Annotated in this window: 46 protein-coding genes, 2 tRNA genes, 2 rRNA genes, 4 pseudogenes and 1 riboswitch (2 of these 55 only partly in view); of the genes and pseudogenes, 27 read left to right on the forward strand and 27 right to left on the reverse strand. The window is 64.3% G+C overall.

The features are described 5' to 3' along the window. From ACVJGD_RS23805 to ACVJGD_RS23820, 4 genes are all read right to left on the reverse strand, one after another. A 23S ribosomal RNA gene (locus tag ACVJGD_RS23805) occupies positions 1-222 on the reverse strand; it reaches 2,619 nt to the left of the window's first position. A 474-nt stretch (positions 223-696) separates the two neighbouring features. Then, positions 697-772 (reverse strand) — tRNA-Ala (locus tag ACVJGD_RS23810). 104 nt (positions 773-876) lie between these two features. Further along, positions 877-953, reverse strand: a tRNA-Ile gene (locus tag ACVJGD_RS23815). A gap of 228 nt (positions 954-1,181) precedes the next feature. After that, a 16S ribosomal RNA gene (locus ACVJGD_RS23820) occupies positions 1,182-2,670 on the reverse strand. Together the 16S and 23S rRNA genes with 2 tRNA genes alongside form the textbook arrangement of a ribosomal RNA operon. 914 nt (positions 2,671-3,584) lie before the next feature. Between ACVJGD_RS23820 and ACVJGD_RS23825 the strand changes: the two genes are divergently transcribed. From ACVJGD_RS23825 to ACVJGD_RS23840, 4 genes are all read left to right on the forward strand, one after another. Continuing rightward, complete coding sequence (locus ACVJGD_RS23825) at positions 3,585-5,600, forward strand: M23 family metallopeptidase (protein WP_456636597.1); 2,016 nt, start codon at positions 3,585-3,587, stop codon at positions 5,598-5,600. 161 nt (positions 5,601-5,761) lie between these two features. Further along, the gene (locus tag ACVJGD_RS23830; RefSeq protein ID WP_456636598.1) at positions 5,762-7,390 is read left to right on the forward strand and encodes a Vgb family protein; all 1,629 of its coding nucleotides are present in this window, start codon (positions 5,762-5,764) and stop codon (positions 7,388-7,390) included. Between the two features lie 88 nt (positions 7,391-7,478). Further along, positions 7,479-7,838, forward strand: a complete 360-nt coding sequence (locus ACVJGD_RS23835; protein ID WP_456636599.1) for an SPW repeat protein — start codon at positions 7,479-7,481, stop codon at positions 7,836-7,838. Between the two features lie 77 nt (positions 7,839-7,915). Continuing rightward, positions 7,916-8,170, forward strand: a complete 255-nt coding sequence (locus tag ACVJGD_RS23840; protein WP_456636600.1) for a hypothetical protein — start codon at positions 7,916-7,918, stop codon at positions 8,168-8,170. 69 nt (positions 8,171-8,239) lie between these two features. On the opposite strand, the pseudogene clpB reads toward ACVJGD_RS23840, so the two are convergent. Continuing rightward, a pseudogene (clpB, locus tag ACVJGD_RS23845) lies at positions 8,240-10,880 on the reverse strand (ATP-dependent chaperone ClpB). A 335-nt stretch (positions 10,881-11,215) separates the two neighbouring features. Here clpB and ACVJGD_RS23850 point away from each other — a divergent pair. Beyond that, positions 11,216-12,002, forward strand: a pseudogene (locus ACVJGD_RS23850) (MOSC domain-containing protein). Positions 12,003-12,853: 851 nt separating this feature from the next. Here the strand turns inward: ACVJGD_RS23850 and ACVJGD_RS23855 are convergent. Next, positions 12,854-13,498, reverse strand: coding sequence for a TIGR02594 family protein (locus ACVJGD_RS23855; RefSeq protein ID WP_456640349.1), 645 nt, complete (start codon positions 13,496-13,498; stop codon positions 12,854-12,856). Positions 13,499-13,756: 258 nt separating this feature from the next. Between ACVJGD_RS23855 and ACVJGD_RS23860 the strand changes: the two genes are divergently transcribed. Next, on the forward strand, positions 13,757-14,629 hold the full coding sequence (locus ACVJGD_RS23860; RefSeq protein ID WP_456636601.1) for an alpha/beta fold hydrolase: 873 nt from the start codon (positions 13,757-13,759) through the stop codon (positions 14,627-14,629). Between the two features lie 340 nt (positions 14,630-14,969). On the opposite strand, the gene metW is transcribed toward ACVJGD_RS23860, so the two are convergent. Continuing rightward, positions 14,970-15,638, reverse strand: a complete 669-nt coding sequence (gene metW, locus ACVJGD_RS23865; protein ID WP_456636602.1) for a methionine biosynthesis protein MetW — start codon at positions 15,636-15,638, stop codon at positions 14,970-14,972. Next, positions 15,638-16,843, reverse strand: coding sequence for a homoserine O-acetyltransferase MetX (gene metX, locus ACVJGD_RS23870; RefSeq protein ID WP_456636603.1), 1,206 nt, complete (start codon positions 16,841-16,843; stop codon positions 15,638-15,640). The genes metW and metX overlap by 1 nt, the downstream gene beginning before the upstream one ends. Before the next feature lie 82 nt (positions 16,844-16,925). Then, positions 16,926-17,005, reverse strand: a riboswitch (SAM riboswitch). Positions 17,006-17,187: 182 nt separating this feature from the next. On the opposite strand from metX, the gene ACVJGD_RS23875 reads away from it, so the two are divergent. The 3 genes from ACVJGD_RS23875 to ACVJGD_RS23885 are packed head-to-tail and all read left to right on the forward strand — an operon-like array spanning position 17,188 to position 20,107. Further along, positions 17,188-18,036 (forward strand): chorismate mutase, encoded by an 849-nt coding sequence (locus ACVJGD_RS23875; RefSeq protein WP_456636604.1) that lies wholly within the window; start codon positions 17,188-17,190, stop codon positions 18,034-18,036. Positions 18,037-18,077: 41 nt separating this feature from the next. Then, positions 18,078-19,175 (forward strand): histidinol-phosphate transaminase, encoded by a 1,098-nt coding sequence (gene hisC / locus ACVJGD_RS23880; protein WP_456636605.1) that lies wholly within the window; start codon positions 18,078-18,080, stop codon positions 19,173-19,175. Further along, entirely contained in the window at positions 19,172-20,107 is a 936-nt protein-coding gene (locus ACVJGD_RS23885; RefSeq protein WP_456636606.1) for a prephenate/arogenate dehydrogenase family protein, read from the forward strand. The genes hisC and ACVJGD_RS23885 overlap by 4 nt, the downstream gene beginning before the upstream one ends. A gap of 31 nt (positions 20,108-20,138) precedes the next feature. Here the strand turns inward: ACVJGD_RS23885 and ACVJGD_RS23890 are convergent, their stop codons facing one another. Then, positions 20,139-21,326 carry a DUF2125 domain-containing protein gene (locus ACVJGD_RS23890; RefSeq protein ID WP_456636607.1) on the reverse strand — a complete coding sequence of 396 codons (1,188 nt, stop codon included), beginning with the start codon at positions 21,324-21,326 and terminating at the stop codon, positions 20,139-20,141. A 162-nt stretch (positions 21,327-21,488) separates the two neighbouring features. On the opposite strand from ACVJGD_RS23890, the gene ACVJGD_RS23895 reads away from it, so the two are divergent. Together ACVJGD_RS23895 and ACVJGD_RS23900 are read left to right on the forward strand one after the other, a co-directional pair. Continuing rightward, positions 21,489-22,085: a gamma-glutamylcyclotransferase gene (locus ACVJGD_RS23895; RefSeq protein ID WP_456636608.1), complete on the forward strand. Its 597-nt coding sequence runs from the start codon at positions 21,489-21,491 to the stop codon at positions 22,083-22,085. Positions 22,086-22,297: 212 nt separating this feature from the next. Continuing rightward, the gene (locus ACVJGD_RS23900; RefSeq protein WP_456636609.1) at positions 22,298-23,611 is read left to right on the forward strand and encodes an SGNH/GDSL hydrolase family protein; all 1,314 of its coding nucleotides are present in this window, start codon (positions 22,298-22,300) and stop codon (positions 23,609-23,611) included. A gap of 132 nt (positions 23,612-23,743) precedes the next feature. On the opposite strand, the gene ACVJGD_RS23905 is transcribed toward ACVJGD_RS23900, so the two are convergent. The 4 genes from ACVJGD_RS23905 to ftsE all read right to left on the reverse strand — a co-directional run bounded on the left by ACVJGD_RS23905 (position 23,744) and on the right by ftsE (position 26,962). Then, complete coding sequence (locus tag ACVJGD_RS23905; protein ID WP_456636610.1) at positions 23,744-24,517, reverse strand: lysophospholipid acyltransferase family protein; 774 nt, start codon at positions 24,515-24,517, stop codon at positions 23,744-23,746. Positions 24,518-24,544: 27 nt separating this feature from the next. Beyond that, entirely contained in the window at positions 24,545-25,267 is a 723-nt protein-coding gene (locus ACVJGD_RS23910; protein ID WP_456636611.1) for a YdcF family protein, read from the reverse strand. A 71-nt stretch (positions 25,268-25,338) separates the two neighbouring features. Continuing rightward, the gene (locus ACVJGD_RS23915; protein ID WP_456636612.1) at positions 25,339-26,310 is read right to left on the reverse strand and encodes a cell division protein FtsX; all 972 of its coding nucleotides are present in this window, start codon (positions 26,308-26,310) and stop codon (positions 25,339-25,341) included. Next, positions 26,303-26,962, reverse strand: a complete 660-nt coding sequence (gene ftsE, locus ACVJGD_RS23920) for a cell division ATP-binding protein FtsE (protein ID WP_456636613.1) — start codon at positions 26,960-26,962, stop codon at positions 26,303-26,305. The genes ACVJGD_RS23915 and ftsE overlap by 8 nt, the downstream gene beginning before the upstream one ends. A gap of 203 nt (positions 26,963-27,165) precedes the next feature. Between ftsE and ACVJGD_RS23925 the strand changes: the two genes are divergently transcribed. Then, positions 27,166-28,023: an MJ0042-type zinc finger domain-containing protein gene (locus ACVJGD_RS23925; protein ID WP_456636614.1), complete on the forward strand. Its 858-nt coding sequence runs from the start codon at positions 27,166-27,168 to the stop codon at positions 28,021-28,023. Positions 28,024-28,263: 240 nt separating this feature from the next. Further along, the gene (locus tag ACVJGD_RS23930) at positions 28,264-28,641 is read left to right on the forward strand and encodes a response regulator (RefSeq protein WP_456636615.1); all 378 of its coding nucleotides are present in this window, start codon (positions 28,264-28,266) and stop codon (positions 28,639-28,641) included. 135 nt (positions 28,642-28,776) lie between these two features. Here ACVJGD_RS23930 and ACVJGD_RS23935 read toward each other — a convergent pair whose 3' ends face one another. After that, on the reverse strand, positions 28,777-31,395 hold the full coding sequence (locus tag ACVJGD_RS23935; protein ID WP_456636616.1) for a TIGR02302 family protein: 2,619 nt from the start codon (positions 31,393-31,395) through the stop codon (positions 28,777-28,779). Between the two features lie 269 nt (positions 31,396-31,664). On the opposite strand from ACVJGD_RS23935, the gene ACVJGD_RS23940 reads away from it, so the two are divergent. Both ACVJGD_RS23940 and ACVJGD_RS23945 read left to right on the forward strand, forming a co-directional pair. After that, positions 31,665-32,045, forward strand: a complete 381-nt coding sequence (locus tag ACVJGD_RS23940) for a carboxymuconolactone decarboxylase family protein (protein ID WP_456636617.1) — start codon at positions 31,665-31,667, stop codon at positions 32,043-32,045. Between the two features lie 236 nt (positions 32,046-32,281). Further along, positions 32,282-33,187 carry an NAD(P)-dependent oxidoreductase gene (locus tag ACVJGD_RS23945; RefSeq protein WP_456636618.1) on the forward strand — a complete coding sequence of 302 codons (906 nt, stop codon included), beginning with the start codon at positions 32,282-32,284 and terminating at the stop codon, positions 33,185-33,187. A gap of 233 nt (positions 33,188-33,420) precedes the next feature. Here the strand turns inward: ACVJGD_RS23945 and ACVJGD_RS23950 are convergent, their stop codons facing one another. Next, complete coding sequence (locus tag ACVJGD_RS23950) at positions 33,421-33,648, reverse strand: hypothetical protein (RefSeq protein ID WP_456636619.1); 228 nt, start codon at positions 33,646-33,648, stop codon at positions 33,421-33,423. Positions 33,649-33,887: 239 nt separating this feature from the next. Between ACVJGD_RS23950 and ACVJGD_RS23955 the strand changes: the two genes are divergently transcribed. Both ACVJGD_RS23955 and ACVJGD_RS23960 read left to right on the forward strand, forming a co-directional pair. Beyond that, positions 33,888-34,742 carry a hypothetical protein gene (locus ACVJGD_RS23955; RefSeq protein WP_456636620.1) on the forward strand — a complete coding sequence of 285 codons (855 nt, stop codon included), beginning with the start codon at positions 33,888-33,890 and terminating at the stop codon, positions 34,740-34,742. After that, the gene (locus tag ACVJGD_RS23960) at positions 34,720-35,202 is read left to right on the forward strand and encodes a hypothetical protein (RefSeq protein WP_456636621.1); all 483 of its coding nucleotides are present in this window, start codon (positions 34,720-34,722) and stop codon (positions 35,200-35,202) included. Before ACVJGD_RS23955 ends, ACVJGD_RS23960 begins: the two co-directional genes overlap by 23 nt. Before the next feature lies 1 nt (position 35,203). Here ACVJGD_RS23960 and lysA read toward each other — a convergent pair whose 3' ends face one another. From lysA to argH, 3 genes are all read right to left on the reverse strand, one after another. Further along, positions 35,204-36,469 (reverse strand): diaminopimelate decarboxylase, encoded by a 1,266-nt coding sequence (gene lysA / locus ACVJGD_RS23965; RefSeq protein ID WP_456636622.1) that lies wholly within the window; start codon positions 36,467-36,469, stop codon positions 35,204-35,206. Positions 36,470-36,476: 7 nt separating this feature from the next. Next, complete coding sequence (gene lptM, locus ACVJGD_RS23970) at positions 36,477-36,749, reverse strand: LPS translocon maturation chaperone LptM (protein ID WP_456636623.1); 273 nt, start codon at positions 36,747-36,749, stop codon at positions 36,477-36,479. 91 nt (positions 36,750-36,840) lie between these two features. Further along, positions 36,841-38,238, reverse strand: coding sequence for an argininosuccinate lyase (argH, locus tag ACVJGD_RS23975; RefSeq protein WP_456636624.1), 1,398 nt, complete (start codon positions 38,236-38,238; stop codon positions 36,841-36,843). Positions 38,239-38,346: 108 nt separating this feature from the next. On the opposite strand from argH, the gene tlpA reads away from it, so the two are divergent. Then, positions 38,347-39,036 (forward strand): thiol:disulfide interchange protein TlpA, encoded by a 690-nt coding sequence (gene tlpA, locus ACVJGD_RS23980; protein ID WP_456636625.1) that lies wholly within the window; start codon positions 38,347-38,349, stop codon positions 39,034-39,036. Between the two features lie 11 nt (positions 39,037-39,047). Here tlpA and ACVJGD_RS23985 read toward each other — a convergent pair whose 3' ends face one another. Further along, a complete protein-coding gene (locus tag ACVJGD_RS23985; protein ID WP_456636626.1) occupies positions 39,048-39,242 on the reverse strand; it encodes a hypothetical protein in 195 nt (64 codons plus the stop codon). 127 nt (positions 39,243-39,369) lie between these two features. On the opposite strand from ACVJGD_RS23985, the gene ACVJGD_RS23990 reads away from it, so the two are divergent. Continuing rightward, the gene (locus ACVJGD_RS23990; protein WP_456632918.1) at positions 39,370-40,545 is read left to right on the forward strand and encodes an IS110 family RNA-guided transposase; all 1,176 of its coding nucleotides are present in this window, start codon (positions 39,370-39,372) and stop codon (positions 40,543-40,545) included. A 428-nt stretch (positions 40,546-40,973) separates the two neighbouring features. Here the strand turns inward: ACVJGD_RS23990 and ACVJGD_RS23995 are convergent, their stop codons facing one another. From ACVJGD_RS23995 to ACVJGD_RS24015, 5 genes and pseudogenes are all read right to left on the reverse strand, one after another. Beyond that, complete coding sequence (locus ACVJGD_RS23995; RefSeq protein ID WP_456636627.1) at positions 40,974-41,855, reverse strand: 3-hydroxybutyryl-CoA dehydrogenase; 882 nt, start codon at positions 41,853-41,855, stop codon at positions 40,974-40,976. A 242-nt stretch (positions 41,856-42,097) separates the two neighbouring features. Continuing rightward, positions 42,098-43,048, reverse strand: a complete 951-nt coding sequence (locus tag ACVJGD_RS24000) for an electron transfer flavoprotein subunit alpha/FixB family protein (RefSeq protein ID WP_456636628.1) — start codon at positions 43,046-43,048, stop codon at positions 42,098-42,100. Beyond that, positions 43,049-43,800 (reverse strand): annotated as a pseudogene (locus ACVJGD_RS24005) (electron transfer flavoprotein subunit beta/FixA family protein). A gap of 221 nt (positions 43,801-44,021) precedes the next feature. Further along, positions 44,022-44,594 carry a cob(I)yrinic acid a,c-diamide adenosyltransferase gene (locus tag ACVJGD_RS24010; protein WP_456636629.1) on the reverse strand — a complete coding sequence of 191 codons (573 nt, stop codon included), beginning with the start codon at positions 44,592-44,594 and terminating at the stop codon, positions 44,022-44,024. A 181-nt stretch (positions 44,595-44,775) separates the two neighbouring features. Next, positions 44,776-44,970: a twin transmembrane helix small protein gene (locus tag ACVJGD_RS24015; RefSeq protein WP_035690040.1), complete on the reverse strand. Its 195-nt coding sequence runs from the start codon at positions 44,968-44,970 to the stop codon at positions 44,776-44,778. Positions 44,971-45,130: 160 nt separating this feature from the next. Between ACVJGD_RS24015 and ACVJGD_RS24020 the strand changes: the two genes are divergently transcribed. After that, entirely contained in the window at positions 45,131-45,991 is an 861-nt protein-coding gene (locus tag ACVJGD_RS24020) for a YihY/virulence factor BrkB family protein (RefSeq protein WP_456640350.1), read from the forward strand. Here ACVJGD_RS24020 and ACVJGD_RS24025 read toward each other — a convergent pair. Then, entirely contained in the window at positions 45,918-47,168 is a 1,251-nt protein-coding gene (locus ACVJGD_RS24025) for an ATP-binding protein (protein WP_456636630.1), read from the reverse strand. The two genes, ACVJGD_RS24020 and ACVJGD_RS24025, sit on opposite strands and share 74 nt — an antisense overlap. A 241-nt stretch (positions 47,169-47,409) precedes the next feature. Next, positions 47,410-48,282, reverse strand: coding sequence for a tRNA glutamyl-Q(34) synthetase GluQRS (gene gluQRS, locus ACVJGD_RS24030; RefSeq protein ID WP_456640351.1), 873 nt, complete (start codon positions 48,280-48,282; stop codon positions 47,410-47,412). Between the two features lie 139 nt (positions 48,283-48,421). Here gluQRS and ACVJGD_RS24035 point away from each other — a divergent pair, with 139 nt between their 5' ends. Beyond that, a complete protein-coding gene (locus tag ACVJGD_RS24035) occupies positions 48,422-49,072 on the forward strand; it encodes a DNA-3-methyladenine glycosylase family protein (protein ID WP_456636631.1) in 651 nt (216 codons plus the stop codon). A gap of 95 nt (positions 49,073-49,167) precedes the next feature. Here the strand turns inward: ACVJGD_RS24035 and ACVJGD_RS24040 are convergent, their stop codons facing one another. Beyond that, the gene (locus ACVJGD_RS24040; RefSeq protein WP_456636632.1) at positions 49,168-50,055 is read right to left on the reverse strand and encodes a LysR family transcriptional regulator; all 888 of its coding nucleotides are present in this window, start codon (positions 50,053-50,055) and stop codon (positions 49,168-49,170) included. 134 nt (positions 50,056-50,189) lie between these two features. Between ACVJGD_RS24040 and ACVJGD_RS24045 the strand changes: the two genes are divergently transcribed. From ACVJGD_RS24045 to ACVJGD_RS24070, 6 genes and pseudogenes are all read left to right on the forward strand, one after another. Next, positions 50,190-51,164 carry an NAD(P)H-dependent flavin oxidoreductase gene (locus tag ACVJGD_RS24045; protein WP_456636633.1) on the forward strand — a complete coding sequence of 325 codons (975 nt, stop codon included), beginning with the start codon at positions 50,190-50,192 and terminating at the stop codon, positions 51,162-51,164. A gap of 52 nt (positions 51,165-51,216) precedes the next feature. Next, positions 51,217-52,398 (forward strand): ABC transporter substrate-binding protein, encoded by a 1,182-nt coding sequence (locus ACVJGD_RS24050; protein ID WP_456636634.1) that lies wholly within the window; start codon positions 51,217-51,219, stop codon positions 52,396-52,398. A 22-nt stretch (positions 52,399-52,420) separates the two neighbouring features. Next, a pseudogene (locus ACVJGD_RS24055) lies at positions 52,421-53,956 on the forward strand (acyl-CoA synthetase); the annotation flags it as partial. Positions 53,957-54,090: 134 nt separating this feature from the next. Then, positions 54,091-54,951, forward strand: a complete 861-nt coding sequence (locus tag ACVJGD_RS24060) for a helix-turn-helix domain-containing protein (protein WP_456636635.1) — start codon at positions 54,091-54,093, stop codon at positions 54,949-54,951. Positions 54,952-55,061: 110 nt separating this feature from the next. Next, on the forward strand, positions 55,062-56,423 hold the full coding sequence (locus ACVJGD_RS24065) for an FAD-binding oxidoreductase (RefSeq protein WP_456636636.1): 1,362 nt from the start codon (positions 55,062-55,064) through the stop codon (positions 56,421-56,423). Positions 56,424-56,668: 245 nt separating this feature from the next. After that, positions 56,669-56,901, forward strand: the start of a protein-coding gene (locus ACVJGD_RS24070) for a DUF2855 family protein (protein ID WP_456636637.1). 853 nt of this gene lie beyond the right edge of the window; the window shows 233 of its 1,086 coding nt (coding positions 1-233); the start codon lies at positions 56,669-56,671; the stop codon falls past the right edge of the window.

A 56,901-nucleotide genomic window follows, 5' to 3' on the forward strand; every position in this document is an offset into this window, starting at 1 on the left:
TAACCGGAAATCCAAAACCTTAGCGGTTTGATTTCTCGCATTTCTGGTCGAACCCCAACACACAAGGTCTTGGAGTTCCGGCTATCGAAGGTGGGTTTCCCCATTCGGAAATCCGCGGATCAAAGCTTCTTCGCAGCTCCCCACGGCTTATCGCAGCGTAGCACGTCCTTCATCGCCTCTCAGCGCCAAGGCATCCACCGAACACCCTTAAGGCACTTGATTGCTCTCATTATCAATGTCCACACACTCGGCAGAATGTACACCGCTCGACCGCCTTGAGGTCGAAACCTCAATGCGCGCACCCTCGACGAATGCTTATCGCGCGGCTGGACATTGACTAGAAAGACCAGCTTGCTTCGTAAGATCGAACCGATAGCGAGGCGGTCAAGCTTCGCTAACGAGGATCATTTACAACCCGCCCATCTCACGATGAGCGAGCGCCGAAATGATCCCGGAGATAGTGAATGAGCATCCGCGAATTGCTCCGCAGATCCCAAACTCGGATCGATCTCCTCTTTACGATGTCAGATAACACGCACACCGCGTCCATCCGGACTGCGTGTGCGAATTGATGTTTCGCGGACGATTACGGTTCCGTTGAGGCGCCACGCCCGTCTTCGCTCTTCGAGCTTCGACGCGGCAGCCTTCGCATGAGCCGGCTTGCCGAGCCGTAGCTGGCGATCCGCCAGCTACGGCTGGTGGAGCCAGACGGGATCGAACCGACGACCTCATGCTTGCAAAGCACGCGCTCTCCCAGCTGAGCTATGGCCCCGTAACCAGAAGACGAAGCGCACTTGGCTCGCCTTCGCCAAGGCCGCGGCTCAGCAGCCTTCGTCCTGAAAGGCTTGCCTAGCCGAAGCAGCGAAGCGCGAAGGCTGGTGGGCCTGGGAAGACTTGAACTTCCGACCTCACGCTTATCAAGCGCGCGCTCTAACCAACTGAGCTACAAGCCCCTAACGCTCATCCAACAAAGGATTAGGAACCCGCTCGCGCGCAACCGGCTCACGCCGATGCATCGCACAGCGCTCAAGCCCCTGGCGCATGTTCGTCCGCGAAGAAAGAGAAACGAAGACGGCGAGGTCCCGCCTATGGAGCTCAAGCGATCTGGCGATCGATTGGCCCCGAGATGTTTCTAAAACGATCCGATAGTGAGCGTGAGCTCTCTGAAGGATCATCCTTAGAAAGGAGGTGATCCAGCCGCAGGTTCCCCTACGGCTACCTTGTTACGACTTCACCCCAGTCGCTGACCCTACCGTGGCCGGCTGCCCCCTTTCGGTTAGCGCACCGTCTTCAGGTAAAACCAACTCCCATGGTGTGACGGGCGGTGTGTACAAGGCCCGGGAACGTATTCACCGTGGCGTGCTGATCCACGATTACTAGCGATTCCAACTTCATGGGCTCGAGTTGCAGAGCCCAATCCGAACTGAGACGGCTTTTTGAGATTTGCTAGGACTTGCGTCTTCGCATCCCATTGTCACCGCCATTGTAGCACGTGTGTAGCCCAGCCCGTAAGGGCCATGAGGACTTGACGTCATCCCCACCTTCCTCGCGGCTTATCACCGGCAGTCTCCTTAGAGTGCTCAACTAAATGGTAGCAACTAAGGACGGGGGTTGCGCTCGTTGCGGGACTTAACCCAACATCTCACGACACGAGCTGACGACAGCCATGCAGCACCTGTCTCCGGTCCAGCCGAACTGAAGAACTCCGTCTCTGGAGTCCGCGACCGGGATGTCAAGGGCTGGTAAGGTTCTGCGCGTTGCGTCGAATTAAACCACATGCTCCACCGCTTGTGCGGGCCCCCGTCAATTCCTTTGAGTTTTAATCTTGCGACCGTACTCCCCAGGCGGAATGCTTAAAGCGTTAGCTGCGCCACTAGTGAGTAAACCCACTAACGGCTGGCATTCATCGTTTACGGCGTGGACTACCAGGGTATCTAATCCTGTTTGCTCCCCACGCTTTCGTGCCTCAGCGTCAGTATCGGGCCAGTGAGCCGCCTTCGCCACTGGTGTTCTTGCGAATATCTACGAATTTCACCTCTACACTCGCAGTTCCACTCACCTCTCCCGAACTCAAGATCTTCAGTATCAAAGGCAGTTCTGGAGTTGAGCTCCAGGATTTCACCCCTGACTTAAAGACCCGCCTACGCACCCTTTACGCCCAGTGATTCCGAGCAACGCTAGCCCCCTTCGTATTACCGCGGCTGCTGGCACGAAGTTAGCCGGGGCTTATTCTTGCGGTACCGTCATTATCTTCCCGCACAAAAGAGCTTTACAACCCTAGGGCCTTCATCACTCACGCGGCATGGCTGGATCAGGCTTGCGCCCATTGTCCAATATTCCCCACTGCTGCCTCCCGTAGGAGTTTGGGCCGTGTCTCAGTCCCAATGTGGCTGATCATCCTCTCAGACCAGCTACTGATCGTCGCCTTGGTGAGCCATTACCTCACCAACTAGCTAATCAGACGCGGGCCGATCTTTCGGCGATAAATCTTTCCCCGTAAGGGCTTATCCGGTATTAGCACAAGTTTCCCTGTGTTGTTCCGAACCAAAAGGTACGTTCCCACGCGTTACTCACCCGTCTGCCGCTGACGTATTGCTACGCCCGCTCGACTTGCATGTGTTAAGCCTGCCGCCAGCGTTCGCTCTGAGCCAGGATCAAACTCTCAAGTTGGACTTGAAACTTTGAACCGGCTGATCACAACGTTTGACGAGGTCCACACCGAAATCGCGCAGCGATTCACATCGCTGGCGACCTGATCTCAATGAAGAGATCATGGTGTAACCTTATTCAAAACGTGTACCGCCGAAGTCTTTCGTCCGGTCCCGATCGGGAGAAATCCAAGGTTCGAAAACCGAGGCTTTCAAGATCGAGACCCGCAAGGACTCCGCCGTCCACGTTTCTCTTTCTTCATCTTCACTTGTCAAACAGCCCGAGGTCCGAGGACCTCACACCCTTAGGAGGGTTCTGACCCTCTTCACCCGACGGCAAATCCCCAACCGACTTAGGTCGATTGTTGAGTCACTCATCAAAGTGAGGAGCATCAAGGGCGCGAAAGCTTGCCTTGGCCTCTCGGGCCAATGCAGCGCCGCGCTCAGTGGCCGCCTTATAGGCCGGCCCAATCCGGCTTGTCAACGGCCATTGTCAACAAATCGTCGCATCAGGTGCAGAATTTTCTGGCGAGCAGAAGTCCTCGATTTTTCGGGACTTTACGCCGTACTTGAGCCACAATCCTGCGACGTTCTGAGGTTAAATATGCAATGAATCATCGGGTGCCAGTGGGGGCTGCCGGTGGTTTTTCTACCAAGGGATTGGCGATTTCTAATGAACCCGTCGCCAGTTCCACGCGGCCGAGCAACATCGAGAGATTTACACATCGTTGACATTCGAGATTGTGGTTGGCCATTGGCCTTCGATAATTCGCGAATGTTGCTGCATGTGACGCGCCGTACTGCCGGATTGCCCTGCTAGGGCGAATGCGGGCGCAAGGGAGTACGGAAGTCTCGTCGCATGTTGATGGAACTTGGGGGGACACGGGCTTGAGCCAACGGGCGTCACGCGGGAGCGGCTTTGGACGCGAGACCGGGATGATCGATCTCGGTCACGAGCCGCCGCTGTCGGTCGATGGCTCGGAGGCTGCGGTGATCGACCGCCGCCGTGTTTCCGTGCAGTGGTTCAGCGGCACGATCCTCACCGGCCTGTGCGGCGCGGCCTTGATCGGCGGCGCCGTTTTTGCGTCCCTCGACGGCGAGATGACCTTTGCCAAACTCCCGGAGCGGGTCGAGGGCGCGCTGCGCGGTGCAATCAGCGCCAATGACCGTGGCGCCACCCTGCACAAGAGCGACCGCCTGCCTCCGCCGTCGGAGGCAAGCGCCTCGCGCAACGTGGTGCGGGTATCGACGGTGACCCGCGTCGGCAACCGCGACGTGATGCGGGTACGGCCGTACGTTCGCATCTCCGGCAATCTGTCGATGACGACGAGCGATCTGTCGGCCAAGATCCCGCCGTTCAACGCCCAGCGCATGCTGACCGATGTCGGCGCCAATCAGCCCGCGGCGGCCGACGATCCGAACAACCCCGAGGCCGTGGAGCCCGACGCCGAGGTCTCCTTCGTCACCAAGGACTTGGCGCAGGTGCTGCCGAAGGCGAAGATCGCCTCGGTGGTGACACTCGACGAGATCCTGATGCGGGTGCGCGATGCCGCCAACTGGCGCGGCAATAATGGCGGCGTCCGCTATACGCTGGCCAACGCCACCGCCGATGTCGGCGGCGCGCAGCCCGACCTCAAGCTGGCTTATGCCACCGAAGGCAACGTTTCCGATCCCTATGCCGGCTTCGAAACCCGCGTGGTGCCGGAAAACGTCACGCTGCTGCCGAAGACCAAGGAGCAGGTCACCGGCGGCAATCCGACCGGCGAACGGGTGCATATCGTCAAGAAAGGCGACACCGTCACCTCGGTGCTGCGCGAGATGGGCGCGACAGCTGACGAGGCCAAGGCGATCGCGGCCACGCTCGGCGCCCGAGGCCGCGATGGCGGCCTGAAGGAAGGTCAGAGGCTGCGCATCCTGATGGCGCCGGCAAATCCGGCCCCGGGAGCCCGGCTGCAGCCCTATCGCGTGATCGTCGCCAACGACACCCAGGTCGAAGCGGTCGCGGCCCTCTCGGACATCGGCAAATATGTCGCCGTCGATGTGCAGAGCATGAACACCGTGTCCGAGACCGCTGACAACAGCGACGAGGACGACGAGGACGATGGCAGCGGCGTGCGGCTCTATCAGAGCATCTACGAGACCGCCTTGCGCAACAAGGTGCCGCAGAACGTCATCGAGGACATGGTCCGCATCTATTCCTATGACGTCGACTTCCAGCGCAAGGTACAGCCCGGCGATAGCTTCGACGTCTTCTACGCCGGCGAGGACGAAGGCGCGACGAGCAGCGAAAAGACCGAGGTGCTGTACGCCGCGCTCACGGTCGGCGGCGAGACCAAGAAATACTACCGGTTCCAGACGCCGGACGATTCGGTGGTCGATTATTACGACGAGACCGGCAAGAGCGCGAAGAAGTTCCTGGTGCGCAAGCCCGTCAACAACGCGATCATGCGCTCCGGCTTCGGCGGCCGCCGCCATCCTATCCTCGGCTACGTCAAGATGCACACCGGCGTGGACTGGGCGGCCCCCTACGGCACCCCGATCTTCGCTTCGGGCAATGGCGTGGTCGAAAAGGTCGGCTGGGAGGGCGGCTACGGCAAGTATGTCCGCGTCAAGCACAACAACGGCTACGAGACCGCCTACGGCCATATGTCCGCCTTCGCCAAGGGCATGGAGGCCGGCAAGCGAGTCCGCCAGGGCCAGGTGATCGGCTTTATCGGGTCGACCGGCATGTCGACCGGCGCCCATGTCCACTACGAAATCCTGGTCAACGGCCGTTTCGTCGACCCGATGCGCGTGAAGCTGCCGCGCGGGCGCTCGCTCGAGGGCCTGATGCTGGCAAACTTCGAGAAGGAGCGCGACCGGATCGACGCCCAGATGAACAGCCGCGGCAGTTCCCGCGTCGTCTCCGACGCCACCGGCTCGACCGGATCGCGGCCGGTCAGCAACCGCTGATCTCTTTGGCAAATCCTGAACGTCTGACCGTCGGCCCTCCGCTGAGCGCCGTTTTTATGGCGGCATCCTGACGGCGCTAGCCGGCTTTCGTTTGCCAAACCGGCGGGCCGGACGAATACTCTCCCGATAAGAAACAAGACGACATAGGGAGGCGTCACGTCATGAGGAGAGGATCTGCACTCTGTGCGGCGGTTGCGGCGGCATTGCTTTGCACCGTCGGTGGTGGGGCTTCCGCGCAGAGCTATGAGGTTACGAAACTCGTCCCCGGCTCGGCATTTCACGGGGTGCATGGTCTCGGCATCGACAAGAGCGGACGGCTGTTCGCCGGCAGCGTCGCAGGCGCTGCGCTCTACGAGGTCGACCGCACGAGCGGCACTGCGAAGATCGCAATCCCCTCGCCCGAAGGCATGGCCGACGACATCGCCTTCGCACCCGACGGCACCATGGCCTGGACCGGCTTCCTCACCGGCGATCTCTATGCGCGCAAGGGTGACGGTCCGATCAGGAAGCTCGCCTCGGGGCTGCCCGGCATCAACTCGCTCGCCTTCCGCAAGGACGGCCGGCTCTACGCGACGCAGGTCTTCCTTGGCGACGCGCTCTATGAGATCGACGTCGAAGGCGTCAAGCCGCCGCGCAAGATCATGGAGAAGATGGGCGGCCTCAACGGCTTCGAGTTCGGGCCGGATGACCGGCTCTACGGGCCGCTCTGGTTCAAGGGCCAGGTCGCCAGGGTCGACGTCGACAAGGCTGAGCTCTCGGTCGTCGCCGATGGCTTCAAGGTGCCGGCGGCGGTCAACTTCGATTCGAAGGGCGGCCTTTTCGTGGTCGACACCGCGCTCGGCCAGCTCGTGCGCGTCGACCCGAAGAGCGGGGCGAAGAAGCTGGTCGCTCAGCTAAGGCCGTCCCTGGACAATCTCGCGATCGATGACAAGGACCGGATCTTCGTCTCCAACATGGCCGACAACGGCATCCAGGAGGTCGATCCGGAGACCGGCGCGATGCGGCAGGTGATCATCGGCAAGCTCGCTTTGCCCGGCGGCCTTGCCGTCGTCTCCGACGGCGGCAAGGATACGATCCATCTCGCCGATGTCTTCGCCTACCGCACCATCGACGGCGCAACCGGCGAAGTGTCGGAGCCCGCGCGGATGCATGCCGACGGGGCGACGCTGGAATATCCGATGAGCGCGACGGCAAAGGGCGACTACGTGATCCTGTCGAGCTGGTTCACCGGGACGGTCCAGGTGATCGACCGCGGGACCGGCAAGACCGTCGAGATGCTGCACGAGTTCAAGGCGCCGCATGATGCGGTCAGGCTCGATGACGGCAGCCTCCTGGTCAACGAGCTCGGCAGCAAGTCGCTGCTGCGCGTCAGCGGCGAGCACGGCAAGGACCGCACCCCGATTATCGGCGACCTCGCCGGTCCCGTGGGGCTCGCCGCCGGCCCGGGCGGCAGCGTCTATCTCACCGAGGCCTTCGCCGGTCAGGTGTCGAAGATGGGCGCCAATGGCGAGAAGACCGTCGTTGCAAAGGATCTGAAGGGACCGGAGGGGATTGCGCTTACCCCAGACGGCAAGCTGATCGTAGCCGAGGTCGGCGCCCGCCGGATCGTCCAGATCGATCCGCAGCAGGGAACCGTCACCGAGATCGCGGCCAACCTGCCGATCGGCCTTCCCGCGGCCCCCGGCGGCTTGCCGAGCAACATCCCGACGGGGGTCGGGGTCGGTGCGTCCGGGACGATCTACTTCTCCTCCGACATCGAGAACGCGGTTTACAGGATCACCCGGAAGTAGCTCCCAGCGCGCAATTTGACGCGGCCATGGAACCGGGAGGGCATCAGCTCGGTTTCATGGATGCGCGAAACCTCCAATGGAGGGTATCATGGAGAATTGGACGAACGCAAAATTGTGCGACGTCGCGAATCTGGTCCTTGGCGCGATCCTCTTGCTGTCGCCATGGCTGTTCGGCTTCGAGGCCGGTACCGTCTCCACCAACGCCTACATCACCGGCATCGTCATCGCGGTCCTTGCGATCGCGGCGCTGGCGGCGTTCGCGGTGTGGGAGGAGTGGCTGAACCTGATCGTCGGATTGTGGGCCCTGGTGTCGCCCTGGGTATTGGGCTTCCAGGGAACCACCGCGATGACGGTCCATGTGGTGATCGGCGCGGCGGTAGCGATCCTGGCTGCGATCGAGCTCTGGATGATGTCGCAGCACCCGCCACGGCTGACCACGGGTCGCTGATCGAGGGCTGTCTTACTCTCGTCACTGCCCGCCATGACGGCGGGCGGAGGCCTTGTTTCGCGTAGAGGGTGCCGGGCATGAGGCGCATCACACGGGAAGACGTAACCAAGGCGGTCGGCCAGGTCGACGATGTCACCATCGCCAAGATCATCGCGACGGGTGCCACCGTCGACGAGCTGGCGGAGGCCCAGGCCTGGCTCGCCAATGACGAGCCGCTGATGAACGCCGGCAAGCCGCTGGCGACCGGCCGCGCCCGCGAGCTCGTGGACATCCTTTCCGAACTCGAGCCGAGCGACGAGGACGAAGTCGGGCCGGCGGTGACACAGGAATAAATCTTCCAACCCCCAAACTCGAAGCCCTCTCCGCAGGTCGCGGAGAGGGCTTCGAGCCGTTCCACAAATTTAGTTCAGCTTGCGCTTCGGCACCGGCGCCTCGAACTGGGCGACCTCCGCGGTCTGCGGCGCCTTGCCGTTGAAGGTCAGGACGTTGCCCTCGGCCGAGATCTTGACGTGGTCGCCGTCCTTGATGTCGCCGGCCAGGATCATCTCGGCCAGCGGATCCTGCAGGCTGCGCTGGATCACCCGCTTCAGCGGACGGGCGCCGTAAGCCGGATCCCAGCCCTTGGCGGCCAGCCAGTCCCGCGCCGCCGCGTCCAGCGTGAGCGTGATCTTGCGGTCCTCGAGCAGCCTCGTGAGCCGCGCGAACTGGATCTCGACGATCCGGCCCATCTCGCTCTTCTGCAACCGATGGAACAGGATGATCTCGTCGACGCGGTTGAGGAATTCGGGGCGGAAATGCGCCCGCACCATCCCCATCACCTGCTCGCGCACCGCGCCCGTGTCCTCACCTTCCGGCTGGTTCACCAGGAATTCCGAACCGAGGTTCGAGGTCATGATGATCAGCGTATTGCGGAAGTCGACCGTGCGGCCCTGACCGTCGGTCAGGCGGCCGTCGTCGAGCACCTGCAACAGCACGTTGAAGACGTCAGGATGCGCCTTCTCGATCTCGTCGAACAGCACCACCTGATAGGGCCGCCGCCGCACCGCTTCAGTGAGCGCGCCGCCCTCGTCATAGCCGACATAGCCCGGAGGCGCACCGATGAGCCGCGAGACCGAGTGCTTCTCCATGTACTCGGACATGTCGAGGCGGACCATCGCGGTCTCGTCGTTGAACAGGTACTCCGCCAGCGCCTTGGTCAGCTCGGTCTTGCCGACGCCGGTGGGGCCTAAGAACATGAACGAGCCCATCGGCCGGTTCGGGTCCTGCAGGCCGGGCGCGCGAACGACGCACGGCGGTTGCCACCGCACGCACGGCCTCGGCCTGGCCGACGACGCGCTTGCCGAGAGCATCCTCCATCTTCAGGAGCTTCTCCTTCTCGCCTTCCAGCATCCGGTCGACCGGGACGCCGGTCCAGCGCGAGACCACCTGCGCGATGTGATTGGCGGTGACCGCCTCCTCCATCGTCGCGCCCTGGTTCTCGCTGGCCTCGATATCGGCGAGCTGCTTCTCCAGCGCCGGAATCTTGCCATAGGCAAGCTCGCCGGCGCGCTGGAATTCGCCGCGACGCTGGGCATTGGCCAATTCGACGCGCAGCGCATCGAGCTCGGCCTTCAGCTTCTGGGCATTGGAGAGCTTGTTCTTCTCCGCGCTCCAGCGCGCCGTCAGCGCGGCCGATTTCTCCTCGAGCTCGGCGAGCTCCTTCTCCAGCGCCTGCAGCCGGCTCTTCGAGCCGAGGTCGCTTTCCTTCTTCAGCGCCTCCTGCTCGATCTTGAGGCGGATGATCTCGCGGTCGAGCGTATCAAGCTCTTCCGGCTTGGAATCGACCTGCATCTTCAGCCGCGCCGCCGCCTCGTCCATCAGGTCGATGGCCTTGTCGGGCAGGAAACGGTCGGTGATGTAGCGGTTGGACAGGGTCGCGGCCGCCACAAGCGCGGAATCGGCGATCCGCACGCCGTGGTGCTGCTCGTACTTGTCCTTCAGCCCGCGCAGGATCGAGATGGTGTCCTCGACCGAGGGCTCGCTGACAAAGATCGGCTGGAAGCGGCGGGCGAGCGCGGCGTCCTTCTCGACATGCTTCTGGTACTCATCCAGCGTGGTCGCACCGATGCAGTGCAGTTCGCCGCGGGCCAGCGCCGGCTTCAGCAGGTTGGACGCGTCCATCGCGCCATCGGCCTTGCCAGCGCCGATCAGCGTGTGCATCTCGTCGATGAACAGGATGAAGGTGCCCTCGGCTGACGTAACCTCCTGCAGCACGGCCTTCAGCCGTTCCTCGAATTCGCCGCGGTATTTCGCGCCTGCAATCAGCGCGCCGAGGTCGAGCGACAAGAGCCGCTTGTCCTTCAGGCTCTCCGGCACGTCGCCATTGACGATTCGCAGCGCCAGGCCCTCGACGATCGCGGTCTTGCCGACGCCGGGCTCGCCGATCAGGACGGGGTTGTTCTTGGTGCGGCGGGAGAGCACTTGAATCGTGCGGCGGATCTCCTCGTCGCGGCCGATCACCGGATCGAGCTTGCCGTCGCGGGCGGCCTGGGTCAGGTCGCGGGCATATTTCTTCAGCGCGTCATAGGCGTTTTCGGCGGTGGCGCTGTCGGCGGTGCGGCCCTTGCGCAGCGACTCGATCGCCGCATTCAGGTTCTGCGGGGTGACCCCGCCCTTGCTCAGGATCGAGCCGGCCTCGCTGTTCTTCTCGAGCGCTAAGCCCAGCAGGAGACGCTCGACCGTGACAAAACTGTCGCCGGCCTTCTCGGCAGCCTTTTCGGCCGCATCGAACGCGCGCGCCAGTTCGGGAGAAAGATAGACCTGCCCTGCGCCGCTGCCGGACACTTTCGGCAGCTTGTTAAGCGCATCCTCGGTCGCCTTGAGGATGGCGCGGGAGTTGCCGCCGGCGCGATCGATCAGACCGCCGGCAAGGCCTTCGCTGTCGTCCAGCAGCACTTTCAACAGATGCAGCGGCGAGAACTGCTGGTGCCCCTCGCGCACGGCAAGCGATTGCGCCGACTGGATGAAACCGCGCGCCCGCTCGGTGTATTTCTCAATATTCATCGTTGCTTTCCCTCGGCCTGCCCTCCCAGCCCTGGGCGCGATCAGCAAAAGTGGGTACCGGTTTTGCGTCTGATCGCGCCCAATTCTTAAATTAGCGCGTGATCTTTTCGCGAAACCGCAAGCACACTTTCGCGGATCACGCGATAGGCACTGTGAAGAGCATCTTCATTGGGTTTCCGCCCGGCCGTGTTGACGTCGGTCAATCGGCCGGTGGTCGTCGCCCTCGTTTCAGGCTTGATGCAAATGTGGGCATTGGGTTCCGAAACGGAAGAGCTTTCCGCAATGATTTCGTAAGGCCCGGTGGCCCGATCGCTGAAAATCTCCTAAAAGGCCTGATGTCCTCCGCCTCCCCTGCACAGATCACCGGTATCTACCGCTATCCCGTCAAAGGCCTGACCCCCGAGGCGCTGCCGCGGGCCGAACTCAAGGCCGGCCAGACATTGCTGTCGGACCGCCGCTACGCCATCGAGAACGGCCCGAGCGGCTTCGATCCCGGTCAGCCCAAATGGTTGCCGAAACCGCATTTCCTGATGCTGCAGCGGGACCAGTGGCTGGTGCCGCTGCGCGCCCAGTTCGACGATGCGAGCCATGTCCTGACCTTGCGCAAGGAAGGCGGGATCGTCGCCCAGGGCGACCTCGAAACCGCCGAGGGACGCGCGGCGATCGAACAATATTTCGCGGTCCACCATGCCGGCGAGATCAAGGGGCCGCCAAAGGTCCTGACCAGCCCCCGGCCACAGCTTTTCCGATGTCGCCCGCAAGGTGGTCTCGATCATCAACCTCAACAGCCTGCGCGCGATCGAGGACATGGTCGGGCAAGCCGTGCATCCCCTGCGCTTCCGCGCCAACCTCTATGTCGAGGGCTGGCCGGCCTGGCACGAATTCGAGCTACTCGACCAGACCATCGCGATCGGCAGCGCACGGGCCAAGGTGGTCAAGCGCATCACCCGCTGCGCGGCCGTCAATGTCGATCCCGACACCGGCGTGCGCGACCTCACCATCCCGCACACCCTGATGCAGCGCCTCGGCCACAACGAATGCGGCGTCTATGCCGAGGTGGTGGCGGATGGCAGCGTGGCAGTGGGCGATGCGATCGCGGCAGAGCAGCCGGAATTGTTGTAGGCGCGGCGTACGCTCTCTCCACGCTGTCGTCCCGGGCTTGACCCGGGACCCATAACCACCGGACCTTTGCGGTGTGCTCCGCTGCAACCGCTTGCTCGCGCAACCACACGCTCCTGTGGTTATGGGTCTCTGCTTTCGCAGGGACGACGGGGAAAGAGCGGACTCAAATTTCAAACAGCGAGGGGATATGAGTTCGCGTTCTCGCGGCGCGATGCGTCCGAGCTTTGCGTCTCGTTCACCCTCTCATTGAACAGAGGGCGCAGGGAAAGCCGGGTGCCGGTTGCACCCGTGGGCCCCGTGCAACAAAAAGCACGGGGGTAGGACCACAGGTCAACCGAAGCAACTCCGGCTTTCCCTGCGCGATGGTTTACGGCTTACTTCGTGCTCTTCCCGGTGACCGGGCTTTCTTGCCACCGTCATCTCTCGCGCGAACTTCTTCGCGCAAAAAACTTAGCGCCAGCGTCGGGGCGCCAGAACCACACGACTTCGCCGTCCGCGTTACATGCGCTCGTCAGTCGCACGCATCGCGTCCACCGCATCTCACCGCAACGTTCGTGACGATCGCGAGCCGCCCCTCATCTGGGTGAGATGCGCGGAGTCATAGTGCTGATTTGCCCGACGGCGAAAGCGGAATATTTTTCGCTGATAGTCTGGACAGACTTTTGGTGATTTGCCCGTCGGGTTGTTATGTCGCACCCATTGCCTCCACATCGTCATTGCGAGCGCAGCGAAGCAATCCATAGCGCCGCAAGCGGAGACATGGATTGCTTCGCTGCGCTCGCAATGACGCAGGCTGTCATTCCGGGGCATCGCGGAGCGCGAGCCCGGAACGACGGTGGAGCGTATAGCGGCTAATTCGTCGGCATCACGTAGGCGTAGATCTTGCCGCGCGAGACCGGCATCTCGCGGACACGGTTGCCGTTGTTGCCGGAGATCATGATCGGATTTCCCTTGGCGTCGATACCGGTGATGATGCCGACATGGCCGCCGCGGCGTCCGCGTGACATCACTGCGATGGCGCCGACTTGGGGGCCGGAGACACGCTGGCCGTAACGGGCGAACGAGCTCGCCATGTCGGAGCCCGTGCCGCGATAGCCGGAGTGCTGCAGCACCATGTTCATGAACCGCGCGCACCATAAGCTGCCGCGGCTGGTCGGGTTGCCGCCGAGGTAACGACGCGCTTCGGCGACGATGTTCGACGAACCGACGTTTACCGTCTGCTCGGGCGCCGGCGACAGACTTGCATTGCTGTCGGCAAGACCTTTCGCCTGCATCCGTGCGACGCCGCGCTCCCAGCGCGAGACGCGGGTGTGCCGGTGATGGGCGCGGGCATAGTGATGCTTGGCATGATGACCGGCATGATGGGCCCGGGCGTGGCGCCCTGCGTGATGATGAGGCCGTGCCGAAGCGGGAGAGATAGAGACGACGATTGCCGTCGAACACAACGCCAGTGCCAGAACTCGAAGCCACCGGCGGAACGCACGCAACTGAACCATACTTCCCATTTTTTCCTTCTGTTACACCCCCGTTTTCCTGGCGCGCCCATCTGTGGATGACGTGTGGATGACAGGCGCGGCGCGTTTTGTGATGCACAATGTGGCAACACGAAGATTTCGCACCGCGCTGCGGCGAAAAAATGCAGGACGATTTCGCGAACATTTGGCGGCGAAAACAGAAACGACGCCGCCGCATTGCAGCCGTGGACGTTAATTGCGATCCTCGCCGGCGCAGGCTCACAAGAAGGAAACGTTAAAATGCCCTATGCCGTCGCCAAGGATAATATCCGCCTCTACTTCGAAGAGGCAGGAAGCGGGACGCCGATCATTTTCCTGCACGAGTTTGCGGCCGATCACACCAATTGGGAGCCGCAGATGCGCTATTTCTCACGCGGCCACCGCTGCATCGCCTATTCCGCGCGCGGCTACACGCCCTCCGATGTCCCGCCATCGGCCGAGGTCTACAGCTACAAGCATTTCTACACTGATGCGCTCGCGGTGCTCGATCATCTCGACATCGCACGCGCGCACTTCGTCGGGCTGTCGATGGGCTCCTATTCGTCGCTGCAGGTTGCGCTGAATGCGCCTGAACGCGCGCTGTCGATGACGCTCGCGGGCGTTGGCTCCGGCTCGAGTCTCGAAAACCTCGACGCCTTCCGCGCGCAATGCCGGGCCAATGCCGAGCAGTATGAGAGCATCGGATCGGCCGACGTCGCCAAGGTGACGCGCGAAGCGCCGGGCCGGATTCCGTTCCTCGTCAAGGATCCGCGCGGCCACGCCGACTTCTATGCCGCGCTCGCCCGGCACGATGCCAAGGGATCGGCCAATACCATGCGCAGCTTTCAAGGCGGACGGCCCTCGATCTACACCATGGCTGAAGCGATCGGACGCGTGGGAACGCCGGCGCTGATCATCTGCGGCGACGAGGACGACAATTGCGTCGAGCCCAGCCTGTTCCTGAAGAAGCGTTTGCCCGCGGCGGGGCTGACGTTCTTTCCGAAGTCGGGGCACGTGCTCAACCTCGAGGAGCCGGCGCTGTTCAACGAGATGGTCGAGCGCTTCATCGCGCTGGTGGAGGCCGGAAGGTGGCTGCCGCGCGATCCCAGGTCGATGGTGGCAGTACCGGTATAGCCGAGAGGGCGATGCGCTCCCTCTCCCGCTTGCGGGAGAGGGCTGGAGTGAGGGCTCTCTCCACGGGCGACCTCGCAAGTGGAGAGAGCCCCCACCCGCCGCGCTTCGCGCCATAGCCGAAGCTTCGCTTCGGCGTCTCTTAAGAACGGCCGCCGCCGGCGGCCTATGCTCCCCCGCAAGCGGGAGAGGTGGAGCGGAGCCTGTGGCTTGACGCGTCATTGCGAGCGCAGCGAAGCAATCCATTTCACCGCTTGCGGCGGCATGGATTGCTTCGTCGCTTCGCTCCTCGCAATGACGGCGGTTGGCGGCTCTACTCTTTGCGCGTTGGCAATGACGGTGACTACTTCCCCTTGCCGCCCCTGCTCAGCAGGAACACGCCCTGCTCGCCGAACATGTTCCAGACCCACCAGGGCAGGTTCAGCGGCACCGGGCGGCCATAGAGGTCGAGCGCGACTGCGCGCTCCATCTTGACGTGGATCTCGTCGCAGAGCTGCACGAAATCCTTGATGGTGCAGAAATGAATGTTGGGGGTGTCGTACCAGGTCGCCGGCAGGTTTTCGGTGCGCGGCATGTGCCCGCCGATCAGGAGCTGCAATCGCATCTTCCAGAAGCCGAAATTCGGGAACGAGACGATGGCGCGGTGACCGATGCGCAGGAGATTCTCCAGCACCGCCTTCGGCTGCCGCGTCGCCTGCAGCGTCTGCGACAGGATCACGTAGTCGAACGCATCGTCGGGATAGTTGACGAGGTCGGTGTCGGCATCGCCCTGCACCACCGCGAGTCCCTTGGCGACGCAGTGGTTGACGCCTTCGCGCGACAGCTCGATGCCGCGGCCGTCGATGCCGCGGCTCTCCAGGAGCTGCAGCAGATCGCCGTCACCGCAGCCGACATCGAGCACGCGCGAACCCGGCTGCACCATCTCAGTGACGAGAAGATGGTCCGGGCGGTGGCTCGTGCTCGCCTGCGGCGCCACGCCGGGCAGCGGCAAGGTCTGTTCCTGAAGCGCCATCACGCAAGCCTCGCATCGCCGAGGCCGCGCGCCTTGCCGGCCGAGTGCAGGAAGGCGCGCGAGATATCGAAGAATTCGGGCACGTCGAGCAGAAAGGCATCATGGCCCCTGTCGGTCTCGATCTCCGCGAACGAGACCCGCGCGCTGGAGGCATTGAGCGCATGCACCAGCGCCCGCGCTTCCGAGGTCGGGAACAGCCAGTCAGAGGTGAAGGACACCACGCAGAACCGGGTCTTGATCCCGCGGAACGCCTGCGCCAGCACGCCATTGTGGTCGGCGGCGATATCGAAATAGTCCATCGCCCGCGTCAGATAGAGATAGCTGTTGGCGTCGAAGCGCTCGACAAAGGACGAGCCCTGGTAGCGCAGATAGCTCTCGACCTGAAAGTCGGCATCGAAGGAGAATGTCGGCAGCTCGCGATCCTGCATCCGCCGCCCGAACTTGCGGTGCAGCGCCGCGTCCGAGAGATAGGTGATATGCGCGGCCATCCGCGCGACCGCGAGCCCGCGATGCGGATGCGTGCCCTGGTCGACATAGCGCCCGCTGCGCCAGTCCGGATCGGCCATCACGGCCTGACGGCCGAGCTCATGAAAAGCGATGTTCTGCGCCGAATGGCGCGTCGAGCAGGCGATCGCGAGCGTCGAGAACACGCGCTCCGGATAGGCCGCGGCCCATTGCACCGCTTGCATGCCGCCCATGGAGCCGCCGACCACCGCGAACAACGTCTCGATGCCGAGCCGGTCGATCAGCATCGCCTGCGCGCGCACCATGTCGGGAATGGTGATGATCGGAAAATCCAGGCCCCACACCTTGCCGGTCGCAGGATTGAGCGAGGCCGGGCCGGTCGAGCCCATGCAGCCGCCAAGCACGTTGGAGCAGATGATGAAATATCTGGAGGTGTCGAGCGGCCGGCCGGGACCGACCATGGTCTCCCACCAGCCGGGCTTGCCCGTCACCGGATGCACATTGTTGACATGCTGGTCGCCGGTCAGAGCGTGGCAGACCAGGATGGCGTTGGAGCGCTCGGCATTGAGCTCGCCATAGGTCTGGTAGGCGATCTGGAACGGCGCGAGATCGATGCCGCAGTCGAGCTTCAACGGCTGATCCATGCCGAACTTCGCCAGCGGCGAGGACGGATGATCGGCCTCATGGGCACGATCCTCGGTTTGGATCGATGAACTCTTGATCGACTGCACCTTGGTCATTTGCGGCGCCTTCCTCCGACGCGGAGGTCCTGGACAGAAATCAGGCCATGAAAAACCCGGCCTGAACAAAGGTTCGGCCGGGATCGATCTGTCCCCGGCCTGTTTAGCGAGTTCTTTAACGTGGCTGCAAGCCGGCCGGCTCAAATGACCACGGGAGTGGCGGGAAACTAGTCCCTTACCCGACCTGCGTCAAGACAAGCGGGGCGTTAACCTAATCGTTACCTTTAGACTGAGCTTGCACCATCTGCCCCCATGGGACAGAACGGAGGGCCTGCATCCTTCGAGACGCGGCGCGCGCGCCGCTCCTCAGGATGAGGAGATAGAGTTTTCGCTGGATTCCAACAATGTCAAAACCGCCTCCGGCGCCGCCTTCGCTGGCCGAACTGCGCAAAGAGATCGACGCGATCGACGAACAGGTGCACCGCCTGTTGATGGCGCGCGGCGACATCATCGACCGCCTGATCAGGGTGAAGCAGACCCAGGAAGTCGGCTCCGCGTTCCGGCCGGCGCGCGAGGCCGGCATGATGCGCCGCCTGGTCGAGCGCCATCGCGGCATCCTGCCGCTCGACACCATCGAGAGCATCTGGCGCGTCATCATCTCGACCTTCACTTACGTCCAGGCACCGTTCTCGGTGCATGCCGATGTCTCGGTCGGCGAATCCATGATGCGGGATTCGGCGCGCTTCCATTTCGGGTTCGTGGTCCCCTACGTCTCGCATTTCAGCGCACAGGCGGCGGTCGAAGCGGTGGCGAAATCGAAGGGCGACCTGGCGCTGGTGTCGGCCATTTCCAGCCGCACGCCGTGGTGGATCGGCCTCGAGGCCGAAGGCGCGCCGAAGATCATCGCGCGGCTGCCGTTCCTGGAACGCGCCGATCATCCCGCAGCGCTGCCCGTCTTCGTGATCTCGCGCGTCGCTGACGATGCGATGGTGACCGAGGTCGAGATGTGGAGCGTCCGCGTCTCCGGCTGGAACGCCGAAATCGCCCGCGCGCTGGCGCCGCTTGCCGAGATCGTCGCGGTGCCGGACACGGCCTTCGACGGCGCGGCGCTGCTGGTGTCGGTCGCGGGCATCGGCTTCGAGACAATCAAGCTGGCGCTGATCAAGGCCGGTGCCTCGGTGCGCTCATCGGCCCTCGTCGGCAGCCACGCAACGCGCTATACGGTGCCTCCGAACGGGATGGCAAAGACTTAAGGCAAGGCCGTCCCTGCAAATCCGGAGCCAGAGAGTCAGAGATGTCCCGCCCCGTGCCGAATCCCGGCATCCTCGATATTGCGCCCTATACCCCCGGCAAGACGCCGGTGGCGGAACCGGGGCGCAAGGTGTTCAAGCTTTCCGCCAACGAGACGCCGTTCGGCCCCTCGCCGAAGGCGATCGAGGCCTATAAGCACGCCGCCGACCATCTCGAGGACTATCCGGAAGGCACCTCAAAGGTGCTGCGCGAGGCGCTCGGCCGCGCCTACGGCCTCGACCCGAACCGCATCATCTGCGGTGCCGGCTCGGACGAAATCCTGAACCTGCTCGCCCACACCTATCTGTGCGAAGGCGCGGAGGCGATCTCCACCACCCACGGCTTTTTGGTCTATCCGATCGCGACGATGGCGAACGGCGCCAAGAACGTCGTGGTGCCGGAGACCGACTACACCGCCGATGTCGATGCGATCCTGAAGGCGGTCACGCCACGGACCAAGCTGGTCTGGCTCGCCAACCCGAACAACCCGACCGGCACCTATCTGCCGTTCGACGAGGTCAAGCGGCTGCGCGCAGGCCTGCCGCCGCACGTGCTGCTGGTGATCGACGCCGCCTATTCCGATTACGTGGTGCGCAACGACTATGGCCTCGGTCTTGAACTGTGTGCGACGACCGAGAACACGGTCATGACCCACACCTTCTCCAAGATCCACGGGCTCGCGGCGCTGCGTGTGGGCTGGATGTTCGGCCCTGCGCATATCGTCGATGCGGTGAACCGCATTCGCGGCCCCTTCAACGTTTCGAGTCCGGCCATGCTCGCGGCGGTGGCCGCGGTCGAGGACACCGCGCATGTCGAGATGTCCAGGGTGCACAACGAAAAATGGCGGAGCTGGGTGACGGACGAGATCCGCAAACTCGGCCTGAAAGTGACGCCGAGCGTCGCCAATTTCGTGCTGATCCATTTCCCGACCGAGAAGGGCAAGACCTCGGCCGAGGCGGACGCCTTCCTCACCAAGCGCGGGCTGGTGCTGCGGGCGGTGAACAATTACGGCCTGCCGCACGCGCTGCGCATGACCATCGGCACCGAAGAGGCCAACCGCCTCGTAGTCGAGGGCCTGCGCGACTTCATGGATCAGAAGTGAACGCCGCGCCGCACTTCCAGCGTGTCGCGTTGATCGGCTTCGGCCTGATCGGCGGCTCGATCGCGCGCGGCGCGCGGGCGCAGGGGCTCGCCGGGGAGATCGTCACCACGGCGCGCTCGGACAAGACGCGCGCGCGCGTCGCCGAGCTCGGCATCGTCGACCGCGTGGTGGAGACCAATGCGGAGGCAGTCAAAGACGCCGATCTCGTCATCCTCTGCATTCCCGTCGGCGCCTGCGGGCCCGTCGCGGCGGAGATCGCGCCTTACCTGAAGAAGGGCGCCATCGTCTCCGATGTCGGCTCGGTCAAGGGCGCCATCGTCAGGGACATGGGGCCGCATATTCCTGATGGCGTGCACTTCGTGCCGGCGCATCCGGTGGCCGGCACCGAGCACTCCGGTCCGGATTCCGGTTTTGCGGAGCTGTTCATCAACCGCTGGTGCATCCTGACGCCGCCTGAGGGCACTGAGGCGGTTGCGGTTGAAAGGCTGCGTGAATTCTGGGCGGCGCTCGGCGCCAAGGTCGAGATCATGACGCCTGATCACCATGACCTCGTGCTCGCGATCACCAGCCACCTGCCGCATCTGATCGCCTACACCATCGTCGGCACCGCCGACGAATTGGCGCAGGTGACGTCATCGGAGGTGATCAAGTTCTCCGCCGGCGGCTTCCGCGATTTCACCCGCATCGCCGCGTCCGATCCCACGATGTGGCGCGACGTGTTCCTGAGCAACAAGGACGCGGTGCTGGAGATGCTCGGCACCTTCAACGAGGATCTCTCGAAACTGACGCGCGCGATCCGCCGCGGCGATGGCGAAGCGCTGTTCGACCACTTCACCCGCACCCGCGCCATCCGCCGCGGCATCGTCGAGATCGGCCAGGATTCGGCGGCGCCGGATTTCGGTCGGCCGCACGCGAATCTGGAGAAGAAATAGCCTGTCGTCCCGGGCTTGACCCGGGACGACATCAGAACAACGGCGGGATCTGTCCAACCTTGATCGGACCGAGTAGCACTGCGCCGTCGACGAAGCGCAGCGGGAAGCTGCGTGCCTTCTTGCCTTCCAGCATGGCTTCGCTGCCGAGCGAATTGACCGTGGCGGCGACGCCGACATTGGCGTTCTGCTTCACCATCTTGCCGAGACCGGGGACCGCGCGGTCGAGCGCGCCGAAGAGATTGTTGAGGTCCTGCGTCTTCACGCCAGGCGCGACGCGGTCGAGCGTCGATTGCGGCACGCCCTCCTCCAGCATTTTCTCGATGCCAAGCGCCGGGATCACGCGCTCAAGGCCGGTGACCGTCATCTGCAATTCGCCTTCGATGCGGCCACTCGCGTTGAGGCTCAAGGTGCCCGCGGAGACTGCGATCATCTCACCCTGCTGGATGCGCGACTGCACGATCTCGACATGGCCGCCGGCGGCCTGGATCTCGCGGAAGCGCTCCGGCCACGGCTTTGGCGTGAAATCCTTCAAGCCGGAAATCTTGGCACGGATATCGGCATCGAACGGCGTCGCCAGCACCGGATGCACGTCCTGAAGGCTGCCGCCGTTGATCTGCAGCGCGGTCTCGATTACCGGATTGTCCGCAGCCGAGCCTTCGGCGAGACGGCCGTGCAGCTCGACGTGACCAGCGCGGCCGAGCGGCACCTGCACGGAGCCGTTGACGCGATCGATCGCGGGATCGTCGAACACGAGCGAAGCGCGCTGCGGCACCGCCGGCAGTCCCACCACACTGGCGCGGCCGCTGCGCCAGTTCACGGCGAGCTGTGGCTGCGCGCCGCGCTCGGCGAGCGTCGCCGGCGCCTTGAATTCCGCGATCACGCGTGTGGGGTCGTAGACCTGCGCGACGACCAGGATCTCGCCGAGCCGCGCGGTGAACGAGGTCTGCGGCGCGGCGGTCTGCGAGAGCAAGGTCACGCTGGCATCCTCGCAGCGGATCTCGAGCCGGAAGGGGTAACCCGCCACCGATCGCTTGCCGCAATCGTAGACGCGACCCGCCTTCGCCTCCTGCGCGCGCCAGGCATCGGCCTGCACCCACACCTGGGACGAGGCATAGAACCAGAACGCGCTCCACGCGACGGCGAGGATCAGGACGAGGACGGGGGCGGCAAAGAGCCGCCAACGCGAGCGCCGGCGCGGCGCGGGGGTCATGTCAGGCATGCGGCGACCTCTGGCTGTCAATTTTGGCAAATGTAAGCGGGAAATCGCGACCTTGTTTGAGCATGATCCTTTCGGAAAACCGGTTCCCACTTTTCCGGATCATGCTCTAAAGCCAACGAAACCGCTTCGCTTCGCCCGGCGCTTTTGCTAGCCCTTGCGCCGATGTCCGCGCAACTCCTCTCCCCGCCCGAATCTCCCGACAGCGACCTCTGGGTATTCGGCTACGGCTCGCTGATGTGGAAGCCGGGCTTCGACTTCGAGGAACAGGCGGCGGCGCGGCTGATCGGCGAGCATCGCGCGCTCTGCGTGTATTCGTTCGATCATCGCGGCACGCCGGAAAAGCCGGGCCTGGTGCTCGGGCTCGACCGCGGCGGCGCCTGCCGCGGCATTGCGTTCCGCGTCGCGGCGAAGCGGCGCAGTGATACCATCGCCTACCTGCGCAGCCGCGAGCAGACCACCAATGTCTATCGCGAGGTGCACCGATCGGTGTGGCTCGAGGACGACCCGCGGTCGCGGGTGGCCGCGCTGACCTATGTGGTGGACCGCAGCCATGTGCAATATGCCGGCCGGCTGTCGCTTGCCGACCAGCTCCGCTACGTGCAGCAGGGCCACGGCCGCTCCGGCAACAACCGCGACTATGTGCTGTCCACCGTGCTCGCGATCGAGAAGCAGGGTTTTCGCGATCCACAACTGCACAAGCTCGCGACGATGCTGCACGACGCGCATCCGATCGAACTGCCGCTGCAGGAGGGAACGTAACTAGAGCATTTCCGTGTTGGCGATATCCGTCGCCCTCTCGACCGTCCATTCGCGACTAAACTGTCGCCTTGATCTTCCACTCGGACGCATCCCGGCATCTTGCGAGAGACCGCATTGCGGCATCAAGGAAGCGATCGTTACTGTTGTAGCGGTGCCGCGCGCTTTTGAAATACAAGCGAAAAACGGGGAATGCATCCTTTGCCGCGGCAACCATGACGGATTGGCAGAAGATGCATTCCAACGAACCTGCGACCTTCCTTCGTCGATTTACCGCATTCGGCCGGGCGCGGCTGGCCGCAACTCTGCCGGCGCTCGTGGTCGCTGTGACGTGTGCCGGCGCCCAGCCTGCCGAGCCCTGGATCACGACATGGGCTGCGACCCCTGGACCGCGCTGGGCGGACGAATTGCCGGTGCCCTTTGGCGTGCCGGAGGTGCTGAGCAACAGGACGGTGCGGCAGACCACGCGCATCAGCGTCGGTGGCGAGAAACTGCGGATCGTGATCTCGAACGAGTTCGGCGTCCGTCCCATCACCATCGGCGCGGCGACAGTTGCTCTGCCGGCCGGCGGCGCCGCTGTCAATCTGGCGACGATCAAGCCCGTGACCTTCAGCGGTCACATCGACGCCGTGATACCGCCGGGCGCGCCGCTGATCAGCGACCCGGTCGACTTTCCAGTTAAGCCGCTGTCGAGTGTGGTCGTCAGCTTCTATCTGCCCAACCCTACCAAACTCGCCTCGGTTCACTGGGAGGCCATGCAGACCGGCTACATATCTGGCTCGGGTGACATGACCAAGGCGGCCGACTTCAAGCCCGAAAGCACCACCAAATCGCGTCTGCTGCTCAGCCGCATCCTCACGACTGCCAAGCCGGATTCCAGCGCCATTGTGGTCCTTGGTGATTCCATCACCGACGGGTTCTGCTCCACTCCCGACAGCAACCATCGCTGGACGGATGAACTCGCCAGCCGTCTGCAGGCGGAAGGACATCCCGATATCGCGGTTGTGAATGAGGCATTTTACGGCAATCGCGTGCTGACCGATGGCTTCGGGACCAGTGGCCTCGCGCGTTTCAATATGTCCGTGTTGAGCCATGCTCGGGTATCAACCGTCGTCCTGATGCTGGGCGGCAACGACATTGGCTTGCCGGGCGCCACCATACCGAACGATCCGGAGCCGACAGCCGACGACGTCATTGCCGGCCTCAAGCAGATCATCGAGCGCGCCCACGCGGGTGGCATCCGCGTGGTGCTGTCGACCCTGACGCCAGCCGCTAACGCTTTTGCTGGCACGCGCTTTTCAAAGTATTACACACCGGAGAAGGGGAAGATCGCGGAGGCCGTGAATGCCTGGGTCAGAACCAGCAACGCAGCTGACGGCGTGATCGACTTCGGCAAGATCCTGGAGGATCCGACAAAGCCCGGCCATCTGGCGCCGGCCTATGATTGCGGGGATCACGTGCATCCCAACGATGCTGGGTATCAGGTCATGGCCAAGGCCGTCGACCTGAAGCTTCTGCTCGGCCAATAAAGCATCGCGCGGGCGCGGCAACGGCGGTGGCCGCGCATGGCCTCCATCGCACCCGCTCCCTTCAGTTCAGGCCCAGTCGGCGGCGGGGCGGGAGCTCAGTTGCAGAGGAGGCCAGATCAACTCGAAAACGCTTTAGACCTTCGCCTTCGCGGTATCGGGCACGACGCCGAACAATTGCGCCTGCTCGGCGCGCGCGGCCTCGACGAGGCGGTCAGTCGCGCCCTCGATCTGTTCGCGCAGGCGTGTCATGAACTCGTCGCGCGGCAGACCCGGCGGCAGCGGATCGAGGAATTCGACCACCAGCGTCCCGGGATAACGCATGAAGGTGCGGCGCGGCCAGAACAGGCCGGAGTTGAGCGCTACGGGCAGGCACGGCACGCCGCTCTCGGCATAGATCTGCGCCACGCCGGTCTTGTAGCTCGGCGGGGCGCCGACCGGCCGCCGCGTGCCCTCCGGGAAGATCACGAGCTGGCGCCCGCGCTTCACTTCGGCAGCCGCGCGGCGCAGCGTCTTCACCAGCGAGCGCGGGCCGCCGCCGCGGTCGATCGAGATCATGCCGGCTTTCAGCAGGAACTGGCCGAACACCGGGATCCAGGTCAGTTCGCGCTTGAGGATGTAGAGCGGGTGCTCGAAGAAGCGCAAAAGCTGGAACGTCTCCCACATCGACTGGTGCTTGGCGGCAACGATCAACGGCCCCTTCGGAATCTTCTCCAGCCCTCGGAATTCGACCCGGATGTTGCAGACGACCCGCATCAGGAACAGCGTTGCGTTCGCCCACCATGCGGCCAGCGTCATCATCGCCCCACGCGGCAGCACGACGGTCGGGATCGCTGCGATGCTCAGGCTCACCAGCACGAGGTAGAACAGCACGTTGAAGACGAGCGAACGCACGAAGATCGACAACATCGAATTCCCGACTAAGAGTTGGTCTGGTCAGTTCACCTGCGCGGTCGCCGGCCGGCGCGGCGCCAGCGCACCGCTAGGCTGTTCCAGGACATCCGGCGTCAGGTCGAGACCGATTCCAGCCAGCCGCACCCGCACCTCCGCCGCGACATATTTGACGTATTCCGATAGCAGGAGGCGCAGCGTTCCGCCACTCATCCACCAGGGTTCGTCGCGCCATTTGTCGCCGATCACCACGAACGGGATCAGTTCGACATCGGGCATCGCGTGCGACAACTCCACGATCGCGCGCGGCATGTGGTAGTTCGAGGTCACCACGATCAGCGACTTGAAGCCGCGCTCGCGCGCCCAGCGCCGTGTCTCCGCGGCATTGCTCCTGGTATTGACGGCGGAGCGGTCGAGATCGACGCAGCACTTCAACAGCGGCTGGTGATTGTCGGGCAGCGAGCGGGAAATATCGCTGGCCGCATTGGTCGGGTGCACGCCTGATATCAACAGCCGCTTGCCATAGCCGGCCGCCAGCAATTCCACCGCATCCGAGATGCGCGAGGAACCGCCGGTCAATACGACGATGCCGTCGGCGTTGCGCTCGGGCCGGGTCTCGACACCGCGCAATTGCGACAGGAACGCGACAAAGCCGAAACCGGCGGCGACGAACAGCACCGCCAGCGGCGCGACGATCGCCGCGCGCAGCCATCCACGCGGCCGCGCTGGCCGGCGCTTTTGCGATCGGTCGTCGAGATCAGAACTCATCGGATAATTGCTGTCCTTCCCCGGACGCAATTCTAGAGCGTTTTTGGGCGAAGTGGAGTCCGGCGGTTCCATCAGTCGACGTCATCGAGCGTGGCGAACAGCGTCCGCCGCGAGGCCCAGGCCGTGATCGCGGCGATCAATACCGCCTGCAACGCGAGCACCAGATAGCCGGACGGACGCAGCGAGAAAGTCCCGAGCAGGGCCGCGAACTGGTCGCCCACGGGAGTGCCCGAGAACCAGCTCGCGATCGATTCGGAGAAGCCGAAGAACAGCATCGCGACGCCGCCGCCGATCAGTCCGCCCTCCAGGCCCAGCATCAGGAAATGCCGCAGGAAACGGTTGGCGATGTAACTGTCGGAGGCGCCGACGAAATGCAGCACCTCGACGATCGGCCGGTTGGCGGCCATCGCGCCGCGCGTGGCGAACGATACCGAAATGATCGTCGCGACGATCACGAGAGCGAGGATGCCGATGCCGGCAAACACGGTGGCGCCGGTCATCGAGCGCATGCGCTCGATCCAGGCGCGATGATCGTCGACGCTGGCGCTGGGGGCCGCCTGCGTGATCCGCGCCCGGAGCGCGGCGAGGTCGAGCGTGCTGCCGGGCTGCACCCGCGCCACGATGACGCGCGGCACCGGCAGTTGCTCGATCGACAATCCGCTGCCGAGCCAGGGCTCGAGCAATTTTGCGGATTCCTCCTTGCTGAACGGGCGGACCTCAAGGATGCCAGGCTGCGTCCGCATCGCCTCCGCCGCTGCGGACGCGTCGCGCTCGAGATCGCGCCCTGTAGACGGGCGGACCTGGATCGTGACCTCGCTGGCGACCTCCGACTGCCACTCGGCCGCGGATGCGCTGACCAGGAGCACCGTGCCCGTGGTCATCGAGGCCAGGAAGGTCATGATCGCGACGACAGCGACCAGCGCGCGGCCGGAGATCGAGGCGCGCGGCACGATCGGCGACATGTTGCGCGCGTTCGCCGACACCTGCGGGCGTTCATGCCCGAGGTCGACGAGCGGCACATGCTCTCGGCCGATCTTATTCATAGATGTGCAGCCGTCCCTGGTGCAGCACCAATCGCCGCGCCTCGTATTGGTCCATCAGCGTGATGTCGTGGGTGGCGATGATCACGGCGGTGCCGGACTTGTTCAACTCGATGAACAGGCGAAGCAGCCGCCGCCCCAGCGTCGGATCGACGCTGCCGGTCGGCTCGTCCGCCAGCAGGAGTTGCGGCCGCGAGATCACCGCGCGCGCGATCGCGGCGCGCTGCTTCTCGCCGCCCGAGAGGATCGGCGGCAGCGCATCCATCCGCTCGCCGAGGCCGACCCATTTCAAGAGGTCGATCACCTCGCGTCGGTAGCTGGATTCGTCGCGGCCCATCACGCGGAACGGCAGCGCGACGTTCTCATAGGTCGTCATATGGTCGAGCAGGCGAAAGTCCTGCAGCACGATGCCGATGCGCTTGCGCAGGTTCGCCACCTGGTCCTTGCTCAGCAGCGAAACGTCCTTGCCGAACAGATTCACCAGCCCCCGCGTCGGCCGCAGCGACAGGAACAAGAGCCTGAGCAGCGAGGTCTTTCCCGCGCCCGAGGGACCGGTCAGGAACTGGAAGGAATGCGGGGGAACGGCAAAGGTAAGGTCGCGCAGAATCTCCGGGCCGAGCCCGTAACGCAATCCGACATTTTCGAACCGAACCAAGCTCTAGCTCCGCTCGATAGTGGGTTGGACGTTGGTTTCAACTTGGGCAGCGGCCGGGAACCTCGAACCTTGGCTCGATCCTCGCGCCCGTTTCCGGCTGCGCCGACGGGCCGAACAAAGCGTTTGTGCTTCGGTTATGGTTTCCGATTCGTTAACGGTCGCCTTGTAGCATCCCGGCGCGTCCATGGTGGGGATTGGGCTCCATGCATATCGTTTGCCCGCATTGTACAACATCCTATGCGATCAAGCTGGAGACCTTGGGTCCGGCCGGTCGTACGGTGCGCTGTTCCCGCTGCAAGGAAGTCTGGCTGGCGCGGCCGGAGGATGCCGTCGATGCCACGGCGCCGATGCCGGCGATGGCGGCGGCGAACCAATCCGCCGCATCCGATGCCGCCGCGGAATGGGAGGCGATGGCGCGGCAGGAGGAGGACGAACGCGCTCCTGTCATCGACAGCCCCTCGATCTCGGCCGACTGGCCGGCGGACGATGCAATCCGGCAGGACTGGCCGTCGGTCGCCCGCGAAGACGCCGAGTCGCACGCGGAAGCCGAAGCCAAACCCCGCCGCCGGCTGCCAAGCCTGTTCAAGCTGCCCGCCCTGCCCCGCATCCACATGCCCGCGGCGAGCCTGCCCACGACCTGCGCCGCGATGGCGGCGCTGATCGTGGCGCTGGTGGTATGGCGCAGCGACGTGGTGCGCCTGCTGCCGCAGACGGCGCTGTTCTACAGGCTGGTCGGGCTCGACGTGAATCTGCGCGGCGTGGCGTTCAAGGACATCAAGGTCACCAATGACACCGTGGACGGCAAGCCGGTGCTGGTGATCGAAGGCATGATCGTCGGCGAGACCCGCAAGCCGGTGGAACTGCCGCGGTTGCGCTTTGCGGTCCGCGACGCGCAGGGCGCCGAGATTTATGCGTGGAACACGGTGCTGGAGCAGCCGGTGCTGAAGCCGGGCGAACGCGCCTATTTCAAATCGCGCCTCGCCTCGCCGCCCGCCGAAGGCCGCAACATCGATGTCCGCTTCTTCAACAAGCGGGATCTCGCGGCCGGCGGCCGCGCTTAGAGCATGAGCCGATCAGTTGAACCGGCTGCGGATTGATCTCACCTCTCCCGCTTGCGGGAGAGGTCGGCGCGAAGCGCCGGGTGAGGGCTCTCTCCACTCGGGGAGTCCCAGTGCGGAGACACCCTCACCCCAACCCTCTCCCGCAAGCGGGAGAGGGAGCGCAGCTTCGCCGGTTCTGCGTTTCGACCTGCTGGGCTCATGTTCTAGAATACAAGATGTCTTGCGAAGGAGGTTAGCTCGATGCCGCGGGTATTGATCGCCGACGACGAAGATTCGATGCGCTCGCTGGTGGCGCGCGCGATCGCGATGGACGGCCACGAGACCGTCACCGCGCAGGACGGCGCCGCCGCGCTGGAGATCCTCGCGCGCGAGCAAGGCGCCTTCGATCTGCTGCTCACGGACATCCAGATGCCTATCATGGACGGAATTGCACTGGCGCTCGCCAGCGCGCGCGATTTTCCGGACCTGAAGATCCTGTTGATGACCGGCTTCGCCGATCAGCGCGAGCGCGCCTCCGGCCTCAATGCGATCGTGCACGATGTGGTGACCAAGCCGTTCTCGGTCGCCGATATCCGCACGGCGGTCGCGGATGCGCTGTCGGCGCGAAAGGTGGCGTAAGTCCACACTCTCAGTCATACCCCGCGCAGGCGGGGTATCCAGTAAACGGAGGCCTCTCGGTTCATTCACCGGCGCCTCTGGAATACTGGATCGTCCGCCTTCGCGGACGATGACGACGGAGCACGAGGCTCCCTCTCAATAATCCTTCAGCAGGCGCTCGAGGTAATCGAGCTCGATCTGCGGCCGCGACGGGTCGGCGAGGCGGCGGCGGAGTTCTTCCAGGATGCGCCTGACACGCTGCACGTCGATCTCGCCGGGGATCTTGACGGTGTAATCGTCGCCGAACTCGCGGCCGTGCAGGGGACGACCGAGCGGATCGGTCTGGTTGCCGCCGCTCTGCTGCCGGCCGACGCGGTTGCCGGGGCCGTCGCCAGCCTGATCGCCCTCACCCTGCTGCATCGCCTCGGCGAGGCTCTGCGCGCCCTTGCGCAGCGCATCCAGCGCGCGGCCCTGCGAGTCCACCGCGCCGTCGGCATTGCCTTCGCCTAGCCGGCCGCTGGCATCGCCCATTGCGGAATCGGCCTGATCGAGTCCGTCCTCGCCGTCACCCTGGTCGCCCTGCTCGCCGCCCTGACCTTGCTGGCCCTGCTGCCCCTGTTCGCCGCGTTGCCCCTTTTGGCCCTTCTCGCCGCGCTGGCCCTGTTGTCCCATGCCGCGCTTGGCGAGTTCCTCCTGCAACTTCTGCAGCCGGTCACGCAGCGCCTGCTGATCCTGCTGCAGGTCGGACATGGACTGATCGCCCTGCTTGCCGCGCATGCGATCGCGCCGCGAATCCTGGCCCTGCTTGAAGGTCTTGTCGCGGAGCTGTTGCTGCTTGCGGATCATGTCGCCGAGCTCGTTCAGCGCCTGCTCCATGTCGTTGTCGCCGCTCTGGCCGGGCTGCGCCATCTGCAGGTTCTCCAGCATCTGCTGGAGCTGATCGAGCAGCTGCCTCGCTGCATCCTTGTCGCCGGAACGCGACAGCCGCTCCATGCGGTCGAGCATGTTCTTCAGGTCCTGCTGGCTCAGGACCTTGGCGTTGGGATCGAGCGGACGCGCCAATTGCTGCGGGTTGTTGCGGAACTGCTCGGCGAGCTGGCGCATGAAATTGTCCAGCGCCGCACGCAGATTGTCGGTGAGCTTCTTGATCTCCTCGTCGCTCGCGCCACGCTCCAGCGCCTGCTTCAACGCGTCCTGCGCCGCGCGCAGCGCCTTGTCGACATCGGTGATGTTGCCGTCCTCGATGGTGACGGCGAGCGCCCACAGGCTGCCGACGACCTCGCGCAGCGCATCATCGGTATGGGCGGCCTCGAGCTGGTGCGCCACGCTGTGCAGGCCGAGATAGGTGCCGGCCTCGGGCGTGAACATTTCCGGTGCGATCAACAGCGCGCTCAGCGCTGTGTAAACGTCAGCATTCTTGTTGGCGTCGAGCGCGAGAATGCGGCGCTGCTCGATCAGTGCCCGCGCCAGCGGTTTCGTGAACAGCCGCTCCGGCAGACGCATGCTGAACGGATCGCTCTTGGCCTCATTGCCGGCCTCGTCCTTCGCCGTCAGTGTCATCGTGACGTCTGCGCCCGCGTAGGGGTCTTCGCTCAGATCCTTGACGGTCTGGCCGACGCCATTGCGGGTGCGCGCGTTCGGCAGCACCAGCGGGAATTGCGGCGGCTCGAACAGCGGCCGGGCGTCTGCCGTCTTGGTATCGGCGGTCTTGGCTCCGGCGTTGCCGGAATCCTTCGGCGCGTCACCCGGACGCGCGACGAATTGCGCGCGCGCTTCGGTGATGCCGTAATCGTCCTCGAGCCTGTAGGACAATTGCAGCGAGCCGCGTGCCTGCCGCTCCGGATCCTTGGCCAGCGCGATCGACGGCGGACGGTCAGGGGTTGCGGTAAAACGCCACAGCGGCTGGCCGGCGGGCGCGCGGACATGCGCGGTGCCGTCGCCTGCAATCTTGAAATGCCGCTCGTTGGTGCCCTTCGGCGCCTCTCCGTTCGGGGCGACCTCGGTCACGCCACCACCGGCTACGACATCGATATTGCCGCCGCTGGAACGCACCAACAGCGCGCTGCCGGCGGGAACCGCCAATGGCCCGCTCTCGGCGGCAGCCGCTTCCCGGTTCGCCGACGACAGGATGATCGGCGGCTTGCCGGTGTAGTTCGGCGGCGTCACCCAGGCATCGACCCGGATATTGGTCGGCGCCAGCACGCCATTCCAATCGAAGGCGGAGGCGAAACGGAGCGAACGCTCGTCGCCGGCGGCGACATAGGCGGCGACCAGCATCACGATCACCAGCCCCCGCAGCGCCCACGGATCGTGGATCGGAAGCCGCGGCGACGGCAGGCCGGCACGGATGCGCTTGAGCGAGGCCAGCGTGCGCTCGCGCTGTGCCTGCCACAGCGCCTGCGAGACCGGGTCCTGGCTCGTCAGCGTATCGCTCAGTGCGGTCGCCGGACGATGACGGATGCCGGTGCCGCGGTCGAGCCGGCTCAAGCCCTGCTCGCGGGTCGGCCAGCGGAAGCGAACCAGCGGAAGCAGCGCACCCAGCGCCAGCAGCGCGAACAGGCCTACGCCGGCCAAGCGTACCGCAAGCGGCAGCACCAGCCAGAGCCCGGCCCAGGAGACGACCAGGAACAATCCGATGACGGTCAGAAGCCGGGCCAAATGTGGCCACGCGCGTTCCCATGCGATCGCGTATTGTGCCCGCTGCAGGGCTTGGTTCAGCTTCAGCCGCGCAACGGCGTCAGGCTCGCGCGCGGGCTCAGAGGGGTCGCCGCTCAATAAAATCTCCGGGTTGCCCGACACGTCACCCTACCACAAGGGCGGCAATGAGGCACCCGTTCCATTCCGGTAACCCACACCGGGAAATACGCATAACACGAAGGCGTGACTGGGCGTGAACGAGCCCGTAACGTCCGCGGCCGCAACCCAAAGCGTGATGACTTTTTCTTCGAATCGTCATCCCGCTTTAGATCTTTGTTTGAGCATGATCTTTTCGGAAAACCGGTATCCACTTTTCCGGATCATGCTTTCGATCATGAGGAAACGTCATGGACCAGAAGACGCACGACAAAGGCCTGGACATCCGCAAGGCCGTGCTCGGCGAGGCCTATGTCTCCAACGCGCTCAAGAACGTCGACAGCTTCAACAAACCGTTCCAGGACCTGCTCAACGAATATTGCTGGGGCTCGGTATGGGGCCGCGAGGAACTGCCGCGCAAGATCCGCAGCATGCTCAACATCGCCATGATCTCGATCCTGAACCGGCCGCACGAATTGCGCGCGCATCTGAAGGGCGCGCTGACCAATGGCGTCACCCGCGACGAGATCCGCGAGATCCTGATGCAGGTCGCGATCTATGGCGGCATGCCCGCCGCCGTCGACAGTTTCCGGATCGCGCGCGAGGTGTTCGCCGAGATCGATAAGGCATAACGCCCACTCCGCGCGTAAGGCTTATCCGCCGTCGCTAACGCCACACACTCACTGTCGTCCCGGGCTTGACCCGGGACCCATAACCACCGGCGGGGTGGTTGCGAAGACTGGGGCCCAGCACGGCGCAACAACTTCGCCCTGGGGTTATGGGTCCCGGGTCAAGCCCGGGACGACAGTGAGTGTGTGGCGCGCTGTTTCGACGCAACGCTCTCGCAATCAACGATAAAGGAATCACCATGGAAATTGGATTCATCGGCCTCGGGAACATGGGTTTTCCGATGGCGCGCCGGCTGGTCGAGGCCGGGCATCAACTTACCGTGTTCGATACGCGCAAGGAGGCCGTCGAACGGCTGACCGCGCGCGGCGCGCGGGCCGCATCCTCGCCGAAGGAGATCGCCGACCGGGTCGAGACCGTGATGGCGAGCCTGCCCTCGCTGCAGGCCTCGCTCGAGGTCGCAACAGGTAGCGGCGGCGTGATCGAGGGCAAGCGCGTCAAACGCTTCGTCGATCTCTCCACGGTCGGTTCGCAGATGGCGGTGCGCATCCACGACCTCCTCGCGAAGCGCAACATCGTGCAGATCGACAGTCCCGTCAGCGGCGGCGTCGGCGGCGCCGAAAAGGGAACACTGGCGGTGATGGTCTCCGGTCCGCGCGCGGACTACGAGGTGCTGAAACCCGCGCTCGACGTGATCGGCAAGGTCTTCTTCATCGGCGAGAAGCCGGGCTCGGGCCAGACCATGAAGCTCGCCAACAATTTCCTGTCGGCGACTGCGATGGTTGCGACCTCGGAAGCTGTCGTGATGGGCGTGAAGTCCGGGCTCGATCCGGCCGTGATGATCGATGTCATCAATGCGGGCTCGGGCATGAATACGGCAAGCCGCGACAAGTTTCCGCGCTCGGTGCTGCCGCGCACCTTCGATTTCGGCTTCGCCACCGGCTTGATGGTGAAGGATGTGCGGCTGTGCCTGGACGAGATGAAGTCGCTCGGCCTGTCGATGGAAGTCGCCGACGCCGTCGGCCGCCTCTGGGAAGTCGTGATCCGCGAGGCGGGGCCGGAGTCCGATTTCACCTCCGCGATCAAGCCGATCGAAAAGGCGGCGGGCGTGGTGGTCGGCGCGAAGGGCGGTCACGCGGCGAAGTGAGTTGTCAACGTGGGCTGTCGTCCCGGGGCTTGACCCGGGACCCATAACCACAAGGTTTAGCCATGTGGAAGCTGCAACCGCTTGCTCGCGCCACAACACTGCCCTGTGGTTATGGATCCCCGCTTTCGCGGGGATGACACCGAACAAGCTGATGCTTGAATCAACAAGGACCGCCTGGTGGGCGGTCCTTCTGAATTTCAACGAAGGTGTTTTGTGGCTCCGATCGCGGGGCGTTATTTCGCCTTGCGACGGCGCCTGGCGTACCAATAGACGCCCGCAGCGACGAGGAAGGGAAGTCCTGCGCCAGCGGCGGGACCTGGTGCGCCACGATACGTTCCCTCGCCGACATAGGTGTAGAACTGGCCGGGAGGGAAGAACAGCGTGGCCGTGAAGTACACGCCGACGGGAACTGCCGCCGCCATCAAGAGGAAAATTGCGAGAACCCAGCCCGGTAATGACATTTGTTGCACTCCGCTCAGCCACATTTGATAATATTAATCTCACTCCAACTTAAATATCTGTCAATGGGTATTTAATATTTAAATAGCAGGCATGCAAAACGGCAACCAGTGAGTGCCGGGGCAAATACGCGCCTCCGCGCTTTACGGAAAAGTCGTCCTCGAGGCCCGGTCATAAAAACTTCCGTTGTCGCGCGGACTTTCCGATGGTTAAAGTGAATTATACAAGATATTAAATCGCGATGACCGTTTTAAATGAATTAATTGCCGATCGTCCCGCCTCGCAAATGGCGAGGGACCTCCCGCGCGGCGAATTCTTCGCAGGGCTCTTCGCACTCGGCTGTATCAGTGGCCTCACATCACGCATCATCCAGTCGATCGACCGGCTTGGATGGACGGATGCCGTCCTCAATACCTTTGAGATCAGCATCATTGTCTGGGTTTCGTGTGTCGCCGGGATCGCTCTCGTTCTTCAGGACCGAACGACCGGCATCCGTTCGTCAGAACTCGCGATCGGCGCCGCGTTTGTCGCTCTGGTTATTCTGCCCATCGGCCCGCTGAGCTGGTTCGCAATAACCGCGCTCGGCCTCTACCTCCTTGTCTCCACCGACGTCCCCTCAACCCGGCGCGGCGCCCTGATAATGATCGCCACCAGCGTGCCCATGCTCTGGAGCCGGTTGCTGTTTCAGTTCTTCGCCGACCTGATATTGCAGGCCGACGCCTCGCTTGTGAGCTGGCTGTTGCGCACGCCCCGCAATGGCGACATCGTCGATTTCGCCGACGGGTCCGGCGTTCTCGTGATCCTGCCGGCCTGCTCTTCGCTCGCCAACGTATCGCTCGCACTGCTCTGCTGGGTCACCGTGAGCCAGTCCGTCGACCATAAGCGGTCCGCCTACGATCCGCTCTGGTGCCTGATGGCCTGCGTGTCGGTGATCGCGGTGAACGTCACGCGTATCAGTTTCATGGGATGGAGCCAGTGGCATTACGCGACGTTCCATTCCCCGTGGGGCGCCGCTGTCGCCAACACGATCATACTGGGCCTCATCGTCGGCTTCTGCGTGATAGGAGTGAGGCGTGAACTCTTCCAGCGCATTTAGGGCCTCGATCGCCGTCGTGCTCCTGCTGGCTGTCGGATGGAAGATCGCGATCCCAGCCGATGACAAGAGCTATCTGAAAGAAGACCTTGTTGCATTTCTCGAGGCCAGGCACTTCAACGTGGTCGTGACCGACCAGTTTGTGAATGATGCGCCGATCGTTCGAGCCACCGCCGCATCATGCCAACTGCACGTCGCCAGGCTGACGCCCGACGGATCGAATGCGAATCTCATCCGGCATCTCGCTGCAGGCGCGGAGCACTCGTTCGTGGTGTTTCGCGGCGCGGTGTACCAGCGGCAACCCGTATTCTGGACCGTGCTGGATTATCTCTGGTCCAGATTCCTTCGCGAGCTTGGCCTGGTCAGGCATATTGCGCCTGTCATCAGCGTAGCGGAGAGCTCGTCCTGCGACGCCGAACGGCTCCCGTGGGGCGAGCTTCAGGGCCCGCCAGGAACCAGCTAGCTCACAGCCACGGCGCGGGCCTGTCCATTGCGATCAGCGCCTCGATTTCGATGCGCGGGCGCACGACTGCGTACTGATCGTCCTTGACCAGCACCTCCGGCACCAGGGGCCTGGTGTTGTAGCTGCCGGACTGCACCGCGCCATAGGCGCCGGCGGTCATGATCGCGAGGAGATCGCCCACCTTGGGCTCGGGCAGCGAACGGTCGAGCGCGAGATAGTCGCCGCTTTCGCAGACCGGGCCGACCACGTCGGCAACGATCATGGGCGCGCCCTCCTTGGCCTGCCGCACCGGCAGGATGTCGTGATGGGCTTCGTACAGCGTCGGCCGGATCAGGTCGTTCATCGCGGCATCGATGATGACGAAGTTCTTGGCTTCGCCATGCTTCACATAGATCACGCGGGTGACGAGGATGCCGGCATTGCCGACGATCATCCGCCCCGGCTCGAACATCAGCGTGCAGCCGAGGTTATGCGTCACGCGCCTGACCATCGCGGCATAGGCGTCCGGCGCCGGCGGCGCCTCGCGGTCCATGTAATAGGGGATGCCGAGGCCGCCGCCGAAATCAATGTGCGAGATGTTGTGGCCGTCGGCGCGCAGCGTCTGGACGAATTCGGCGAGGATGCGGAACGCGGTCTCCATCTTCGAGAGATCGGTGATCTGGCTGCCGATATGCATGTCGGCGCCTCGCACCTCGATGCCCGGCAGTTTTGCGGCGCGGGCATAGACCTCACGCGCCCGCGTGATCGGGATACCGAACTTGTTCTCGGACTTGCCGGTCGAGATCTTGGCATGCGTGCCGGCATCGACGTCCGGGTTGACGCGCACCGAGATGCGCGCGGTCTTGCCCATCTCGGCCGCAAGCCGGGAGAGGAGCTCGAGCTCGGGCTCGGACTCGACGTTGATGCAGAGAATATCGGCAGCAAGCGCGGCGCGCAGCTCGGCCTCGGTCTTGCCGACGCCGGAGAAGACGATCTTGGACGGCGGGATGCCGGCGGCGAGCGCCCGCTTCAATTCGCCGCCCGAGACCACGTCGGCGCCGGCGCCGAGCTTTGCCAATGTGCGCAAGACCGACTGATTGGAATTGGCCTTCATGGCGTAGCAGACCAGGACCTTCTCGCCGGCGAAGGCCTCGGTGAACACCCGGTAATGGCGCTCCAGGGTTGCGGTCGAATAGCAATAGAACGGCGTGCCCACGATTTCCGCGAGCCTGGACAGGTCAACCGCTTCGGCGTGCAGCACGCCGTCGCGATAGTCGAAATGATTCATGGCGCGCTCAGTCCAGAAGCGGGTCGAGCACGAAAGAGCGCTGGCGACCCTTGGCCGCGGCCGGCGGCGCATCCGTTCCGTAGTTCGGATTGAACAGGCTGGGCTCGGCTGCCCGCCGGGTCTCGGTATCGCCTTCCGGCGCCACCGGCGTCTGCGCCGAGGACGCGGTCGGCGGCAGGTCGAGCGGACCCTTGCGTCCGCAGCCGCCGAGCGTCAGCGCGGCGACGCCGACAAGGATGAGAGCCCATCCCGACCGGGTCAGGCGGTGGTTACTGGTCACGACGAAATCCCCAATGCGGGCCGCACCATACAAACATTGATTTGCTCTGGCGAGCCCCGGATAACCATGAGATTGCAGCGAAATTTGTCGTTCAGCCCAATTTTCGCTCTTTTTCCAGCCGCTTGGCCCAGGCCTTCGCCTGGGAAAGCACGTTCCTGGGCGCCGTACCGCCATAGCTGGTGCGGCTCTTCACCGATGATTCGACCGACAGCGCGCTCAAGGCGTCAGCGGTGATCTTCGGCTCGACCTCCTGCATCGCTTTGAGCGGCAATTCATGCAGGGCGACGCCTTGCTCCGAGGCCAGCGCGACGATACGGCCGGTGACATGGTGGGCCTCGCGGAACGGCATTTTCAAGGTCCGCACCAGCCAGTCGGCAAGGTCGGTGGCGGTGGCATAGCCCTCGCCGGCCGCGGCCTTCATCCGCGCCTCATCGGGCACGAGATCCCTGACCATGCCGGTCATGGCGCGGATCGCGAGCGAGAGCGCCGCAAAGGCCTCCATCGCGCCCTGCTTGTCCTCCTGCATGTCCTTCTGATAGGCGAGCGGCAGGCCCTTCATCACGATCAGCAGCGCGGTGAGCGCGCCGATCACCCGTCCGGTCTTGGCCCGCACCAGTTCCGCCGCATCCGGATTGCGCTTCTGCGGCATGATCGAGGAGCCCGTGGTGAACTTGTCGCTGAGCCTGACGAGACCAACCAACGGCGAGGTCCAGACCACGATCTCCTCGGCGAAACGCGACAGGTGCACGGCCGTGATCGCCGCGGCCGACAGGGTTTCGAGGACGAAATCGCGGTCGGAGACGGCATCGAGCGAATTGGCCATCGGACGGTCGAAGCCGAGCGCCTTCGCGGTCGCGGCCCGGTCGATCGGGAACGAGGTGCCGGCGAGTGCGGCGGCGCCGAGCGGCGATTCGTTCAACCGCTTGCGGGCATCAGTGAAGCGGCCGCGGTCGCGCGCCGCCATCTCGACATAGGCAAGCAGGTGATGCCCGAAGGTGACGGGCTGGGCGGTCTGCAGATGGGTGAAGCCGGGCATCACGGTTGAGGCGTGTTCCAGCGCCCGGTCTACCAGCGCCTGCTGGAACGCGGCCAGCGCCGCATCGGTCTCGTCGATCGTGTCGCGGACATAGAGGCGGAAGTCGGTCGCAACCTGGTCGTTGCGGGAGCGCGCGGTGTGCAGCCGTCCGGCGGCAGGGCCGATCAATTCCGACAGCCGGCTCTCGACGTTCATATGGATATCTTCGAGCGCGCGCTTGAAATCGAACGATCCCTTGTCGATTTCTGACAAAATCGTGTCTAGACCTTTGCCGATATTTTTCGCATCAGACGCGGTGATGATGCCTTGCGCAGCGAGCATCGCGGCGTGGGCCTTCGACGCGGCAATGTCCTGGGCATAAAGGTGACGATCGACGTCGATGGAGACGTTGATTTCCTCCATGATCGCGTCGGGACGTTCGGAGAACCGCCCGCCCCACATCTTGTTGCTCATGATTGCTCGCTCACGACTTCTTAAAGCTTGAGGCCCTGCCCTTGATCGCCGACTGTCGAAACCGACCCGCCGCCGGCGCGGGCCCTGCTTAGCCATATCTGACGCTGAATGACAAACGATATGCCTGAAACTCCCTCCTCCCGTGGCGCCACGCGCCGGATCCCGCTCGTGATCGGCGCGGTGCTGGTCGGCGCGCTGATCGGCTATGCCGGTGTCTCCGGATTTGGCGGGCTGATGCGGCGCGGCCCGGCCGGCGACCCGGCCTGCAGCGGCGCGGTCGATCTGGCGAAGCGGCTGAGCCCGCTGGCGCATGGCGAGGTCGCCGCGCTGACGATGGCGACAAAGCCCCTGCAGGTCCCGGACCTCGCCTTCGAGGACGCCGAGGGCAAGCCGAGGAAGCTGTCGGACTGGCGCGGCAAGACCGTGCTGGTGAACCTCTGGGCCACCTGGTGCGTGCCCTGCCGCAAGGAGATGCCGGCGCTGGATGCGCTGCAGGCCAAGCTCGGCGGCAAGGATTTCGAGGTGGTGGCGATCAACATCGACACCCGCGACTTCGACAAGCCCAAGACCTTCCTGAAAGACGCCAACCTGACCCGGCTCGGCTACTTCAGCGATGCGAAAGCCAAGGTTTTCCAGGACCTTAAGAGCATAGGCAAGGCGCTCGGGATGCCTACCTCGATGCTGGTCGACGCCAACGGCTGCGAAATCGCGACCATTGCGGGACCGGCCGAATGGGCGAGCGACGACGCGGTGAAGCTGATCACGGCCGCGCTGCAGCCGGCGGCGGCAGGAATCTAGGCGACAATAAACTAGGCGACAATATTGAGATTATCGCCGATTCCGGCGCCAAGATTGGCGGTGGAAGGTGCGCCCTGTCCAAGCAGCGTCTGGACCGCGAATTTCTCGGCATCCGAATTGGATTTGATGATCGAGGTCTGAATCTGCGACTGCAGGCCGCCGGCCTGCATGGCCAGAATGCCCGAGACCATGCTCATCATGTCCATACGCGGTGCTCCCAATTCCGGGCGCACCATAGGAGCGAGGGGTTAACGAAGTGTAGATTCCATGGGGCGGTGAGCGCGCCCTTTCCGGTAGGTTTGGGTTTCCACACTCGAACCATCGGAGAGTCTGATGCAAGCATTGACCAAGAACACGCCCACCGCCGGGCATTGTGGCACGATTTTCGTTGCGATCGAACTGAGTCAGAAGACGTGGCTGGTGACGCTGCACAGTCCGGATCGGGACCGGATATCGCGCCACAAGCTGGAAGGCGGCGATCACGCCGGGCTGCTGGCGCTGATCGAGCAGGTCAAGGCCCGGGCGACTGCGAAGCTTGGAGCGGCGCCGCGGGTGGTGAGCTGCTACGAGGCTGGCTATGACGGCTTCTGGCTGCACCGGCTGCTCGCGGCGGCTGGGATCACCAACTTCATCTTCGACCCGGCGAGCATCGCGGTGGAGCAACGGGCGCGGCGGGCGAAGACAGACCGGATCGATGGCGAGCTTCTGCTGCGCACCTTGATGGCTCATTTGCGAGGCGAGCCGCGGGTGGTGCGGATCGTCCGGGTGCCGAGCGTGGCCGAGGAGGACGCCCGGCGCGCCAGCCGCGAACGCGAACGACTGGTGAAGGAGCAGACGGGGCACACCAACCGGATCAAGGCGCTGCTGCGCCTGTTGGGCATGGCGGCCGGCACCTTGCGACGACGGACCTGGCTCGCCTGGCTGGAGCAGCAGCGGGACTGGCAAGGGCAGCCGCTGCCGCCGCAGCTTCTGGCCGAAGTGAAGCGCGAGCATGCCCGGCTGATGCTGGTGCGCGACCAGCTCAAGGCGCTGGAGCAGGCCCAAGTCGCTACAGAAGTCGCGGCAGAAGTCGCGGCGGAAGCCGCCGCGGCGCCGGCGCCGATGGCGAAGCGACGGGATCAGTTGCAGCAGCTCAAGGCGCTCGGCCCGGCGTTTGCCGCGACGCTGGTGAACGAGGTGTTCTACAAGGACTTCCGCAACCGGCGCGAGGTCGCCAGCTATTGCGGATTGGCGCCCAGTCCCTGGCAAAGCGGCAGCATCGATCGCGAGCAGGGGATCAGCAAGGCCGGCAACCGGCGCGCCCGCCACAAGACGATCGAACTGGCCTGGCTCTGGCTGCGCCATCAGCCGGACAGCGCGCTCAGCCGCTGGTTCCGCACCCGCACCGAAAACGCCGGCAAGCGCGCCAAGCGCATCGCCATCGTCGCGCTGGCGCGCAAGCTGATCGTGGCGCTGTGGCGCTATCTCACCACCGGCCTTGTTCCGGAGCAGGCCGTGATGAAGGCCTAGCACCGGACCACGCCACCAGGGCGAGGCGGCTCCGCGCCGCGCGCCCCGTACAGGATGGATGATGACCGTGCCACCCAGGGGCCCAACCAGGCCGCTTTGTAGATGGGTCTCATCCTCTTGGCTTCCTCGCCGCAAGCATGCGGAATGTGGGTACGGATCAGCCGATCCGACCGGATATGAGGTGATGCAGTGAGCTGCAGAAATCTTCGGAAGCCAATCCTCGCCCGGGGCCCGGTCGTCGCGCTGCGCTACGCATGGCTCCGCGCGCCGCCCTCTCACTGCAAAAACCCAACCCGCACCGGTTCAAGAGCCTTGACTCACAAAGCCCCATATGAGGGTGGGCAAAGCGTAGCGTGCCCACCGTCAAGAGCACCGCCACAAATGGTGGGCACGCTTCGCTTTGCCCACCCTACAAAATAGCGGAGCCGCTACCGCGTCGGGACCGGCTTCTCGCCGCGGTAGTCGTAGAAACCGCGCTGGGTCTTGCGGCCGAGCCAGCCGGCCTCGACGTATTTCACCAGCAGCGGGCACGGCCGGTATTTTGAATCCGCGAGCCCCTCATGCAGCACCTGCATGATCGACAGGCAGGTGTCCAGCCCGATGAAATCGGCGAGTTCCAGCGGCCCCATGGGATGGTGCGCGCCGAGCTTCATTGCCGCGTCGATCGCCTCGACGTTTCCGACGCCCTCATAGAGCGTGTAGATCGCCTCGTTGATCATCGGCAGCAGGATGCGGTTGACGATGAAGGCCGGGAAATCCTCCGATACCGCGACCTGCTTGCCGAGCTTGCCGACGAATTCCTTCGCGGTGTCGAAGGTCAGGTCGTCGGTGGCGATGCCACGGATCAGTTCCACCAATTCCATCAGCGGCACCGGATTCATGAAGTGAATGCCGATGAAGCGCTCGGGGCGGTCGGTGGAGGCTGCAAGCCGCGTGATCGAGATCGACGAGGAGTTGGAGGCGATGATCGCCTCCGGCTTCAGGACCGCGCAGAGATTGTGGAAGATCTTGCGCTTGGTCTCTTCCTTCTCGACCGCGGTCTCGATCACGAGATCGCAATCCGCCAGTTCGTCGAGGCTTTCGGTCGCGACGATCCGGGACAGCGCCTGCTTGCGCTGCTCCTCGGTGATGGTCTTCTTGGCCACCTGTCGCGACAAATTGCCGTTGATGGTTGCGAGCGCCGATTTCACGCGATCGGCGGAAATGTCGTTGAGCAGCACGTCGAAGCCAGCGAGCGCCGCCACATGGGCGATGCCATTGCCCATCTGGCCCGAACCGATCACGCCGACCTTCTTGATTGCGACCGTCATGTTGTCATCCACCGGGACCGCGCGCACATCGCGCCTCGTCCAAGTCCCTACAATGTCCCCTATATCCGACAAGTCTTACGTTTGCGCATGATCTTTTTCGTAAACCGGCGCCCACTTAGCGCCAACGCGGCGCTCCAGTACGGATCATGCTCGGGGCGAAAGGTACCTGCTTCGCCGAAAAACGCCATTCAAAAAGGAGAACACCGGCCGGGGCTTAAGCATCCGGCCGGTGTTCTCTCTGCTTATTTTCCGAGCTTGCCGAGTGCCTCGGTCAGCTCCGGAACCGCCTGGTAGAGGTCCGCGACCAGGCCGTAATCGGCGACCTGGAAGATCGGCGCGTCCTCGTCCTTGTTGATCGCGACGATCACCTTGGAGTCCTTCATGCCGGCCAGATGCTGGATCGCTCCGGAGATGCCGACGGCGACATAAAGTTCCGGGGCGACCACCTTGCCGGTCTGGCCAACCTGCCAGTCGTTCGGCGCATAGCCCGCATCGACCGCGGCGCGCGAAGCGCCGACGCCGGCGCCAAGCTTGTCGGCAAGCGGCTCGATATATTTTGCAAAGTTTTCCCGGCTCTGCATGGCGCGGCCGCCGGAGACGATGATCTTGGCGGAGGTGAGCTCCGGACGGTCGCTCTTGGCGACCTCTTCGCCGAGGAAGCTGGAGAGGCCTGGATCGGCCGCAGCCGCTACCGTCTCGACCGGCGCGCTGCCGCCTTCAGCCGTAGCCGCGAAAGTTGAGGTGCGGACCGTGATCACCTTCTTGGTGTCCTTCGACTTCACGGTCTGGATCGCGTTGCCGGCATAGATCGGACGCTCGAACGTGTCTGATGCGACCACCTTGATGATCTCGGAGACCTGCATGACATCGAGCAGGGCCGCGACGCGCGGCATCACGTTCTTGAAGCGCGAGGTCGCGGGCGCGACGATCGCGTCGTAGGACGGCGCCAGCGAGACGATCAGCGCGGCGAGCGGTTCGGCGAGATCGTGGGCATAAGCCTCGCCTTCGGCCACCAGCACCTTCTTGACGCCGGCGAGCTTCGCAGCGGCTTCGCCCGCCGCCTTGGTGCCCGCCCCGCCGCCGGCGACCAGCACATGCACATCGCCGCCCAACTGTGCCGCCGCGGTCAGCGCCTTGTTGGTGACGTCCTTCAGCTTCTCGTGTTCGTGTTCGGCAATCAGCAATGTCGTCATTTAGAGAACCCCGGCTTCGGTCTTGAGCTTCGACACCAGTTCGGCGACGTCCTTGACCTTGACGCGCCCGCCTTGCGGCCTGCCGGTTCCGAAGTCTTGAGGATTTCGAGATGCGGCGTGAGATCGACGCCGTAATCGGCTGCGTTCTTATCGTCGATCGGCTTCTTCTTCGCCTTCATGATGTTGGGCAGCGAGGCGTAGCGCGGCTCGTTCAAGCGAAGGTCGGTGGTGACGATCGCCGGGCCCTTCAGCTTCACGGTCTGCAGGCCGCCGTCGACCTCGCGCGTCACCTTGAAGTCAGAACCTTCGACTTCGAGCTTGGAGGCGAAGGTCGCCTGCGACCAGCCGAGCAGCGCAGCCAGCATCTGGCCGGTCTGGTTGCTGTCGTCGTCGATCGCCTGCTTGCCGAGAATGACGAGGCCGGGCTTCTCCGCGTCCACCACCGCCTTCAGGATCTTGGCGACCGCGAGCGGCTCCACATTGCCTTCGGCCTTGACCAGGATGCCGCGATCGGCGCCCATCGCCAGTCCCGTGCGGATGGTTTCGGAGGCCTGCGCCGGGCCGATCGACACCACCACGACCTCGGTCGCCTTACCGGCTTCCTTCAGCCGCAGCGCTTCCTCGACCGCGATCTCGTCGAACGGATTCATCGACATCTTGACATTGGCGAGTTCCACGCCCGATCCGTCACTCTTGACGCGGACCTTGACGTTGAAGTCGACGACCCGCTTTACCGGCACAAGAACCTTCATCGATCCTCTTTCGCTTTGAAAATAGGGGGTTGGTTGGCTCGGGCGCGGAACCTAAAGGTCCCGCTATCGGCGGTCAACGCGCGAAAGCCAAAAATCAACCCTACGGATTTTCAGACCTATTCTATCATGATCCGATTAGACGGAATCGGATCATGATCGCATCTCTTTGTTTGAGCATGATCTTTTTCGGAAAACCGGTTTCCACTTTTCCGGATCATGCTCTACCGGTTCTGGCCGGGCACCCACAACACGTCGCCGGCGCCTTTGTCGTTCTGGAAGCGACTGGCGACAAAAAGGAAATCCGACAGGCGGTTCATATACTGGATGCCAGCCTCGCTGACCGGCTCGTCCGGCCTGGCGGCAAGTTCCACCATGATCCGTTCCGCCCGGCGGCAAATCGTGCGGGCGAGGTGCAGATAGGCCGCCGCCGGCGTACCGCCGGGGAGCACGAAGGAGGTTAACGGCGCAAGTTCGGCATTGAGCGTGTCGATGTCGCGCTCGAGCCGTTCGACCTGGCTCGCCAGCATCCGCAGACGCTCCGCCTTGCCCTCGCGCTGGGGCACCGCGAGATCGGCGCCGAGGTCGAACAGATCGTTCTGGATCAGGCCGAGCATGCGGTCGAGCGCGGGGCTATCCGCAAGATGAAGCCGCACCACGCCGATCGCGGCATTGGTCTCGTCCACCGTGCCATAGGCGGCAACGCGCAGATCATATTTCGGCCGGCGCTCGCCGCTCCCGAGCGCGGTGGTGCCGTCATCGCCGGTCCGCGTGTAGATCTTGTTGAGCACGACCATGTTCAGCTCCGTAATCGCCTCTCCCGTAGGGAGAGGTCGGATCGCTCCCGGCGATGCGAAGCATCGTCCGGTGCGATCCGGGTGAGGGGTTGAGGTCCCTCGATTTACCGTAACTCCTCACCCGGCGCTTCGCGCCGACCTCTCCCTTGGGGAGAGGTGAGATACGGATAGACTAACCCACCTAGCGCCCCATCGCCCAGACCGCGAGCATCGCGATGACGATGGCGACGAATTGCAGCAAGACGCGCAGCCGCATCAATTTCTGCGAGGTATTCGGCGAACCGCCGCGCATCATGTTGGCGAGACCGAGCAACAGGACCACCCCAACGGCGCCGACCGCGATGGGGAGGATGAACGTACTTAAGAAGGATGCCATCAAGGCTACATAACACTGCCCCGCGCGGAGTGCCACACGGGATGGGGACAAGTGCAACGATCTGGCGTTTGGCGCGATTATATCGGAAGCTGGTGTGCGGCGTCGGCTGGCCGGATCAGGGTGGGAAGTGAATCAGGTTCGTTACGTCTACCGTGTCGTGATGGATGCGTTCTACACGTTCCTCGCCGACGACGGCTGGGCGATAGCCAGCCATATCGCGCTGTCGACCCTGATGGCGCTGTTCCCGTTCCTGATCGTGCTGACCTCTCTCGCCGGCTTTTTCGGCTCCAAGGAACTGGCCGACCAGGCCGCGAGCCTGCTGCTGCAGACCTGGCCCAAACAAGTCGCCGACACGCTGTCCAGCCAGGTCCACGACGTCCTGACGACCACGCGCGGCGACATCCTGACCATCGGCGCGGCTCTCGCGCTCTATTTCGCCTCCAACGGCGTCGAAGCGCTTCGTATTGCGCTGAACCGCGCCTATGCCGTGGTCGAGTGGCGGCCCTGGTACTGGCTGCGCCTGGAATCGATCGGCTACACCCTGGTTGCTGCCATCACCTCGCTGGCAATGGCGTTCCTGATCGTGCTCGGTCCGTTGATGCTCGAGACGGCGCGGCTCTACATTCCATTCTTTGTCGAGAGCAACGAGCGCATCCTCAACATTGCGCGCTACGGCATCACCATCACGGCGCTGACCGTTGCGCTGATCATCCTGCATGCCTGGCTGCCGGCCGGGCGGCGCAGCTTCCTGCAGATCCTGCCCGGCATCATCTTCACCATGGTGGCTTCGCTGATATCAGGTATCGTGTTCGGCCAATACCTGGCGCGCTTCGCCAACAACTATGTCTCGATGTATGCGGGGCTCGCGTCGGTGATCATCGCGCTGGTGTTTCTGTATTTCATCGCCGCGATCTTCGTCTATGGCGGCGAGTTGAACGCGGCGATCATCAAGTCGCGGCTGCCGAACGGCGTGTCGCTTCAAGCAGCGCAGTCGCTAAAGCCCGCGGACTCACAGGCTTGACCAGGAAAGCGTCGGCGCCGGCCGCGCGCGAGGCTGCCTCGTCCTCGCTGCGGCCGGAAATCCCGATGATCGGAATGCGGCCGAGCGGCGGCTGAAGCGCGCGGATACGCCTGATCGCCTCGACCCCGTCGATGCCAGGCAGCACCATATCCATCAGCACGGCGTCGAAGGTGCCCTGCGCCAGCCGCTCCGGCGCCGCTTCCCCCTCGCCGATGAACTCCGCCTGATGGCCGAGCTCGGTAAGGATGGTGTTGAGCACGACGCGGCCGAACGGATTGTCCTCGACACTGAGCAGCCGCAGCGCGCGCGGCGAGCCCGCCGGCACGTCGCTCCCGGTATCGCCTTTGGTTGCCGCCGGTTCGCCGGCGGGCGCGAGCACGATCGTCAGCGTGAAGGTGGTGCCCCCACCGCGCCGCGGCCTCGCGACGATGTCGCCGCCCATCGCCCGCGTAAGCTGCTTGACCGAGGACAGGCCGAGGCCGGCGCCACCGAAGCGCGAGGCAATGGAGACATTGGCCTGAGAAAACGGACGGAACAGGCGCTTGATCTCGGCGAGCGAAAGGCCGATGCCGCTGTCGGAGACCGCAAACGCGACCCCGACCTTGCCTTTCCCGGCGCGCGCCGGCGTGACCTCGAACGCGACCGTCCCACGCTCGGTGAATTTGACCGCGTTGTCGATCAGGTTCTCCAGCGCCGCACGAAGCCAAATGGGATCGCCGACGGCGAAGGCGGGCAGCTTCTCGGAGATCTCGATCGAGGCCTGCAGCCCCTTGGCCGCCGCCCGCCCGGCCAGCGAATTCCCGGCATTGCGGGCCAGCGTGCGCAGGTCGAAGAAATCCTGCCGGATCTCGAGGCCGGGGCCACGGCCTCGCGCCGCATCGACGAACAGGGTCGCAAGACTGGCCAGATGCTCGGCGCCGGCCTGGATGGTGTCGACCCAGCGCCGCTCGCGCTCGTCGAGATCGGAGGTCGCAAGCAGGTTGCTGATCGCGAGAATGCCGGTGAGCGGGGTGCGCACCTCATGCGCGAAAGCCGCCAGCGCGGTCTCGACCACGCCGGGCCCCGCCTTGGCAGGCGCCCGCCCGCGGCGCGTTTTCGCCGCCTTCAAGGCACGCTTCCGCGACGGCGTCTTCTTGGGATGCCGAATGGTGCGCCCAACGCGCGATCTTGCCGCCATGATTCCCGCAAACCCTGCCCCGGCCGGCAGAATGGCATGCCATGACCGTCGGTGTCACGGAGACCTTTGGCCGAGCCAGCCACGTGCAACCGATAGCGAGGCGCGTTTACCTCCCCCGCATGCGGGGGAGGTCGGCGCGTAGCGCCGGGTGAGGGCTCTCTCCACTGGGGGACTCGTAGAGAGACCCCCACCCCAGCCCTCCCCCGCAAGCGGGAGAGGGAGCGCAGCATCCTTCGCGGATCTAGACCAACCCCACCAGACGGCGGATGTCAGCGGGGGTCGCGCCGCCGGCGCGCAGTTCCCGCAAGGCCGTCGCCTTGGTCGACTTCGACAGTTTCTGCCCTGCCGAATCGCGGATCAGCCGATGGTGCCGGTAGGCCGGTGGGGCGATACCGAGCAATTCCTGCAGCAGCCGGTGCACGCTGGTCGACCAGAACAGGTCCTGGCCCCTGATGACGTCGGTCACCCCCTGCAGGGCGTCGTCGATCACGACCGAGAGGTGATAGCTTGTCGGCGTCTCCTTGCGCGCCAGGATGACGTCGCCCCACGCCTCCGGCTTGGCAATCACGGTTCCGTGCTCGCCGGCGGGCCCCTCGCCCTGTTCGGTCCAGGTCAGATGGTTCGCCCGCGCGCGAGCCGCCGCCATGTCCAATCGGAGCGCGTAAGGCACCCCTGTCTCGATCAGCCGCCGCCGCTCGGGCATCGGCAGCGATCTCGCGGCGCCCGGATAGAGCGGCGCACCATCGGGATCGCGCGGCCATGGACCAGCCGCCTCACGCTCGGCGACCAGGCGCGCGATTTCAGCACGGCTTTCAAAGCTCGGATAGAGCAGGCCTTGCGCGGTCAATTGCTCGACCGCCTTCCGATAGGCGTCGAGATGCTCCGACTGCCGGCGCACCGGCGTCTCCCAGGCGATGCCAAGCCACGCAAGGTCCTCGTAGATCGCAATCTCGAACTCCGGCCGGCAGCGCGTCGGATCGATGTCCTCGATCCGCAGCAGGAATCGTCCCCCTACCTCTTGCGCGCGGTCGAAGTTCAACAGCGCCGAAAAAGCGTGGCCGAGATGGAGATGACCGTTCGGGCTCGGCGCGAATCGGAAAACGGGTGGTGGCATAGCGGTGGAATTCGTCATTGCCGGTCTTGACCCGGCAATCCATCCTTTAAGAGATTCTCACGATAACAGATGGATGCGCGGGGTCATCCCCGATCAAGTCGGGGACAGGCGCCCGCGCATGACGGATTGATCACCTTAAATGCTCATCCACCTCGAAACCCAGTCCGATCTCGAAGACGCGATCAACACTCTGGTCAAGCAGGACAAGCGGTTGAAGCCGGTCCTGGAGCTTACCGGCATGCCGGCGCTGCGACAGCGCGAGGCAGGCTTTGCCGGACTTGCCGCGATCGTCTGCGGCCAGCAACTTTCGACCGCGAGCGCGGCTGCGATCTGGGGCCGGGTCAGCAAGGCGTTCGATCCCTTTCATCACGACGCGATCAGCAAGGCACGCGCCGACCGGCTTGGCCGGCTCGGCCTGTCGGCGGCGAAGATCAAGACGCTGAAGCACATCGCGCGTGAGCTCGCCGCCGAACGGCTGAACCTCGACGTGCTCGGAAACGAAGAGGCCGACATCGCCCACAACACGCTGACCGCCCTGCCCGGCATCGGCCCATGGACCGCGGACATCTATCTGTTGTTCTGCCTCGGCCATGGCGACGCCTGGCCGGCTGGCGATCTCGCCGTGCAGGAAGCCGTGAAGATCGGATTGGGATTGAAGGAGCGGCCGACCGCAAAGCAGATGGCGCCATTGGCCGAGCCCTGGCGCCCGCTGCGCGGCGCCGCCGCGCATCTGTGGTGGGCCTATTACCGTGTGCTGAAGAAACGCGAGGGGGTGATTGCAGCTTCGTAGCCCAGGTGAAGCGCCAGCGTAACCCGGGGGCCTCTCGCGAAATATTGATGCAGGTGTCCCCGGGTTGCGCTTCGCTCCCCCGGATCTACGTGGCGCTAGCCGCGAAGCTTGATGCGGTCCTCGCGAGCGCAGACCGTGACGAAGCTGGTCACGGCGCGGACGGCGGGCAATTCGACCAGGTCGGGATGCGCGAGCAGCCAGAGATCGGAGACGCTGCCGAGCTTCTGCGGCGCGACGCGGACCAGGTCCGAATAGCTTTCCGCAACGAAGCAGGACAGCGCCGAGATGCCGAGCCCGGCGCGCACGGCAGCCAGCATGTCGCCTTGCGACGAGCAGCGCATCACCACCGTTCCCTGCCTGGTGATGAAATCGCTCCAGCGCGCCAGATGCGCATTCGACGCCTGGTCGGCAAAACCAATGATGCTGTGCCCCCGCCACTCGTCGCGCCGCTCCGGCAGCTTGCGCCGCGCGGCATAGTCGCGCGAGGCGTAGAAGCCGGTGCCGAGCCGGCCGATCTTGCGCCCGATCAGGTTCTCCTCACCGGCATCGACCGGCCGCAGCACCACGTCGGCCTCGCGGCGGCGCACGCTCGCCGGAAACGGATGGGTGATGATCTCGAGCTGGATATGGTCGTGGTCACGCAGGAACGGCCCGAGCCGCGGCATCAGCCAGTGCGCCGCCAGCGTCGCGCCGATCGACAGTTTTACAACCCCGCGGGCCTGCTCGCCGGTTGCGGAAGCAACCGCCTCGGCGCGCAGCGCCGCGGCGGCCATGGCGTCTGCGTGCTCGCGAAACTTGCGGCCCTGCGAGGTCAGCGACAACCCGTCATTGGAGCGCGCGAACAGGCGGGTGCCGAGTTGCTTCTCGAGCGCCGCGATCTTGCGGCCAACGGTCGGGTGGCTGGCGCGCAGGCGGCGCCCGGCCGCGGCGAAACTCCTGGTCTCGGCAACGGCGACGAAGGTCTTGCACAGGTCCCAATCCATCCGACTGCCTCGCGTCGATAGCCTGTTCATTCCCGATAGATCGACTGTTCAGTATTGAACGCCATCATCGCCCCGTCCAGCCCTATATTGACAGCGTCAAGATTAAGGTGCCGCAGGCGCCGGGAGGAACAGATATGCCGTTGCCAGCATCGCTCGCCAACAGTCTCGAATTGCCGGTGGTCGGCTCGCCGCTGTTCATCGTGTCAGGGCCCGATCTCGTGATCGCCCAGTGCAAGGCCGGCATCGTCGGCTCGTTTCCGGCGCTGAACGCCAGACCCGCCGAGAAGCTCGACGAGTGGCTGACGCAGATCGAAAACGAGCTCGGCGAATACAGGGCGCTAAACCCGGGCAAGAAGGTCGCGCCCTACGCGGTCAACCAGATCTGCCACGCCTCCAACGACCGGCTGATGCTGGACATGGAAACCTGCGTCAAGCACAAGGTCCCGATCATCATCACCTCGCTGCGGCCGCCATCGGAAATCGTCGAGGCCGCACATTCCTATGGCGGCGTGGTGTTTCACGACGTCATCAACGTCAAGCATGCGCGGAAGGCCGCCGAGCAGGGCGTCGACGGCCTGATCCTGGTCTGCGCCGGCGCCGGCGGGCATGCCGGCACGCTGTCCCCATTCGCGCTGGTGCGCGAGGTCAAGCAATGGTTCAAGGGCACCATCCTGTTGTCGGGCGCGATCTCCGACGGCTGGAGCATCGCCTCCGCGCTCGCGCTCGGCGCCGACCTCGCCTACATGGGCACCCGCTTCATCGCCACCGAAGAGGCCAATGCCGATCCGCGCTACAAGCAGGCGCTGACCGAACATGCCGCCCATGACATCGTCTATTCCAACCTGTTCACCGGCGTGCACGGCAACTACCTCGGGCCGTCGATCGCGGCCGCTGGCCTCGATCCAAATAATCTGCCGGTCGCCGACAAGTCCAAGATGAACTTCGGCTCCGGCGGCAACATGAAGGCCAAGGCGTGGCGCGACATCTGGGGTTCGGGCCAGGGCATCGGCCAGATCGCGGACATCCCGCCGGTTGCCGAACTGATGGAGCGGCTCAAGGCTGAATTCAACGAAGCACGCGGTGATTTCCTGCGGCGGGCCAGCGCCTGAGCGCTACGCCTCCTCTGCTCAACAAATAAAACTGACTACCGGGAGAGAGACCATGAAGCTGCGGCACGCATTGGCCGTTCTGTTTACCTTGGGCGCGATCACAACGGCCTTCGCAGAGGACAAGGAAGACATCCGCATCGGGCAGACCCTGCCCTATAGCGGGCCGCTGTCCGGCTTCGGCACCATCGGGCGGACGCAGGAAGCCTTCTTCGCCAAGGTCAATGCCGAAGGCGGCATCAACGGCCGCAAGGTGAAGTTCATCACGCTGGACGACGCCTATTCCCCGCCCAAGACGGTGGAGCAGACCCGCAAATTGGTCGAGCAGGAAGAGGTGCAGATGATGTTCGGCTCGCTCGGCACCGCGACCAACAGCGCCGTGCACCGCTACCTCAACGGCAAGAAGGTCCCGCAACTGTTCCTGCTGAGCGGCGCGACCAAATGGGCCGACCCGAAGAACTTCCCCTGGACCATGCCCGGCATGGCCGCCTACGAATCCGAGGGCGTCGTCTATGCCAAATATGTATTGCAGTCCAAGCCCGACGCGAAGATCGCAATCCTCTCCCAGAACGACGATTTCGGCCGCGACTATGTCGCCGGCTTCAAGCGCGCGCTCGGCCCCAAGGCCGCCGGCATGATCGTTGCGGAAGCGAGCTACGAGACCAGCGCGCCGACGATCAGCTCGCAGCTCGCGACATTGAAGGCCTCCGGCGCCAACGTGCTGTTCGCCGTGGTGCTCGGGAAATTCACCTCGCAATCGATCAAAGGCGTCGCCGAGCTCGGCTGGAAGCCGGAGCTATTCTTCGTGCCGACGTCGGCCTCGTCGATCTCGTTCCTGGAGCCGGCGGGATTCGAGAACGCGGTCGGCCTGATCTCGTCGAGCAGTCAAAAGGACACGATGGACGTGCAGTGGGCCGATGACGCAGGTGTGAAAGAATATTTTGCGTTCATGAAGCAATATCTGCCGAACGCCGACCTGAACAATTCGAACTACGCCGCCGGCTACCATTATGCGACGCTTCTGACGACGGTGCTCAGGGCATGCAAGGACGATTTCAGCCGCGAGAACATCCTGCGCCAGGCGACGTCGCTGCGCGAGGTCAAGCTGCCGTTATTGTTGCCGGGAATGACTGTTACGACCGGCCCCGACGATTATCTGCCGTTCCAACAATTGCAGTTGCGGCGTTTCAACGGCAAGAGCTGGGTGAGCTTCGGCGAGATCCTGGACGACCGCTGAGCATGATGACAGAAACGATCGGGAGCACGAGATGATCATCAGCGGTGAGCGCCGGATCGGCTATGGCGAGATCAACGAGCGCATCGCCCGTGCGGCATCCGGGTTGCGAGCGCTCGGCGTGCGCGACGGCCAGCCGGTCGCGATGATGCTGCGCAATGACTTCGCGTTGTTCGAGGCGGTGGCCGCCTCCGCCGCGCTCGGCAGCCCGATCGTGCCGATCAACTGGCACCTGAAGGCCGAGGAGGTCGCCTACGTCCTCGCCGACAGCGGCGCGGACGTCCTGATCTGCCACGCCGATCTGGTGCCACAGATACGCGATGGGCTGCCCGCCGGGCTCAAGCTTCTGGTCGTGGCGACGCCGCCGGAGATCGCTGCCGCCTATGGCGTTCCGCCTGCGCTGATGCAGGTACCTGAAGGCCTGACCGACTGGGACCGCTGGCGCGACACGCATGCACCCTTGACCGATGCCCCGATCGGCGCTTCGCCGATGTTCTACACCTCGGGCACCACAGGCCAGCCCAAGGGCGTGCGGCGCAAGCCGATGCCGCCCGAGCTGCAGGCCGCGGCCGTCCGCGTCAGCACCATCGCCTACGGCATCAAGCCAGACGACAACCAGGTCGTGCTGATGAACGGGCCGATGTATCATTCGGCGCCGCACAGCTACGGCATGCTGGCGTTCCGCAGCGGCTGCAGCATCGTGCTCGAACCGCGCTTCGATCCCGAGGATCTGCTGCAGCTCGTCGAGCGCTACCGCGTCACCCACATGCACATGGTGCCGACGATGTTCGTGCGGCTGCTGCGGCTGCCGGAGGAAACGAAGCGCCGCTACGACCTCTCCTCGCTGCGCTTCGTCATTCACGGCGCCGCGCCCTGCCCGGTGGATGTGAAGCGCGCCATGATCGACTGGTGGGGACTGGTGGTGAACGAATATCTGGGCTCCACCGAGACCGGAATCCCGGTCTGGCATTCGGCGGCGGAGGCGCTGGCAAAGCCCGGCACGGTCGGCCGCGTGATCGAAGGCGGCATCGTGAAGATCTTCCGCCCCGACGGGACGGAATGCGACGTCAACGAGCCCGGCGAGATCTTCATGCGGCAGACGGCTATCCCGGATTTCGACTATCACGGCAACGCCAAGGCGCGCACCGAGGCCGGGCGTGAGGGCCTCGTCAGCGTCGGCGATGTCGGCTATCTCGACGAGGACGGCTATCTGTTCCTGTGCGACCGCAAGCGCGACATGGTGATCTCGGGCGGCGTCAACATCTATCCCGCCGAGATCGAGAACGCGCTGATCGGCATGGAAGGCGTGCGCGACTGCGCGGTGTTCGGCGTCGCCGACGACGAATATGGCGAGCGGCTGTTCGCCTGCATCGAGCGAGAGCCGGGCGTGACGCTGTCGGTCGCCGCCGTGCAGGATTTTCTGCGCGGCAAGCTTGCCAACTTCAAGGTGCCGAAGGACATCCAGTTCATGGACGCGCTGCCGCGCGAGGCCACCGGCAAGATCTTCAAGCGCAAGCTGCGCGATCTCCATCGCGAAGGCGCGCTACGCGCAGCCGTTTGACACGGCAGAGCCAAAAGCGCTGTCACTCCTTTTCACGTGTGCGTTAGGGGTGGCTTCGCCGCCCTTTCGCAGCCTCCATCCGCGCCCAATCTAGCGAGCTTGTTTCATGCATTGCTGGCGGAGCGCGATTCCACGTGGCGAAGTTCGGTCAAGTGCGCTGGGCTCGAAAAGATGGCGAGCCACCCATCACATCCCAGGCGGACGGCCCGGCGGGCGAAAGCGGTGTCCGCGTGTTCCGGGCGCTATTCGACGGAGGGGCGCATTTCAGCGCCGCCACTGAACAGCACCTCACCTTCGTTCAGATGTCGTCCCATCTGCGGCTCGATTGCCGAATAGCCGGACGACGGCTGCGGCACGAGACGGGCCAGGGCGCGCTGGCGATCTGTCCGGCAGGCGCCGACTGCTCCGCCGAGGCCGACAACACCGCCGATATGCTGCTGATCGCCGTCAAGCCGACCCAGCTTGCGCTTGCGGCCGCGGACGATTCCGCGCTCGAAGCCGAGCTTCCCGAGCGGCTGTCGGGATATGATCAGACGCTTCAGCGCACGGCGCAGTCGCTGGCGGCGGAGAGTGCGCAAGGCTATCCGAACGGCCCGCTGTTCTGGAGTGAAGCCGCCAGCCGCTTCATCGGCCGCCTAGTGTCCAACTATACGTCGACGCCCCGACGCCCGGTTCGCGGACGGCTCGGTCAACGCGCGCTGCAGCGGATCAGAGACTACGTGCTCACCAATCTCGCCGAGCCGATCGAGGTCGCCGATCTGGCCGCGCTCGCCGGCCGCAGCTCCTTCCATTTTACGCGCGTATTCACCCGCTCGGTCGGCATGACGCCGTATCGCTACGTCGTCCATCTCCGCCTGCAGGCGGCGGCGCAGCACATGCGCGAAGGACGAATTGGACTCGCCGAAATCGCAGCCGACACCGGATTTTCGGATCAGAGCCATTTGTCGCGATGGGTCCGCCGCGTCTACGGCGTTCCTCCCTCTGAGTTCGCCTGAACGTACCAGCAAAACCGCAGGAATCTTCACGAACGCACTGCCCGCTTCTCCGTAAATCGGCGGATAACGCCGAGCACCCCCGCTCGCGCCGATCACAGGAGAGTGAAGCCATGCCTGCTACGATCGATACCGCCTGTCGTGGCCTGAGCGAGGATTTGCCTGGACTGGTGTCATTACCTGGCGATGATCGCTATGCGGCGGCGACCAATATCTGGGCAAAGCAGGTCGGCGTCACGCCCGGCGCGGTCGTGCATTGCCGAACCGCCGAGGACGTCCAGGCCGCGATCCGATCTGCGCGCGAGCGCGAACTGCCACTGTCGGTTCGCGGCGGCGGCCACGACTGGGCCGGCCGCGCGCTCTGCGAGGGAGTGGTGATCGACCTGAGCGGGATGCGCAACGTCGTGCTGAGCGCCGACGGCCGCAGCGCCACGATTGCAGGGGGCGCCCGCGCCGCCGATGTCGTCGCTGTCACCGATCCGCTCGGGCTGGCCGTGGCGGCGGGATCGGCTTCGAGCGTCGGCATCGCCGGGCTCACGCTCGGCGGCGGCTATGGTCCGCTGATCGGACGCTTCGGCCTCGCGCTCGACAACATGCTCGCGGCCGAGATCGTGCTGGCCGACGGCCGCATCGTGCATGCCGACGGCGAGACCAACGCCGATCTGTTCTGGGCGCTGCGTGGCGGCGGCGGCAATTTCGGCGTGGTGACGGCGATGCGCCATCGCGTCCATGAACTGCCGAGCGTTCATTCCGGCATGCTCGTCTATCCGTTTTCCGAGGCCCGCTCCGTGCTCGAACGGTGCAGCGCATTGATGGCCTCGGCGCCGGAGGAATTGACGGTGCAGCACACGCTGATCGCCGATCCAAGCGGCGCAGTGGTGGTCCTGATCGTTCCAACCTGGAGCGGCCGGCCAGAAGAAGGCGAAGCAAGGCTTGAGCCATTCGCCAGGCTCGGAACGCTGCTCGCAGGCGAGAGCAAGCAGCTATCGTACGGCGCACTGCTCGGCATGTTCGATCCCTACATCGTCACCGGATTGCAGACCGTGATGGACAGTTGCTGGCTGCCGGCGCTCGACCGCGGCGCCATCGGCGCGTTCATCCACGCGATGGACAACGCGGTCTCGCCGGGCTGCGCGATCATCACCCACGAATTCCGCGGCGCGGCGTCCCGTGTCGCGGAGGCCGCGACGGCTTTCGGACTGCGCCGCGATCACCTGCTGGTCGAAATCCTGGCAAGCTTCCCTGACCGATCCGACGCCGGCGACGTGCCGCGGCACCGGCACTGGACGCGCGCCACGCGCGAGCGCTTCGCCTCGGCGCTGCCCGGCGGATATCCGAACTTTCTCGGTAAGGACGAGCTTGATCGCGCGAGACAGAGTTACGGCGGCAACGCCGGGCGGCTGATGGAGATCAAGCGCCGCTACGATCCCGACAACGTCTTCTCTTCCGCCATTCCACTGCCGCGTTCCGCTTGAGCGCCGAGGACAGGCATGCTGATTCATGTCGTTAGCACTACGGTCGCATTCATGCTGACTGCCTTCGGGGCAAGACGCGCGGCCCCACGTCTTCCTCGGGCCCACAATTTCAAACGGCTTGTCAGGCCGACATCCGCTTCACCGGAGCAGCCGGAAGCGAACAGCGTTTTAAACTATGTTGCTGTTGCAAAACCTTCATCGCCCGACGCAAAGATGGCGGCGCGTCCAGAGCCGGAGCCGCCCTCATGACATCGACTGAATTCGTCGTCGCCCGCAACGATCTCAAGCAATGCAAGTTCATCGAGCGGGCACTGCCTGACGCGGCCGCGCTTCCAGGCGAAACGTTGCTGATCAAGGTGACGAGCTTTGCGCTGACCGCCAACAACATCACCTATGCGGTGCTCGGCGACGAGCTCAAATACTGGCAGCTCTTCCCCGCACCGGAAGGGTTTGGCAACATTCCGGTGTGGGGATTTGG

This window comes from Bradyrhizobium sp. USDA 10063, assembly GCF_054063735.1.

What these genes read in the sequence shown, in the direction of transcription:
- ACVJGD_RS24065 (WP_456636636.1), top strand. Translation starts at nt 55,062, where the DNA reads ATGCCTGCTACGATCGATACCGCCTGTCGTGGCCTGAGCGAGGATTTG.
- ACVJGD_RS23840 (WP_456636600.1), top strand. Translation starts at nt 7,916, where the DNA reads ATGAGGCGCATCACACGGGAAGACGTAACCAAGGCGGTCGGCCAGGTC.
- gluQRS (WP_456640351.1), bottom strand. Translation starts at nt 48,282, where the DNA reads ATGCCACCACCCGTTTTCCGATTCGCGCCGAGCCCGAACGGTCATCTC.
- lysA (WP_456636622.1), bottom strand. Translation starts at nt 36,469, where the DNA reads ATGAATCATTTCGACTATCGCGACGGCGTGCTGCACGCCGAAGCGGTT.
- tlpA (WP_456636625.1), top strand. Translation starts at nt 38,347, where the DNA reads ATGACAAACGATATGCCTGAAACTCCCTCCTCCCGTGGCGCCACGCGC.
- ACVJGD_RS23990 (WP_456632918.1), top strand. Translation starts at nt 39,370, where the DNA reads ATGCAAGCATTGACCAAGAACACGCCCACCGCCGGGCATTGTGGCACG.
- ACVJGD_RS24025 (WP_456636630.1), bottom strand. Translation starts at nt 47,168, where the DNA reads ATGGCGGCAAGATCGCGCGTTGGGCGCACCATTCGGCATCCCAAGAAG.
- ACVJGD_RS23930 (WP_456636615.1), top strand. Translation starts at nt 28,264, where the DNA reads ATGCCGCGGGTATTGATCGCCGACGACGAAGATTCGATGCGCTCGCTG.
- ACVJGD_RS24000 (WP_456636628.1), bottom strand. Translation starts at nt 43,048, where the DNA reads ATGACGACATTGCTGATTGCCGAACACGAACACGAGAAGCTGAAGGAC.
- ACVJGD_RS24040 (WP_456636632.1), bottom strand. Translation starts at nt 50,055, where the DNA reads ATGGATTGGGACCTGTGCAAGACCTTCGTCGCCGTTGCCGAGACCAGG.
- ACVJGD_RS23890 (WP_456636607.1), bottom strand. Translation starts at nt 21,326, where the DNA reads ATGCCTGACATGACCCCCGCGCCGCGCCGGCGCTCGCGTTGGCGGCTC.
- ACVJGD_RS24045 (WP_456636633.1), top strand. Translation starts at nt 50,190, where the DNA reads ATGCCGTTGCCAGCATCGCTCGCCAACAGTCTCGAATTGCCGGTGGTC.
- ACVJGD_RS23955 (WP_456636620.1), top strand. Translation starts at nt 33,888, where the DNA reads ATGACCGTTTTAAATGAATTAATTGCCGATCGTCCCGCCTCGCAAATG.
- ACVJGD_RS23875 (WP_456636604.1), top strand. Translation starts at nt 17,188, where the DNA reads ATGTCAAAACCGCCTCCGGCGCCGCCTTCGCTGGCCGAACTGCGCAAA.
- ACVJGD_RS24020 (WP_456640350.1), top strand. Translation starts at nt 45,131, where the DNA reads ATGGATGCGTTCTACACGTTCCTCGCCGACGACGGCTGGGCGATAGCC.
- ACVJGD_RS24010 (WP_456636629.1), bottom strand. Translation starts at nt 44,594, where the DNA reads ATGGTCGTGCTCAACAAGATCTACACGCGGACCGGCGATGACGGCACC.
- hisC (WP_456636605.1), top strand. Translation starts at nt 18,078, where the DNA reads ATGTCCCGCCCCGTGCCGAATCCCGGCATCCTCGATATTGCGCCCTAT.
- ACVJGD_RS23945 (WP_456636618.1), top strand. Translation starts at nt 32,282, where the DNA reads ATGGAAATTGGATTCATCGGCCTCGGGAACATGGGTTTTCCGATGGCG.
- ACVJGD_RS23855 (WP_456640349.1), bottom strand. Translation starts at nt 13,498, where the DNA reads ATGGTTCAGTTGCGTGCGTTCCGCCGGTGGCTTCGAGTTCTGGCACTG.
- ACVJGD_RS23940 (WP_456636617.1), top strand. Translation starts at nt 31,665, where the DNA reads ATGGACCAGAAGACGCACGACAAAGGCCTGGACATCCGCAAGGCCGTG.
- ACVJGD_RS23825 (WP_456636597.1), top strand. Translation starts at nt 3,585, where the DNA reads ATGATCGATCTCGGTCACGAGCCGCCGCTGTCGGTCGATGGCTCGGAG.
- ACVJGD_RS23950 (WP_456636619.1), bottom strand. Translation starts at nt 33,648, where the DNA reads ATGTCATTACCGGGCTGGGTTCTCGCAATTTTCCTCTTGATGGCGGCG.
- ACVJGD_RS23905 (WP_456636610.1), bottom strand. Translation starts at nt 24,517, where the DNA reads ATGTTGTCGATCTTCGTGCGTTCGCTCGTCTTCAACGTGCTGTTCTAC.
- ACVJGD_RS23925 (WP_456636614.1), top strand. Translation starts at nt 27,166, where the DNA reads ATGCATATCGTTTGCCCGCATTGTACAACATCCTATGCGATCAAGCTG.
- ACVJGD_RS23985 (WP_456636626.1), bottom strand. Translation starts at nt 39,242, where the DNA reads ATGGACATGATGAGCATGGTCTCGGGCATTCTGGCCATGCAGGCCGGC.
- ACVJGD_RS23900 (WP_456636609.1), top strand. Translation starts at nt 22,298, where the DNA reads ATGACGGATTGGCAGAAGATGCATTCCAACGAACCTGCGACCTTCCTT.
- ACVJGD_RS24015 (WP_035690040.1), bottom strand. Translation starts at nt 44,970, where the DNA reads ATGGCATCCTTCTTAAGTACGTTCATCCTCCCCATCGCGGTCGGCGCC.
- ACVJGD_RS24050 (WP_456636634.1), top strand. Translation starts at nt 51,217, where the DNA reads ATGAAGCTGCGGCACGCATTGGCCGTTCTGTTTACCTTGGGCGCGATC.
- ACVJGD_RS23860 (WP_456636601.1), top strand. Translation starts at nt 13,757, where the DNA reads ATGCCCTATGCCGTCGCCAAGGATAATATCCGCCTCTACTTCGAAGAG.
- ACVJGD_RS24035 (WP_456636631.1), top strand. Translation starts at nt 48,422, where the DNA reads ATGCTCATCCACCTCGAAACCCAGTCCGATCTCGAAGACGCGATCAAC.
- metX (WP_456636603.1), bottom strand. Translation starts at nt 16,843, where the DNA reads ATGACCAAGGTGCAGTCGATCAAGAGTTCATCGATCCAAACCGAGGAT.
- ACVJGD_RS23915 (WP_456636612.1), bottom strand. Translation starts at nt 26,310, where the DNA reads ATGAATAAGATCGGCCGAGAGCATGTGCCGCTCGTCGACCTCGGGCAT.
- ACVJGD_RS23835 (WP_456636599.1), top strand. Translation starts at nt 7,479, where the DNA reads ATGGAGAATTGGACGAACGCAAAATTGTGCGACGTCGCGAATCTGGTC.
- ACVJGD_RS23830 (WP_456636598.1), top strand. Translation starts at nt 5,762, where the DNA reads ATGAGGAGAGGATCTGCACTCTGTGCGGCGGTTGCGGCGGCATTGCTT.
- ACVJGD_RS23895 (WP_456636608.1), top strand. Translation starts at nt 21,489, where the DNA reads ATGTCCGCGCAACTCCTCTCCCCGCCCGAATCTCCCGACAGCGACCTC.
- ACVJGD_RS23995 (WP_456636627.1), bottom strand. Translation starts at nt 41,855, where the DNA reads ATGACGGTCGCAATCAAGAAGGTCGGCGTGATCGGTTCGGGCCAGATG.
- ACVJGD_RS23910 (WP_456636611.1), bottom strand. Translation starts at nt 25,267, where the DNA reads ATGAGTTCTGATCTCGACGACCGATCGCAAAAGCGCCGGCCAGCGCGG.
- metW (WP_456636602.1), bottom strand. Translation starts at nt 15,638, where the DNA reads ATGGCGCTTCAGGAACAGACCTTGCCGCTGCCCGGCGTGGCGCCGCAG.
- argH (WP_456636624.1), bottom strand. Translation starts at nt 38,238, where the DNA reads ATGAGCAACAAGATGTGGGGCGGGCGGTTCTCCGAACGTCCCGACGCG.